Origin of the sequence: Mycolicibacterium novocastrense (genome assembly GCF_001499835.1) — a bacterium.
GTDB lineage: Bacteria > Actinomycetota > Actinomycetes > Mycobacteriales > Mycobacteriaceae > Mycobacterium > Mycobacterium novocastrense.
In genome coordinates this window covers 113,064-163,618 of record NZ_LQIH01000006.1, presented here as the reverse complement: position 1 = coordinate 163,618, position 50,555 = coordinate 113,064, and the positions used below count along the sequence as shown (strand labels likewise).

Genomic DNA, 50,555 nt, shown 5'->3' with positions numbered 1-50,555 from the left:
GCACTACGCCGCCACCGGTAGGGCCCCGCCCGGCCGCCGCCCGTGGACGGGCAGCACGCCCCCATCCGCCACCGCCGCCGCAAACCCCGACGAAGCCGAAACGCGCTCGCCGCAAACGGCATTGGGGCCGGGTGCTGCTGGTCGTGCTGTTGCTGGCCGGGACGGCACTCGTGGCCGGTGGCCTCTGGATGGACTCGTCGCTGCGGCGCATCCCCGCGCTGGTCGACTATCCGGACCGGCCCGCAGCGGGTGCGGGCACCACATGGCTGCTCGTGGGATCCGACAGCCGCCAGCACCTGACCCCCGAACAACAGGCGCAGCTGACCACCGGTGGGGACATGGGCGACGGGCGCACCGACACGATCCTGCTGGTGCATATCCCCGGAATCACCTCGAGCGCCCAGGCGACGATGGTCTCGATACCTCGGGACTCCTATGTGTCGATCCCGGGCTACGGCAGCGACAAGATCAACGCCGCGTACTCGGTGGGCGGTCCGCAGTTGCTCGCCCAGACGGTCGAGGAGGCGACGGGCCTCCGGATCGACCACTACGCCGAGATCGGCTTCGACGGGTTCGCCACCATGGTCGACGCGGTCGGCGGAGTGACGATGTGTCCGGCCGAGCCCATCAGCGACCCCCTCGCCGGTATCGACCTGCCTGCCGGGTGCCAGAAACTCGACGGCCGCAGCGCGCTGGGATTCGTCCGCACCCGGGCCACCCCGCGCGCAGATCTCGACCGCATGGTTCACCAGCAGGAGTTCATGTCCGCGCTGCTGCACCGCGCCACCAGCCCGTCGGTGTTGCTCAACCCGCTGCGCTGGTATCCGATGGCGCAGGCCGCCGGCCGGACGTTCACCGTCAACGAGAACGATCACGTGTGGCATCTGGCCCGGCTCGCGTGGGCCATGCACGGAGACGTCCTCACCACCACGGTCCCGATCGGTGAGTACTCCAGCGGTGACGTCGGCTCGGTCGTCGTCTGGGACGAGACCTTGGCCGGCCAACTGTTCGAGGCGCTACGCACCGACTCAACGGTGCCGCAAGACGTCATCGACGCTCAGCCCTAGCACGACTCCAGCAAACATCTACCCGCCGATGTTAGCGCCGTCACAAAGGGTGTGCTCATTAAGGTAAACCTCGCCTGCGTTAGGTCGTCCTTCGCTGACAATGCGCTCTGAGCTGGACTATCGTGGCGTTCATGACCACTGCTGAAGCTTCCGACACCAAATTCCACGCCCTTCTGCAAGAGCAGATCCGCAACGAGTTCGGCGCTGCGCAGCAATACCTCGCCATCGCCGTTTACTTCGACGGAGCCGACCTTCCGCAGCTGGCCAAGCTCTTCTACCGCCAGGCCGTCGAAGAGCGCAATCACGCCATGATGCTGGTCCAGTACCTGCTCGACCGCGACGTCGAATTCGAGATTCCCGGGATCGATGCGGTGCGCAACAGCTTCGACGCTCCGCGCGACGCGCTCGTCCTGGCGCTCGATCTGGAGCGCACCGTCACCGAGCAGATCGGCCGGTTGGCCGGCGTCGCCCGCGACGAGGGTGACTACCTCGGCGAACAGTTCATGCAGTGGTTCCTCAGTGAGCAGGTCGAGGAGGTCTCGCAGATGACGACGTTGGTGCGCATCGCCGACCGGGCCGGCGACGACCTCTTCCATCTGGAGGACTTCGTCGCGCGCGAGCTGGGCAAGGCGCCGAAGGACAACGGCGCACCGAAGGTCGCGGGCGGAAGCCTCTGATCGTCGCGCGGGGCTGACTCGGGGCTAATCGCGCCCGGCGCCGGCCAACCCGTTCTGCAGCCAATCCTTGGTGCGGCCGGGGTGGTTGGTCGCGACCCACGCCACGCCGAGGTCGCGACAGTACTGCACGTCCTCGAAATGGTCGACGGTCCAGCAGTACAGCGCGCGGCCTTGCGCGGCCGCCCGGTCCACCAACTCGGGGCGCTCGCGCAGTGTGGCGATCGACGGGCCGACCGCGGTGGCGCCCACCGTTGTGGCGGCGCTACCGCCGAGGTAGCGCGCCGTCTCGCCGAGCAACACCGTCGGCAGCATCGGCGCCGCACGGCGGATGCGCCACACCGCGGCCGCTGAGAACGACATCACCACGGCGCGCGACAGGTCCGCCGATGCGGGGGAGGCGATTGCGAACCGGTGCAGAAGGGCCAGTACCTTGCTCTCCACCAGCCCACCGAACCGGACGGGATGCTTGGTCTCGATGAACAGCTTGACCGGGCGGTTCCAATCGAGCACCAGCGAGATCAGGGCTTCGAGGGTGAGCAGACCCGTATCACCTTGCGGCTCAAGGGCGTTCCGGCTGGGATGCCACCCGCCGAAGTCGAGCTCCCGCAGTTGGGCGAGCGTCATGTCGCTGACGATCCCCGTTCCGTTCGATGTGCGGTCGACCCTGCGGTCGTGCACACACACCAGGTGACCGTCGCGGGTGAGCCGCACATCGCATTCGACGCCCTCGGCACCCTGCTGCAGCGCCAGCTCGTACGCCGCGAGCGTGTGCTCGGGACGGTCGGCCGACGCGCCTCGGTGGGCCACGACGAACGGATGGCCCCCGGGCGTCGGTCCGGACGTCGCGTTTTCGGCGGCTTCGGAGTCGCCTGTCATAAGGCCTATGCTGCCGGGTCCTGCCCGTGTGACTCAACCGGAGCCTTGGACTCGGCGCGATCCTGTGCCGGCGCGCCGTCGTCTGGGACGATCACCCAGCGCTTGCTGGGGCGCTCGACGGGCTGCCGTTCGAAGCCGGAAACGACCTTCATGGCGAGCAGCAGCGCGGCCAGTGCCAGCAGATAGGCGATCATCGTGGTCATCGTGTTGTCAGCGATTCCCTGCGCATCCCGGGTGAAGCTGGTCGCGATCGACCAGATCGACACGGCATAGCTGGCCACCCACGCGAGCCACCACACCGCGATCGGCCTGCGCAGATAGCTGAGCCGCTCCTCGACCCCCGCCAGTTCGAGAACGAACACCGGCGCCCAGAACAGGTTCACGAACGGAAGCAGGCAACCGGCCTGCAGAACCCAGGACGGTCGTGGGTCGGTCGTTCCCCGGTAGGCGTATGCGGCGGCCCGCCTGGCGATCAGCCAGTTGGTCAGCACGACCAGGCTGGCCACCACCATGAACGCGCCGACAACGCTGAGCACGACGCCAAACCAGGTCCCGATGGCGGCGATCCACGGGGGCAGCAACACCGAACGGTTGACGATCAGCAGCACATAGCGCGCAAGGTGAATCAGCGCCGCGGCACCCAGCACCGCCATCGTCAGCAGCAGGGTGCCCGTCACCATGCCCGGCGACGGCCCACGGCGCGGCGCCTCCTGCTGTTGGTCGACCGGCGCGATCTGATCGACGAGGCCCCATCGCGGGATGGTCGCGTAACGGGGCGTCGGCCCGAGGGCGCGCTTCGGGCGCCGCGGGTACGGCGGTGCGCCGGGCCGCACGGCGATCCAGCGGTAGCCCGGCGGCAGTTGCGGCCGCGCACCGGGCGCTGCGGCCGAGGACCGTGCGCTCCACTGGGAGTTCGCGGCGTCCGGCGCGGGAGCCGACGGCGGCAACAACGAACCGTTGCACCGCGGACACCACGTCCGGCGCCGGTCGCGCACGTTCCACCGGGTTCCGCACGCCGAACACACCTGAATCATTTCGCTCCTCGCGCGCGCGGAATCACTTCGCTCCTCGCCCGACCATTCGACCAGGGTAGCGACGATCCGTCAGACGACACCCGGCCCGCCGTCGTCGGTCACCACCGGCCGACCGGCGCCGGCCCAGGCGAACATGCCGCCGTTGACGTTGATCGGTGAATAGCCGTTTTCGGCCAGATACTGCGCCACCCGCTGCGACCGCCCACCGGCCGCGCAGATCACGAACACCTGGGCGTCAACCTCGATCTCCGCCAGACGCGCCGGGACCTGTCCCATCGGGATGTGTCGTGCCTCCGGGGCATGCCCGCGTGCCCACTCGTCGTCTTCCCGTACGTCCAGCAGGATCGCCCCGGGGCCGAAGGTGGTCGGCACGTCGGCGATGTCGACCTGCCCGAATTCAGCCTCGTTCATGCCTCAATGCTGACATGCCGCCGGCCGGCTTGCGGCGACAGCAATGCCCACCTATCCACAATTTCCACAGGTTCATCCACAAGCAACGACATCGGACAACCTGCCTTGAGCCGCTGAATCTGTGATTCTCCTGAGGACCGCTGTGGATAAGCGCCGAACTTTTCGGCGTTCCCATCAACAGGCCGGCGGATGGCGAGCGAAATCCCTAGTCCCGCTAACCGCCGACTGATCCGGCGGTGCCGGTATCCGGCGTGAACGCGAGCCGATTTTTGCCGCGCGACCGGAGGGGTTATGATCGGCGTCACATACAGCGGTTGTGATCGATCTCACCGGGGGGAGATTAGAACATGCAGGTCAGGAGGGGTTCATGACGTCTTCGATGGGGTCGGGTTCGGCTATGCCCCCCACGGAGTGGCAGTCCTCCACGCCCGCCGCCTACACCCGCAGCCAGTTGATGGCGTGCCTGCGCGCCGGCGTGATCGCCCTGGTGCTCCTGGTCGTGCTGGCCCTGATCGTCCTGTACTGACGACATGCCGCTCGCTTACTGCGAGCGCGGATACGAAAGAGCCGCCGGGTCGATGACGCGGCGGCTCTTCGATGTCGAGAAGGTTCTCAAGCGGGCGGATAGACGCCCATCTGCTTGCCCTTGTCGGTCTGCCAGAAGATGTCGGCGATCTCGTCGATCGTCTTGAGCAGCTTCTCGGCGACGGCGACATCGAGTGACTTCTTGACGTCACCGGCACCGTGCACGCCGTCCCAGAACAACTGGTGCAGGTTGGGGAACTGCTCGAAGTGATCCTTGGTGAAGAAGTCGGCCCACAGCACCATCAGGTGATGCTTGACCTCCTCGGCCTGCCGCTCCTTGATGATGATGGCGCGCGCGCGGAAGTGGTCATCGTCTGAGTCGTGATACTTCTGGATCGTCTTGAGGCACGAGAGCGCCTCGATTTTGGCCTGCGCGGGGTCGTAGACGCCGCAGTACAGATCGCAGTGGGCATGGGCAGGGGTCGCGTTGTTGAACAATCGATGCAGCATGGTCCTAACTTACCCTTTGGGGGTGCGCCGCAACCAGACACCGCGACGCTGGCCGCTGCGGCTGTTCCGCGTGGTCGACGACTCGATGCGCCCCACGGTCGGCCCCGGCGACGGCCTATTGGCCATGCGGGGCGGGAGCATTCGGCGTGGACAGCTTCGGGTGTTCCAGGATCCGCGGCGTTCGACGCGGTGGCTCGTCAAGCGGGTCGGCGACGTCTACACCGACGGTCGCGACGTGATCTTTGAAGCCCGCTCCGACAATCCGGGCGCGCCCGGTGCCGCGGACTCCCACGACTTCGGTTGGATTGCGGCGGCCGGGTCGTACCGCGTGCTGTGGACTGCCCGCGAAGATTCCGCCGATTAGCAGTCGTGTCCACTTGCGTGCCAGGCGAGTTCTGCCGCATGCTGGGAAAATCGACCCACTGGCGTGTCGGGCCATCAGTCGGCCAGCGGCCGGCGTCCGAACACCGATGGCGCGGAGGCGATATGGAGAGGGAGTCGGGCAAGGCGATCGAGATCGCCCCCTTTCATTCACGCGGTTCACTCAAGGGCTTCGTCATCTCGGGCCGCTGGCCGGACTCGACCAAGGAATGGGCACAGTTGCTGATGGTGGCCGTGCGCGTTGCATCACTTCCCGGATTGCTGTCCACGACAACCATTTTCGGGGCCCGCGAAGAACTGCCCGACGAACCCGAACCCAACACGGTCGGCCTGGTTGTCGCCGAGGGCACCGTGGTCGGTGAATCAGCGGTACCGCCAGGCTATTTCGCCGAGCACCAGCCACCCGCTCTGTTGATGCTGCATCCTCCGTCGGAAACCACACCCTCGCTGCCGGAGTGCAGCGGGGCGGCCTCCGGTTGCGTGTTACTGCCCGGCCTCCCCCACCTCGGCCTCGAGCACCGCGCGGCGTGGGTGGAAGCCGAATCCGACGGAACAGTGACCTCCATGGTGAGTCGCGTCGGCGTGGACCCCATCAGCCATCCCGACACCGCGATCCTCGCGATGCTGCTTGCGGCATAAGGGCTTTCGAAGCATTCGATTCGGGCGCCTGAATAGTGGTTTCGGGTCCCCGAAAACCTAGGTGGCAGTGGCGCATCCGCGATATCGGCGCTATGGTCGGGTCAGTAAGCGAAGGGGAGTAGCCCCCAATCGTCGTGTCGACACACTGGCGCAAGCCCGGCCGGCGAACCACACCCGACGTGTGGTGGGCGAGACCTTCGACCGAAGCCGGCGGACGTGAGCACCGCTTCGTCGGCGACGCGTCGAAAGGGTCGTCCGAATGCTCGCCGCCATCCTGGTCAGTCTGGCCGTGGTCTTCGTCGCCGAACTCGGCGACAAGTCGCAGCTGATCACCATGACCTACTCGCTGCGCCACCGGTGGTGGGTTGTGCTCTCCGGCGTTGGGATCGCCGCGATGCTGGTGCACGGCCTGTCCGTCGCGATCGGACACTTTCTCGGGATGACGCTGCCCGAACGCCCGATCGCGTTCGCCGCCGCCATCGCCTTCCTGTTGTTCGCCGTGTGGACGTGGCGCGAGAACGGCGGCGACGACGAGATCCGGATCGCCGAGCCGCGGTTCGTCGTGCCCGCGATCGTGTCGTCGTTCGTCCTGGCCGAACTCGGCGACAAGACGATGCTGGCCACCGTTGCCCTGGCCAGCGAACACAACTGGACAGGCGTGTGGATCGGCGCGACCGCGGGCATGATCCTGGCCGACGGCGCCGCGATCGCGGCGGGCAGGCTGATGCACCGCCGATTGCCTGAGCGGTTCCTGCACGGTCTGGCCAGCGTCTTGTTCCTGCTTTTCGGCCTGTGGCTGCTGTTCGACGGTGCGCTGGGGTTGCGGTGGGTTGCCGTGGCGGTCACGGCCTGCGTCACCGTCTCGGTGCTGGTGGTCTGGCTGATCCGCCGTCGCCGGGCCGCCGCGCCGGACGGCACAGATCAGCCGTCGACCCAGGTGTCCTGACCTCGACCTGCGTGTTCGGCGCCCGACTCGCAGCGGCTCCGCGACCATCCGTGCGGAATTTGGCAAACGCCACTTTGCGCCCGAATGCATGCAATCGATGTTGCCGGCGGCGGTCACGGGGAGTGCCGTGGGCGCACTGTCCGGTCTCCGAGCAAAACTAGCTCGACAAAGTCGCCTTTGTTTGCTTCGTCGCACCGTATGGTAGAGGCGTCGGCGCACGCGGAATGCGTCGCGGCCGGCACAGTAGCGGGCGTCGAGCGCGGGGGCGGATCAACTTTTCCCGGGTTTGCACTTGGTTGTTGCCACAACACTCGCTACGATGATCAGCAAATACGCCGCTTGTACACCGCTCGTCCAATGCATGTGGAGGTCATATCGATGAGCACGACGTTCGCCGCTCGCCTGAACCGGCTGTTTGACACGGTCTACCCGCCGGGACGCGGCCCGCACACCTCCGCTGAGGTGATCGCGGCACTGAAGGCCGAGGGCGTCACCATGTCCGCTCCGTACCTCTCGCAGCTGCGCTCGGGCAACCGCACAAACCCCTCTGCCACCACCATGGCCGCTCTTGCCAACTTCTTCCGGATCAAGCCGGCCTACTTCACCGATGACGAGTACTACGAGAAGCTCGACAAGGAACTGACCTGGCTCGCCAGCATGCGTGACGAGGGTGTCCGGCGTATTGCCGCACGCACCGTCGGCTTGTCGCCGGAGGCCCAGCAGGACATCGTCCAAAAGGTCGACGAGCTGCGTCGCCGCGAGCATCTCGACGATTAGCCCGGTACGGCCCACCACGCCACAGCTGGCGAAGCGGGGCCGCGCTACCAGCTACGCTGCTTGACCCGTCGCGCCGCCGCGACGGGTCAGCGCTCTGTACTGCTCCGCGATCTCCAAGATCCATTCGCGGTCGGAGTACTCGCTCGGCTGGTTCAACCATCCCAGTCCGGGAAAATCGACGCGCCTGTCCTCCGGAGCGCCCTCGGTCCCGGAATGGATCCACTGGGCGATCGCCCTGGCCTGTTCCCGCGGCGGAACGGGTGGGGATTCGAGGTCCGTCTCGTCGGCGTCGGCGTCATCGCCGGACACCGCACCGCGCGGGTCGACCCGGAGTCTGCGCCGGTGCTCGGCGGCCGTGGCTTCCAGGTAGAGCGCGTCGGAGATCAACGACATCCGTTCCGCGACCCGGAAGACGAGCGGCCCGCGCGGCCGGACGCCGATACCGATGTCAGGGTGCCTGCGGCCGAGCTCGGTGAGGATCGGCTGGATCGCCCGCAGTTCGCGTCTGGCGCCGAACCAGTCCTCGATGCTGGGCAGCAGCGAGCCCGCGGCCACGACCAGCATCGCGCACCCCAGCAGCGTCGCCGCGGCCCCGACGCCGACCGGTCCGTCGCGGTCGAGGGCGCGCAGGAAGAAGAAGGCCGACGCCACCACGATCAGCACGATGCCGATCGTGAACACGAACAGCGCGCGCCCGCGGCGGCTGCGGTTCGAATAGCGCAGCCCCGCCCACGAGACCAGCGACAACGCCAGCAGCACGTAGAGCAGCGGCAGTAACCACGGCAACGTGTTTCCACCGCCGCTGAGGTTGCGCTGCAGATACTCCTGGGGCGACATCTCGGGCTGACGACCGGCGGAGAAGAAGGCCACCCCGGTCACCACGGCGATCACGGCCGCGACGCTGTACTGCGCGAAGGCGATTTTGCGGATGGTCGCCGGTTTACGCACCGACGACACGGTCGTGATCATCACGCAACTGCCCGCAGCGCAGGCCACGAGCGCCACCTGCGACAGGCCCAGGGAGATGTTGGGCCAGCGCAGTAACCGATCGATCAGCAGCGTCAGGGGTTGCCAATTCAGCGCGGCGATCAACGCCAGGCTCGCCAGCGCGACGATCATCGCAGTGCTCACCAGGCTCTGCTTGTTGACCAGCGCCCATCCGATGCGTAGTCCGGTGGCCAGTCCGAGCAGACCGGCGATCACCCAGACGATCAACCAAACGCCTCTCCGAGCCGCACCTGCACGATCGACGACCGGTCCGACGGAAGCCGGCCCAGGCGGTACAGCAGCAGGGCCGCAAAGTCCTCGGCCTCCTGCTCGGCTTCCTCACCCGCGGGACCCATGCATCCGGTCCGCTGGTTGAGCATGTAGCTGATCAGATCGGAGCTGGCGAACTCCGTGCTCTGTTCGGCGGCCTGCGCGACAGGGATACCGTCGTGGCCCAACACCAGATGCCCCAGCTCGTGGGCCAGGGTCCGGTCCCAGGCGGGCAGCCCCTTCTGGATCAGGAACACGTCGTGGTCGTTGTACTGGCGCCATTGCCCGCAGACGCCGGGCGGCAGCTCGGCCATCTTGAGTTCGATGGGTCGCTTGCGGTCTTCGCTGACGGCCTCGACCAGTCGGGTCAGTGACACCTCCCCGTGCCGCGGAGCCAGTTCGAGCACGGCCCCGACCGCGCGGGTGACACGGCGGTTAGCTGGCATGGATCCCCCTTCCGACCAGTCCACTATGCGCTGTCCGCCGTCTTGACGGGCGGCTTCTTCAATCAGTTCGCGAACTTTGCGGTCCGTACAAGCATGCCCTCAATACGCCATGCAGCCAAGACGCATCCGGCACGGCTTCGCCGGCGCCGAGCCGCCCGCAGCCTCAACACCGTGAACGATAGGGTTGTGCTGCACCGACAACCTGCACAGCCATGACCTCAGCAACCGAAAAGACCTCCGGGAGGCAGCCGGGATGAGCCCGTTCAAGCGACGCAAAACCCGCGCCACCCGCAGGGCCGAGGCCCGTGCGATCAAGGCGAAGGCGAAACTGGAGGCCAAGTTGGCCGCCAAGAACGAAGCCCGTCGCATCAAGTCCGCCCATCGGGCCGAGGCCAGGGCGCTCAAGGCGCAGATCAAGGCTCAACGCGACAGCGACCGGGCCGCCCTCAAGGTCGCGGAGACGCAACTGAAGGCCGCCCGCGAGGGCAAGCTGTTCGCCCCGGGCCGAATTCGTCGTGTGCTGACCGTGACGCGACTGCTCGCGCCGATCGTGGTGCCCGTCGGCTACCGCGCGGCCATCGCCGCGCGCGGCTATGCCGACCAACGCCGGGCGGAGCGGCTCGGGGTTCCGCTCAGCCAGGTCGGCCAGTTCAACGGCCACGGCGCCCAGTTGTCGGCCCGCATAGCCGGCGCCGAGCAGTCGTTGCGGTTGGTCTCCGAGAAGAAGCCGAAGGACGCCGAGACCAAACAATTCGTCGGGGCGATCACCGAGCGTCTCGGGGACCTGTCCGCCGCGATCGCCGCCGCCGAGCACATGCCGCCGTCGAGGCGCCGTTCTGCGCATGCCGCCATCGAACGTCAACTCGACGGAATCGACGCCGACCTGATGGCTCGGCTCGGCGTGAGCTGAGCCGCAAGTGTCGCCGTCCGGCTTCGCGGCCCGCCTTCGTGGCGCGGCGTCGGGGCTGCTGACGGCGGCGCTCGCCCTGGCCGCGCACGGTTACGGCGGTGCCGAGCCGCCCACCGGTGCCGCGGTCGTGGCGCTGGGCATCGTCGCGGTGACCGTCGGCACGTTGACGGCGACCCTGTCGGGCGCTTCGAAAACCCTTGTGTTGCTTGTGGTTCTGGCATGCGGCCAGATCGTCGGCCACATCGTGCTGGGCGCTTCCGGGCATGATCACGCGCCGCGGACCGCGGCGATGGTGGCCGCGCACGTGGTGGCGGTCGGCGTCGGTGCGGTGCTGATCGCGGCGGGCGACCGGCTGTGCGGGGTGGTGTCGCGCGTGATGCGCGTGGCGGTACGCGTGGTGTGCCCGCCGCCCGCACCGCATGCTCGCCCCATCGCGCGGCGGCCCGACCAACCGCTGCGTTCTGCGCTGCTTCTGGCCGCTTCCATGTCTCATCGCGGGCCGCCGGTCAGCCCCGCGCGCTGATCGACATACCAACGGCAAGAGAAAGACTTGTTTCGATGAGAACCATCACCAGGGTGCCCCGTCGCGCCCTCACCACCGTGGCCCTGATCCTCTGGCTGACGGCCGCAGTGCTGGCCACCGCGGGCACCGCCTCCGCGCACGCAACCCGCATCGCGTCGGATCCGGCGGAGAACGCCCGGCTGACCGAGGCGCCCGAAACGGTGTCCGCGACGTTCAGCGAGGCGCTGCAGCCACAGTTCGCGGCGATGACCGTCGTCGGCCCCGACGGCAATTTGTGGTCGACCGGCGAACCGCAGGTCCAAGGCGCTGTCCTGAGCGTCGGCGTTCGCCCGCTCGGACCGTCGGGGCTCTACACCGTGAACTACCGGGCGACGTCGGCGGACGGGCACGTGGTCAACGGGTCCTGGACGTTCGAGCTGAGCGTGCCGGGAACCGGGACACCGGGGCCGTCGGCGGCCGCACCGGCCGAAACCCCCGCCGACGACGGAATCCCGGTGTGGCCGTTCTTCGTGGGAGCGGTCGTCATCGTCGGTGTCGGCGCGATATGGGCGGTGCGGCGGCGCGCGTGACCCGTCAGCGCACCGTGGTCGTCGGGGCGGTGCTCGCGGCCGCCGCGATCGCCCTGTCCTGGGCGCTGGCCTACCCGCACGGGTCGCTGAGTTCGACGGTGGTGCGGGTCCTGGCCGACTGCGCGGGTGTCGCCACGCTGGGCTTGGCCGTGGTGCCGATGCTCGACGGCGAACGGCACCGCGGCGAGTTGTTGGCCCGCTCGACGCGACCGTTGGCGGCCGCCTCGGTGCTGTGGCTGCTCGCGGAGCTGAGCCGGATGATCGTCGCGGCGGCACAGACCGCCTCGCTGCCGGTGTTCCGGCTCGGCGTGCAGACCACCCTCGACTTCGCGACGACGACCGCGGCGGGGCGGGCGGGCATGCTCGCGTTGGTCGCCGCGGCGGCCATCGCCGTGGCGGCGCTCGTCGCACCGCGGACGGCGTCGTGGAATGTCGCCGTGATCGGCGCGGCGGCGGTCGGAGTCGTCGCACGCCAACTGACGGGGCACTTCGCGGACAGCCCGCTGGGTGGTGTGGCGGTCACCGTGCACACCCTGGCCGCCGCGTTGTGGGTCGGTGCGCTGGCAGCGCTGGTGTTGACCGTCGACCACCGCGGTCAGTGGGCCAGGATGCTGCCGCGCTTCTCTGCGCTGTCGCTGGCCTGTGTGGTGGTGCTGCTGGTCGGCGGGGTGGTCGGCGCCGTGATCCGGTTGGGCGCACCGGCCGACCTGTACGCGACCGGTTACGGCCGGCTGGTGTCGGCCAAGATCGCGGTGACGGTCGCGCTCGTCGTCCTCGGCTGGCGAAATCGCACGATGTGGCTGCCCGCCGCACGGTCACATACCGCCTCGGCGGTGGTGTCCCGGACCCGGGCGCGGGTCGAAACCGCACTGATGCTCGTCGCGCTGGTCCTGGCGGCCGGTCTGGCCGTCACGGGTTAGTGCCATATCCGACCTGGCATGATGGACCGATCGACTTCCGGCCGCACGCTCGGCGGCCCCGGCGACGAGACACTGCAAAGGAGCAGCCCGATGGCAGACCAGCAGGGCCGACCCGACGAACAGCCGCACAGCTCACCACCGGCGGATCAGTCGACCCCGCAGCCCGCCGCCGCGGAGTCCGCGAGCGTCTCGCCAGACCCGCTGATCCCGCCCCCACCGGCGAAGAAGACGCCCGCCAAGAAGACTCCCGCCAAGAAGGCCGCCAAGAAGACCCCCGCGAAGAAAGCGGTGAAGAAGGCCGCACCGGCGAAGAAGACGCCCGCCAAGAAAGCCCCTGCCAAGGGCCCGGCGAAGCAGACGCCGGCCAAGAAGGCGCCCGCAGCCGAGCGGGCTGCTACCGGCAACGATGTTGAGTCTGCAGCGAAAGTGACTGCCGCACAGGCAAAGTCGACGGTTGCTGCCGCCAGCAATCCGGTGGCCGGCCCGCCGCCGACGCCTTTGATCGGGCACGAACCGTCACGGCTGCCGGTTGCGGCGGCCATCGCGGCGGGTGTGCTGGCGATCATCGTGGTGTTGCTGATCCGCCGGGGCAGCGACGAGGACTGACAAATCGCTTGACCCTCACGCCGCGTCAGGGTCGATAGTGGCGTCATGGACGCCATGACCGTTGGCGCGGTGGCCACCCTGACGGGTGTCTCGGTACGCACCTTGCACCATTACGACCACATCGGTCTGGTGGTGCCGAGCGTGCGTACCGAGGCGGGCTATCGCGGATACACCGACGCCGATATCGAACGGCTGCACCTGGTGCTGGTGTACCGGTCGGTCGACATGCCCCTCGAGGAGATCCGCGCACTGCTGGACGGGGACGGGCATGTGCTGGGCCACCTCGAGCGGCAGCACCGGCTGCTGCTGGACCGTGCGGACTACCTGCAGCACACGATCAAGGCAGTGGAGGAACTGATGAGCGCACACCGCAATGGCGTACAACTGACCGCCGACGAGCAGGTCGAGATCTTCGGTAGCGCGGTGTTCGACGAGTACGCCGCCGAATCCGAGCAGCGGTGGGGCGGTTCGGACGCGTGGACTCAGTCGCGGCAGCGGACGGCGCGGATGACCAAGCAGGACTGGATCGAGTTCAAGACCGACAACGATGCGCTGTTGGCGGCGCTGGCCGATGCTCACCGCGACGGTGTCGCTCCCGGCACACCGCGTGCGGACGAGTTGGCCGCCTGGCACCGCGCGAACATCGAGCGCTTCTACGACTGCGATCACGAGATGCACGTGCGCCTGGCCGAGATGTATCTGGCCGACGAGCGGTTCAAGCGCTACTACGACGACGCCGAACCGGGGCTGGCGCAATTTGTGCACGACGTCATCGTGGCTAACATCGACCGGTGAGCATCGAGCCCCGTCCCACCGCTGACCTGGTCGATGACATCGGCCCCGACGTGCGCAGCTGCGATCTGCAGCTCCGCCAATTCGGCGGGCGTGCGCAGTTCGCCGGGCCGATCGTCACGGTGAAGTGCTTCCAGGACAACGCGTTGCTGAAGTCGGTCTTGTCCGAGCCGGGTGACGGCGGCGTGCTCGTGATCGACGGCGACGGGTCCCTGCACTCGGCGTTGGTCGGCGACGTCATTGCGGGGCTCGGCGTCGAAAATGGTTGGGCCGGTTTGATCATCAACGGCGCGGTCCGCGACTCCGCGACGCTGCGCACCCTCGACATCGGCATCAAGGCGCTGGGCACCAATCCGCGCAAGAGCACGAAAACCGGTGAAGGCCATCGTGATATCGACGTCGAGTTCGGCGGCGTGGTCTTCACGCCCGGCCATATCGCCTACAGCGACGACGACGGCATCGTGGTGGTCGAACCGTAGTTCCCGCCCGACTGCGCATTCTCATACGCGACACGCCGCCGTGGCGTATGAGAATGCACAGTCGCGGACGCGAGACGCTGGTTAAGCCGAAGCTTTCACCGACGCACGGTGTTTGGTGAACTCCAGCGCCTCATCGTCGACCTTGCCGCGACGAATCAGCCGCAGGTCGAGCAGATAGTTCTGCTTGAGGCGCCACGGCGCGACATGTCCGGCCTTCGGCAGATAGTCCAGTGCGCGCAGGACGTATCCCGGGGTGAAGTCCATCAGCGGGCGTTCGTCGACACTGTTGCCGGGATGCATCGGTTCGACACGGTCGAATCCATTGGCGTCCATGTAGTTCAGCACCCGGCAGAAGAACTCCGAGACCAGGTCGGCCTTCAACGTCCATGACGCGTTCGTGTAGCCGATGGTGAACGCCATGTTCGGCATGTGGGTCAGCATCATGCCCTTGTAGGCCATGGTCTCGTTCAGCTCGATCGGCTCGCCGTTGCGCATGATCGCCGCACCGCCGAACAGCTGCAGGTTCAAACCCGTTGCGGTGATGATGATGTCGGCCTCAAGCTCCTCACCGGACGTGAGCTTGATGCCCGTCTTCGTGAACCGCTCGATCGTGTCGGTGACGACGTCGGCCTTGCCGTGGCGAATCGTCCTGAACAGATCGCCGTTGGGCGCCAGGCACAACCGCTCGTCCCACGGGTTGTAGCGCGGCCCGAAGTGCTTCTGTACGTCGTAGCCCTGGGGCAGCCGGCGCTGCGCCATGGTCATCAGCTGCTTGCGCATGAAGTTCGGGAAGCGCCGGCTGATCTGATACTGCGCGGACTGGAACAGGATGCTCTTCCAGCGGTTCAGTACATACGCCGGCTTCTCCGGCAGCGTCTTCTTCGTCCGAACCGCGAACGGATCCACGTCGGGCAGCGAACCGACATAGGTCGGTGAGCGCTGCAGCATCGTGACGTGGTCGGCTCCCGAGTTGGCCAGCGCCGGAATCAGGGTGACCGCGGTCGCGCCGCTGCCGATCACGACGATCTTCTTGCCCTGGTAATCGAGATCCTCGGGCCAGTGCTGCGGATGGATGATCGTGCCCTCGAAGTCGTCGCGGCCGACGAACTCCGGGGTGTAGCCCTGGTCGTAGTTGTAGTAACCGCTCGCGGCGAACAAGAACGACGCGGTGATTTCGGCTTCCTGTCCGTCGCGCTCGACGCGCACGGTCCAGCGGTTGTTCTCATCCGACCAGTCCGCCGACAGCACGCGATGGCGGTAGCGGATGTGCTTGTCGATGCCGTACTCGGCAACGGTTTCCTTGAGGTACGCCATGATCGACGGTCCGTCGGCGATCGCCTTCTCCGAGGTCCACGGCTTGAATCGGAAGCCCAGCGTGAACATGTCGGAGTCGGAGCGGATCCCGGGGTACTTGAACAGGTCCCAGGTACCGCCGAGGTTCACCCTGCGCTCCAGGATCGCGTAGCTCTTGTTCGGGCAGCGGTCCTGCAGATGCCAGGCCGCGCTGATGCCGGAGATACCGGCGCCCACGATGACGACGTCGAGGTGTTCGCTCATGGTACCGGAGCGTATCAACGGGGTGTCGAGTTAGTCAACACCGTGTCGATAATCTCGACAGCGTGTAAAGTCGTTGGATGTGACCGCCGTCAGCCAGTCCCGCGGACCGCGGGGACGCCGTTCCGGCCGCCCCTCCGGCGATGACCGTGAACAGGCGATTCTCTCGACACTCGAGGCGCTGCTCGAGGAACGATCACTGGCCGAGATCTCGGTGGACGACCTGGCCAAGGGCGCGGGAATCTCCCGTCCGACGTTCTACTTCTATTTCCCGTCGAAGGACGCGGTGCTTCGTGCGCTCGTCGAGCAGGTCATCGACGAGGCCGACCGCAATGCCGACGACGCGATGGGCGGCATGGATCCCGCGGTGGATCCCGCCGGAGTGTGGAAGGCCATCAACGCCCTGTTCGGGACCTTCGGTGCGCACCGCGCGGTCACGCTCGCCGGGGCCGACGCCCGGCCCACCAATCCCGACGTTCGCGCGCTGTGGTCACGCTTCATGCAGAAGTGGATCGACCACACCACCGCGTCGATCGAGAGTGAACGCGCTCGAGGCGAGGCGCCCGAGACGATTCCGGCGCAGGATCTCGCGACGTCGCTGAACCTGATGAACGAGCGCACGATGCTTGCAGCCTTCGCATCCGAGCAGCCTGCGGTCAGCCCTGACCAGCTCGTCGACACCCTCGCCCACATCTGGGTCACGAGCATCTACGGCACCACTCGCCACTAGTCGGTCCTCGGTGCGAACATACGTTCGTGTCCACTGGTTCGGCGGCGGTCGCGGCGAGCATTCTGCACGCCGATCTCGATTCGTTCTACGCCTCGGTCGAACAGCGTGACGAGCCGTCGCTGCGCGGCCGGCCTGTCATCGTCGGGGCAGGCGTGGTGCTGGCCGCCAGCTACGAGGCCAAGGCATACGGTGTGCGCACCGCGATGGGCGGACGAGAAGCACGCCGGCTGTGCCCGCACGCGATCGTCGTGCCTCCGCGCATGTCGGCGTACTCCCAAGCCAGCCACGCGGTCTTCGAGGTTTTTCACGACACAACTCCGGTGGTCGAACCGCTGTCGGTCGACGAGGCGTTTCTCGATGTGTCTGGGCTGCGGCGGGTCTCGGGCACCCCTGTCGAGATCGCGGCCCGGTTGCGGGCGCGGGTCCGTGAAGAGGTCGGCCTGCCCATCACCGTCGGCATCGCGCGCACCAAGTTCCTGGCCAAGGTCGCTAGCCAGGAAGCCAAACCCGACGGGTTGCTACTCGTCCCACCCGATCGCGAGCTGGCGTTTCTGCACCCGTTGCCGGTGCGCCGACTCTGGGGTGTCGGCGCCAAGACCGCCGAGAAGCTGCACACCTACGGCATCGAGACGGTGGCCGACATCGCCGAGCTGAGCGAGTCCACTCTCGGATCCCTCGTCGGCGCGGCGATGGGCAGCCGGTTGTTCGCGTTGTCGCGCAACATCGATCGGCGCCGGGTGGTCACCGGTGTGCGCCGGCGCTCGGTCGGTGCGCAGCGTGCGTTGGGCCGGCGCGGCAACACGATGTCGCCGGGCGAGATCGACGCCGTCGTCGTCAACCTGATCGACCGCATCACCCGGCGGATGCGCAAGGCCGGGCGGACCGGGCGCACCGTGGTTCTGCGGCTGCGCTTCGACGACTTCGGCCGCGCCACCCGGTCGCACACGATGCCACGCGCGACCGCGTCGACCGACGTGATCCTGCACACCGCCCGGGGCCTCGTGGCCGCGGCGGCGCCGTTGATCGCCGAACGCGGTCTCACCCTTGTCGGGTTCGCCGTGTCCAACATCGATCGCGACGGCGCGCAACAGCTCGAGCTGCCGTTCGAGGAGAGCCACGACACCACCGCGGTCGACGAAGCCGTTGATCAGGTGCGTCAGCGGTACGGCAATTCCGCGGTGACCCGCGGCGTGTTACTTGGCCGCGACCCCGGTCTCGAAATGCCCCAGCTACCCGACTGACCCGGGCTTGCCTTTGCGCGGCTGGGCCTTCGCCCGCTTGGCGGGTTGCGCCTTCTTGGCTGCCCGGACCGGCTTCGGCGGTGGGTTGGCGGCTTCCGTCTTCGCCGACTTCATCGGCGGCACAGCCTTTTTCGCGGGCGCCTTCTTGGTGGGCGCCTTCTTGGCGGGCGCCTTGGTGGCCGCCTTCTTGGCAGTCGTCTTCTTGGCCGGCGCCTTCTTCACCGGCGCCTGGGCCGCCGCCTTCTTGGCGGGCACCTTGGTCACCTTCTTGGCGGGTGCCTTTTTCGCCGGAGCCTTGGCCGCCTTCTTCGATGGCGCCGACGACGACGGTTCGCTGTGCTCGGCCTGGTCTTCGGGCTCGCCGCTGACGCGTCGTACGAGGCGACCGGCGGTCCCGCCCGCCGCGTTCGCGAGCTCTGCGGCACGCGCGCCCAGGGCCGCGGCCGTCTCACCGATAATTTTTCTCACAGTCACCCTGTACCCCGTTCGGGGGAGTTAACCGCGGACTGTTCTCAAGAACCGGCCCACACCAACAATTCCTCGGCGGGCCAGGTGTTGATGATGCGCTCGACCGGCACCTCGGCATCGAGCGCACGCTGCGCTCCGTAGCCGAGGAACTCCAACTGCCCGGGCGCGTGCGAATCGGTGTCAATCGAGAACAGGCAACCGATGTCGAGCGCGAGCTTGAGCAGCCGGGTCGGCGGATCGCGCCGCTCGGGTCGGGAGTTGATCTCGACGGCCGTTCCGTGGTCCCGACACGCCGTGAACACCTTCTCGGCGTCGAATTTCGATTCCGGCCGCATCCCACGACCCCCGGTGACCAGGCGGCCGGTGCAGTGGCCCAGCACATCGGTGTGCGGGTTGGCGACGGCCTTGAGCATGCGACGCGTCATCGAGGGGGCATCCATCGCCAGCTTCGAATGCACACTGGCCACCACGATGTCGAGCCGTTCGAGCAGTTCGTCCTCCTGGTCGAGGGAGCCGTCCTCGAGGATGTCGACCTCGATACCGGTGAGAATTCGCAGCGGGGCGACCTTCTCGCGCAACTCGTCGATGACGTCCAGTTGCCGGCGCAGCCGCTCGGACGACAGGCCGTTGGCGATGCGAAGCCGCGGTGAATGGTCGGTCAGCGCACAATACTCATGACCCAGATCCCTTGCCGCGGAAATCATTTCCTCGATGGGGGCCGAACCATCGGACCAATTCGAATGCACGTGCAGGTCTCCGCGTAGCGCCGCACGGATATCGCCGCCTCCGAGATCCTTTGCGTTGGAACGTAGCTCGGTCAGCACCTCGGGCTCACGACCGGCCCATGCCTGTGCGATGACCTTCGCGGTCTTGGGGCCGATGCCGGGCAGCGACTGCCAGCTGTTGGCGGCGCCGTGGCGGTCGCGTTCGGCGTCGGAGAGGGCCTCGACGATGTCGGCGGCGTTACGGTAGGCCATCACCCGACGCGGATCCTCGCGCGCACGGTCCTTGTAGTAAGCGATCTGCCGCAGGGCGTTGACGGGGTCCATCACTCCAGTGTGCCCGTTTTGCACGCTCAGACCTGGGGCGATATAGTGGATTGCGAATTTGTTCAATCCATCAAGTACTGGAATGTATGCCCCACCGCTTCCTCGGTAGCCCCGAGCTACCGCTCTACGAGATCAAGGCCAACCTGTTCAAGGCGCTGGCTCACCCGGCACGCATCCGTGTCCTGGAAATTCTGTCGGCCAACGGCGAGCCGACCTCGGTCAGCGAGATCCTCGCCGAAACCGACCTCGAACCCACGCTGCTGTCCCAGCACTTGGCGGTGCTCAAGCGTCATCACGTGGTCTCGGCACAACGAGTCGGCAACTCGGTTCTCTACGAACTCGCCCACCCGAAGATCTCCGAACTCCTGGTCATCGCCAGAACCTTCCTCGCCGACGTCCTCGGAACCAACCGGGACCGGTTGGAGGCGTTCAAGACGCTGCCTCCGCTGGCGCACGACAAGTGAACCTCGCCCGACTGCTCCCGAACCGCCGGGACTACAGCGAACTCCCCCGATCGTGGCGGCGTGACATCCTGGCCGGAATCACGGTCGGCGTCGTCGCCCTACCCCTGGCGCTGGCGTTCGGCATCAGTTCGGGTGTCGGTGCGGCTGCCGGACTTGCCACCGCCGTCGTCGCGGGTTTCGTGGCCGCCGTGTTCGGCGGGTCGCATGTGCAGGTGTCCGGGCCTACCGGTGCGATGGCCGTCGTGCTCGCACCGATCGTGGCTCACTACGGTCTCGGCAGCATCGCCCTCGTCACCGTGCTGGCCGGTCTGCTCGTGCTCGTCGCGGGCGTCACGGGCCTGGGCCGTGCGGTCACATTCATCCCCTGGCCCGTCATCGAGGGGTTCACCCTGGGCATCGCCGCAATCATCTTCCTTCAGCAGGTGCCCGCTGCATTCGGCCAAGACAGTCCGGCGGGCGGGCGCACCTTGTCGGTCGCGTGGAACGTTGTCAGACAAGCGGATTGGTCATCGGCCGCGAAAACGCTTGCGGTGGTGGCGGTTGTCGCGACGCTGATGGTGACCCTGCCGCGGCTGCACCGCGGTATCCCGGAATCGCTCGCTGCCGTGATAGTCGTGACGGTAGTCGTGGCGGCTCTTGATATTTCGATAGCGAGCATCGGTGAGCTACCGTCCCACCTCCCCGCGCCCGTCATTCCCGACGTGGACGTCGGCGCAATGCGAACCCTGGTCGGTGCCGCTTTGGCGATCGCGGCGCTGGCCGCCATCGAGTCCCTGCTGTCGGCGCGGGTCGCCGCCACCATGGCGCCGACGGGACCGTACGACCCCGACCGCGAACTGGTGGGCCAAGGACTCGCTTCGGTAGCATCGGGCGCCTTCGGCGGTATGCCCGCGACGGGGGCCATCGCCCGTACCGCCGTCAACGTTCGTTCCGGCGCGCGTACCCGGGTCGCGGCCATCGTGCATTCGCTGGTGCTGCTCGCAGTCGTCTACCTGGCGACCGGACCCGTTTCCGCAATACCGTTGTCGGCATTGGCGGGCGTTCTGATGGTGACCTCGTTTCGGATGATCTCGTTGTCCACCGTTCGCAAGATCTTGCGCTCCACCCGCTCGGATGCTGTGACGTTTGCGCTGACCGCCGCCATCACGGTGTGCTTCGACCTCATCGAAGCCGTGCAGATCGGGGTCGTCGTCGCGGCGTTCTTCGCGCTGCGCGGAGTGGCTCGTCGCAGCAGCGTGACCCGAGAAGATCTCCCCGCGCCGCGCCGGCCCGGTGACGAGCGGATCGCGCTACTGCGCCTGGACGGAGCGATGTTCTTCGGAGTGGCCGAGCGCATCTCGAGCGAGATCACCGATACCGACCACCCGCACACGTCGGTGGTGATCATCCGGCTCAGCCAACTGGGCATGCTCGACGCCACCGGCGCGAATTCGTTGGCGCAGATCGCCACCGAACTGGAGGCGCGCGGCATCACCGTGATCATCAAAGGGGTTCGCCCGGAACACATGAGCCTGCTTTCCAACGTCGGCGTATTCGACTCACTACGCCACGAGAACCACTTGATGGACTCACTCGACGAGGCGATCGACCATGCCCGAACCCACGTCACCCGCCTGACACCCGATCGCTCGTCGGGTTGATCGCGCCGTGCACGAGCGCGGCGACCTCGCCGTGGGTGGAGCCGCCGGCCAGAAACAGCATCTCGTCGCCGGCTTGCAGCACGTCGTCGGGCCGGGGCAGGACGATCCCGCTGTCGCGGATGATGATCGCCAGCGCCGTGTTCTCCAGCAGCGGCAGGTCTCCCATCCGTTGACCGACCAGCGGATCACCCTCGGGCAGCGTCAGTTTCGCCAAGCTCACCTGCCCGTGCCGCAACTGCATCAACCGCACCACGTGACCGATGTCGATGGCGCCCTCGATCGCCGCCACCAGCGCGCTCGGCGCGGAGACCGCCACGTCGACGCCCCACGCCTCGGTGAACAACCACTCGTTGCGCAGGTCGTTGACCCGAGCCACCACACGCGCGACACCGAACTCCGTCTTCGCCAACAACGCGGCCGCCAGGTTCACCTTGTCGTCGCCGGTCGCCGCGATCACCACGTCGCACATCTGCAGGCCGGATTCCTCGAGCGAGGACAGCTCGCACGCATCGGCGAGCAGCCACTCCGCATCGGGAACCGTCCGCGGTTCGTAGTGCCGCACGTCGTGTTCGATCAACAACACCTTGTGGCCATAGTCGATCAGTTCCTGCGCGACCGACCGCCCGACCGCCCCGGCACCGGCGATGCCGACCCGCATCATCGTCCGCTCCTCGACGGGATGCGATGCGTCGAAGTGGCGCCAGCGCAGCCGTATCACGCACTCATACTTACCCATCGCGGCGGCCTTGCGCGCAGCTTCGGGCCCGGAGCGCCCGGCCACCGCCCGTGGTAGGTGTTTTACTGCCTTTCACACCGCCCATACGGTCCCGAACGGGGATGCAATGACGCTCGAGCAGCTCTATCTCGTGCTGCTGATCGCTGGGGTGGTGCTGCTGGCGAGCATCGTCGCCACCAGGGCCGCCAGCCGGGTCGGGCTGCCGAGCCTGCTGCTGTTCCTCTTCGTCGGCGTCATCGTCGGCGAAGACGGGCTCGGCCTGAATTTCGACAACTATCTGCTCGCCGACCATCTGGGCACGGTGGCGCTGGCCGTGATCCTCGTCGAAGGCGGTCTGACGACCCGGTTCTCCGACATCCGCCGCGTGCTCGCGCCCGCGGGCGTTCTCGCGACTCTCGGTGTCGCGGTCAGCATGCTCATCACCGCCGCGGGGGCGCACCTGCTGCTGGGCATCAACTGGCAGTTGTCGCTGCTGCTCGGCGCGGTCGTCTCGGTCACCGACGCCGCGGCGGTGTTCTCGGTGCTGCGCGTGGTGCCCCTGCCCCGCCGGGTGGCGGGCCTGCTGGAGGCCGAGTCCGGTTTCAACGACGCCCCGGCCGTCATCCTCGTGCTGATGTTCAGCGTGGCCCCGCTCGAACTGTCGCCCGTGCACGCGCTCACCGAACTGGTCTACGAGCTGGTGGTCGGTGCGGTGATCGGCGTCGGCGTCGGCTACCTGGGCTCGATGGCGCTGCGCCGCATCGCACTTCCGGCGTCGGGCCTCTACCCGCTGGCCACCTTCGGGCTCGGCATGGTCGCGTTCGCGGCGGGCGGCACCGCACACGCCAGCGGGTTCCTCGCCGCCTACGTGGCCGCGGTCGTGCTCGCCAACACCGGCCTGCCGCACCGTTCGGCCACGCGTTCGTTCGCCGAGGGTCTCGGCTGGCTCGCTCAGATCGGCCTGTTTGTTCTGCTCGGCTTGCTCGTCGACCCCAGCGACCTGGCCGTGGAGGTGGTGCCCGGCATCGTGACGGGTCTGGTGTTGCTGCTCGTCGCCAGGCCGCTATCCGTGTTCCTGTCCTTGGTGTGGTTCCGAATCCCCTGGCGCGAACAGGTTTTCGTCTCCTGGGCGGGGTTACGCGGTGCCGTGCCGATCGTGCTGGCGACCTTCCCCATCGTGGGCGGTGTGCCCGACAGCGTCCGCCTTCTCAACATCGTGTTCATCCTCGTGGTGGTGTTCACCCTGGTGCAGGGTCCCAGCCTGCGCTTCGTCGCGCATCGGCTGGGACTGATCTCGAAGGAGGCGACGCGGGAGATCCAGGTGGAGTCGGCTCCGCTCGACGTGCTGGACGCAGAGCTTTTGACCATGACCGTGCAGGCGCCGTCGCGGTTGCACAACGTCACCGTGCTGGAACTGCGGCTACCCGATCCGTGCGTGATCACGTTGATCATCCGCGACGGGCGCACTTTCGTCCCGCAGCCCGACACCCGAATCGCGATCGGCGACGAGCTGCTGATCGTCACCACCACCAAGACACGCGCCCTGGCCGAACGCCGGCTGCGTGCGGTGAGCCGGCGCGGCAAGCTCGCGTACTGGTTCGACGAATTCGGTGAAACCGAATAGACGGCCGGAGCGGCGAAACCGACTGATCGCGCGGCGGACTCGGCTCACAGCTCGTTGTCAGCCCCTTGGAACTAAGCTCGGTTCGGTGAAGTTCGCCTTCAAAACATCGCCGCAAAACACCACGTGGGCCGACATGCTCGCGGTGTGGAAGGCGGCCGACCAGATCGACGTGTACGAGTCCGGCTGGACGTTCGATCACTTCTATCCGATCTTCTCCGACTCCACCGGCCCGTGCCTGGAGGGCTGGGTCACGCTCACCGCGCTCGCGCAGGCGACCGAGCGGTTGCGCGTCGGTGTGCTCGTCACCGGCATCCACTACCGCCACCCCGCGGTGCTGGCCAATATGGCCTCCGCGTTGGACATCGTGTCCGACGGCCGGCTCGAACTCGGCATCGGCGCGGGCTGGAACGAGGAGGAGTCCGAGGCGTACGGAATCGAGTTGGGTTCCATCCGTGAACGCTTCGATCGCTTCGAGGAGGCATGCGAGGTGCTCACCAACCTGCTCAGCCAAGAGACCACGTCGTTCGACGGCAAGTTCTACCAACTCAAGGACGCCCGCAACGAGCCGAAGGGCCCGCAGCGTCCGCACCCCCCGATCTGCATCGGCGGCAACGGCGAAAAGCGCACGCTGAGGATCACCGCCCGGTACGCCCAGCACTGGAACTTCGTCGGCGGAACCCCGCAGGAGTTCGCCCGCAAGCGCGACGTGCTGGCCCGCCACTGCGCCGGCATCGGGCGGGATCCATCGGAAATCATGCTCTCCGCCCACGTCCGACTGGACCCCGACCGCAAATACGAAAAGGCGCTGTCGGAAGCCGCGGCCCTGGAACAGGAGGGGCTGGATCTGGCGATCATCTATCTGCCGACGCCGCACGATCCCGCGGTGCTCGAACCGCTGGCCGACGCGATCGCCGCTTCGGGTCTACGGAATTAGCCGTCATTTCTGACGGTCACGAAAATATAACGATTTGGCAAACGGATAGCCGGAGGGGGCCTGCGCGAGGGTTTTCGCGCTTCCCAGTTCGCTAGACGCCGTACAAACGGAGCTCGTCGGCGGTGATGAGACGCTCGGCCTTGGCCGGGAACTCACGGCTCTTGAGCGGATGACGGAGGAGTGACCAGGCGATTCGGCTCACCCGAGACCGGGATAGCGGGTTGACATACACGGAACTGACTCCTGTGTCGAAACCGATAGCTGACCGGGGCCCAACCTTACCGCAGTGCCCCCATGAAGTCATTAGAACCCGTCCGTCGGCAAACTGCGGTAGGCGCGCCGGTAAATCGTCTGATGTTTTTAGAGTTGCTGGAGTGACAGATGTGACTCGAATTCTACGTTCCACTCCATCCGCGATTGTGTGGTTTCGTACGCAACACGCGGCCCTACCGTATGAGACCGCACGCTCGCCGCCGGTCACGGCCGCAAAAACACGTCGTCCAACGTCACGGTGCGCAGCCCCCGCGCCCGGACGATGTCGACCAACTGCCCGAAGACCTCGGTGACGGGCGGGTGATTGAGGTGGCCGATCACGATCTTCTGTGCGGTGAAGTGCCGCTCGGCCATCGCGACGACCTCGGCCGGGGGGATCCACACGTGGTCCTCCAGCGTGCCCGACCACAACGTGTCGACGGTGTAGCCGAGATCGGCCGACACCTTGTCGACGTGTGGGCTGGTCGCGCCGTAGGGCGGCCGGAAGTAGGGACGTGCGTCGACGCCGTACGTCTTCCACAGGAAATCGTGGTTGCGCCGGAACTGTTCGGCGACGTCGACCAGCGGAAGCTTCGTGAGGTCGGGGTGCGACCACGTGTGGTTGGCCAGTTGGATCTGACCGTCGTCGACCAGCGGCCGCAACAGGTCGGCGTGATCGGTCCACGACCGGTAGATCCCGTTGACGAAGTAGGTCAGCCGTAGCCCGGAGTCCTTGGCGAATTGGGTGTAGGCGCGCACGACGTCACTGCTCACCCCGTCGTCGACGGTCAGCGCCAACAGATCTCCCTCACCGGGCAGGCTGCTCAGCACGCCACCGCTGGGTAGAGCGATCCGCGCCGACGCCGGTGGCGGCGGCAACAGGCCGGCCGAGGGTGCGGTCGGGACTTGCGAGGCGGCTACCCCAGCGACTCGCGGTTGCTCTCCGGTCGCGCACCGGCTCAGCCCCACGGCGCCCACGGTGGCGACGGACAGCGCCGCGATGAAGTTGCGCCGGTTGAGTCTTCGCCCGGCGCCGACGGATTGGTAGCGGCCGATCACCGCCATTACTGTCGCGCGCTCAGGCGCAAAAGCCGTACATTGCGCCGCGTGTCGCGGCGGAACCTACCGCTGCGGAACGGCGGTCGGCTTGATCGGCGCGGGCAGCGCCGACTGGCCCATCAAGTAGCGGTCCACACCCGCCGCGGCCGCGCGGCCCTCCGCGATCGCCCACACGATCAACGACTGCCCGCGTCCCATGTCGCCTGCGACGAAGACACCGGGTACCGACGAGGCGAAGTCTGCGTCCCGGCTGACATTGCCGCGTTCGTTGATCTCGACGCCGAGGTCGGTCAGCAGGCCTTCGCGCTCAGGACCGGTGAAGCCCATCGCGAGCAGCACGAGATCGGCTTCCAGCTCGAATTCGGTGCCCTCGACCTTCTCGAACTTGCCCGCGTTCATCTTGACCTCGTGGCCACGTAGCCCGGTGACATGCCCGTCTTCACCGATGAACTCCTCGGTGTTGACCGAGTAGACCCGCTCGCCGCCTTCCTCGTGCGCCGAGGACACCCGGAACATCAACGGGTAGACCGGCCACGGCGTCGAGTCGGCGCGCGTGTCCGGCGGGCGCGGCATGATCTCGAACTGGTGCACGCTGGCGGCGCCCTGACGGTGCGCGGTGCCCAGACAGTCGGCGCCGGTGTCACCGCCGCCGATGATGATGACCTTCTTGTCCTTCGCGTGGATCGGCGGCAGACCGTTTTCGTCGGTGACGGGGTCGCCGAGCTGTACGCGGTTCGCCCACGGCAGGTACTCCATCGCCTGGTGGATACCGTCGAGCTCGCGACCCGGGATCGGCAGGTCGCGCCGTTCGGTCGCACCGCCGGCGAGCACCACCGCGTCGAACTCCTTGCGCAGCTGCTGCGCGGTGATGTCGACGCCGACGTTGACCCCGGTGCGAAACTCGGTGCCCTCGGCCGCCATCTGTTCCAGACGACGGTCGATGTGGCGCTTTTCCATCTTGAACTCGGGGATGCCGTAGCGCAGCAGCCCGCCGATGCGATCGTCGCGCTCGAACAAGGTGACGCTGTGCCCGGCGCGGGTCAGCTGCTGGGCGGCGGCCAGCCCGGCGGGGCCGGAGCCGACGACGGCGACCTTCTTGCCGGTCTTGACCGTCGGCGGCAGCGGCGTCACCCAGCCCTCGTCGAACGCCTTGTCGATGATTTCGACCTCGACCTGTTTGATCGTGACCGGGTCCTGGTTGATGCCCAGAACGCACGAGCCCTCGCACGGCGCAGGGCACAGCCGGCCGGTGAACTCGGGGAAGTTGTTCGTCGCATGCAGCCGTTCGATGGCGTCACGCCAGCGGTCGTTGCGCACCAAATCGTTCCACTCGGGGATCAGGTTCCCGAGAGGACACCCGTTGTGGCAGAACGGAATCCCGCAATCCATACAACGGGTCGCCTGCTCGCGCAGGGTGTCATGGGAGAAGTCCTCGTAGACCTCTTTCCAGTCGCGCAGACGAATCGGCACGGGCCGACGTTGCGGGGTCTCGCGCTGGGTGTACCTGAGGAAACCGCGGGGATCAGCCACTGGCGGCCGCCATGATCGCCTCGTCGACGTTGGCACCGGTCCGTTCGGCCTCCGCGATCGCCTCGAGCACCCGCTTGAAATCGCGGGGCATCACCTTGGTGAAGTGCTTCACGTTGTTGTCCCAGTCGTTGAGGATGCGCGCTCCGACAGCGGAATCGGTGGCGTCGACGTGGGCCTGGATCATGCCCGCCAGCCACTCGAGGTCCTCCTCGTCGAGGTCCTCCAGTTCCACCATCTCGGCGTTGAGGTTGTCCGGCAGTGCGCCGTCGGGGTCGTAGACGTAGGCGATCCCTCCGGACATGCCCGCGGCGAAGTTGCGCCCCGTCGGACCGAGGATCGCGATCTTGCCGCCGGTCATGTACTCACAACCGTGGTCGCCCACGCCCTCGACCACCGCGTGCGCACCGGAGTTGCGCACCGCGAACCGCTCGCCGACCTGGCCGCGGAGGAACGCCTGGCCGCTGGTCGCGCCGAACAGGATCACGTTGCCCGCGATGATGTTGTCCTCGGCGACGTAGTCCTCGGGCGCGCTGTCGGACGGGCGCACCACGATCCGTCCGCCCGAGAGGCCCTTGCCGACATAGTCGTTGGCGTCGCCGTAGACCCGCAGCGTGATGCCCTTCGGCACGAAGGCACCGAAGCTGTTGCCCGCCGATCCGTCGAAGGTGATGTCGATGGTGCCGTCCGGAAGGCCCTGCCCGCCATAAGCTTTGGTCACCTCATGGCCGAGCATCGTGCCGACGGTGCGGTTGACGTTGGCGATCGTCGTCGAGAAGCGCACCGGCGTCGCAGAATCCAGCGCTTCGCGGCACATCACGATCAACTGCTGGTCGAGCGCTTTGTCCAGGCCGTGGTCCTGACGCGAACTGCAGTACAGGTCCTGGTTCATGAAGGCCGACTCGGGCTCGTGCAGCACGGGCGCCAGATCCAGCTTGTAGGCCTTCCAGTGCTCGGCGGCCTTGGTGGTGTCCAGCGCGCCGACCTGTCCGACCATCTCGTTGACCGTGCGGAAGCCCAACTGGGCCATCGTCTCCCGCACTTCTTCGGCAATGAACATGAAGAAGTTCTCGACGAACTCCGGTTTGCCGGTGAACCGCTCGCGCAGCACCGGGTTCTGGGTGGCGACGCCCACCGGGCAGGTGTCGAGATGGCAGACGCGCATCATGATGCAGCCCGAGACGACCAGCGGCGCGGTGGCGAAACCGAACTCCTCGGCACCCAGCAGCGCGGCGATCACCACGTCGCGGCCGGTTTTGAGCTGACCGTCGACCTGAACGACGATCCGGTCGCGAAGGCCGTTGAGCAGCAATGTCTGCTGGGTCTCGGCCAGGCCGAGCTCCCACGGCGCGCCCGCGTGCTTCATCGACGTCAGCGGCGTTGCACCGGTGCCACCGTCGTGGCCGGAGATGAGCACGACGTCGGCATGTGCCTTGGACACGCCTGCCGCAACCGTTCCCACGCCGTTCTCGGAGACCAGCTTGACGTGCACCCGGGCCTGCGGGTTGGCGTTCTTCAGATCGTGGATCAGCTGCGCCAGATCCTCGATCGAGTAGATGTCGTGGTGCGGCGGCGGTGAGATCAGACCCACGCCGGGTGTCGAGTGCCGCACCTCGGCGACCCACGGGTACACCTTGCCGCCCGGAAGCTGGCCGCCCTCACCGGGTTTCGCACCCTGGGCCATCTTGATCTGGATGTCGGTGCAGTTGCTCAGGTAATGGCTGGTCACACCGAACCGGCCCGACGCCACCTGCTTGATCGCGCTGCGCCGCCAGTCGCCGTTCTCGTCGCGGTCGAAGCGTTTGACGTCCTCGCCGCCCTCACCGGAATTCGACCGTCCGCCAAGGCGATTCATCGCGATGGCCAACGTCTCGTGTGCCTCGGCGGAGATCGAGCCGTAGCTCATGGCGCCGGTCGAGAACCTCTTGACGATCTCGCTGGCCGGCTCCACCTCCTCGAGCGGCACCGGCGGCCGCACTCCGTCGCGGAACTTGAGCAGCCCGCGCAGCGAGGCCATCCGCTCGCTCTGATCGTCGACGAGTTTGGTGTATTCCTTGAAGACCTCGTACTGCCCGGTGCGGGTGGAGTGCTGGAGTTTGAACACCGTGTCCGGGTTGAACAGGTGGTACTCACCCTCGCGGCGCCACTGGTATTCGCCGCCGACCTCGAGTTCGCGGTGCGCCCACTCGTCGGGCCGGTCGAGATAGGCCAACGAGTGCCGCGCCGCGACGTCGTCGGCGATGTCGTTGAGGTCGATCCCGCCGACCGGGCAGGTCAACCCGGTGAAGTACTCGTCGAGCACCTGCTGATTGATGCCGATGGCCTGGAACAGCTGGGCGCCGGTGTAGGACGCCAGCGTGGAGATGCCCATCTTCGACATCACCTTCAGCACGCCCTTGCCGGCGGCCTTGACGTAGTTGGCCTTGGCCTGGTCGCTGGAGATTCCGGTGATCACACCGCGGTCGACCATGTCCTCGATCGACTCGAACGCCATGTACGGGTTGATCGCCGCCGCGCCGAACCCGCACAGCGTGGCCATGTGGTGCACCTCGCGGGCGTCGCCGGCCTCGACTACCAGGCCCACCTTGGTGCGCGTCCGCTCGCGAACCAGGTGGTGGTGCACGGCCGACACCGACAGCAGCGACGGGATCGGGGCCATCTGCTCGTTGGACTCGCGGTCGGAGAGCACGATGATGCGGGCGCCCTCGCGGATGGCCGCCGACGCCTTGGCCCGCACGTTGTCCAGGGCTTCCTTGAGGCCCTGCCCGCCCCGGTTCACCGGATAGAGGCAGCGGATCGCCGCGGCGCGCATGCCGTGCTTGTGACCGCGGATCTCGTGGTCGGGGTCGACGCAGATCAGCTTGGACAGCTCCGCGTTGCGCAGGATGGGCTGCGGCAGCACGATCTGCCGACACGAATCGGGACCTGGATTGAGCAGGTCGCCCTCGGGCCCGACGGCCCCCTGCAGGCTGGTCACCACCTCTTCGCGGATGGCGTCCAACGGCGGGTTGGTGACCTGTGCGAACAGCTGCTGGAAGTAGTCGTAGAGCATCCGCGGACGGGTCGACAGCACGGCGATCGGGGTGTCGGTGCCCATCGAGCCGAGCGCCTCGGCGCCGGTCCGGGCCATCGGCGCGACCAGCAGGTTGAGTTCCTCGTAGGTGAACCCGAAGATCTGCTGGCGCAACACCACCCGGTGATGCGGCATCCGGACGTAGTCGCCGGGCGGAAGCTCGTCGAGGTCGAACAACCCGGCGTCGAGCCATTCCTGGTACGGGTGCTCGGCGGCCAGTTCTGCCTTGATCTCCTCGTCGTCGACGATGCGCCCCTGTGCGGTGTCGACCAGGAACATCCGGCCGGGTTGCAGGCGCATCTTCCGGACCACCGTCGAGGGGTCGAGGTCGAGCACGCCGGCCTCCGAGGCCATCACGACCAGGCCGTCCTTGGTGACCCAGATGCGCGACGGGCGCAGACCGTTGCGGTCGAGCACCGCGCCGACGATCGTGCCGTCGGTGAAGCACACCGACGCCGGACCGTCCCACGGCTCCATGAGCGAGTCGTGGAACTCATAGAACGCCCGGCGGGCCGGGTCCATACTCTCGTGCCGCTCCCAGGCCTCCGGGATCATCATCAGCACCGCGTGCGGCAGGCTTCGCCCCCCGAGGTGCAGGAGTTCGAGCACCTCGTCGAACCGGGCGGTATCCGACGCGCCCGGCGTGCAGACCGGGGTGATCTTGTCGAGGTCCTGATTCGGGCCGAACACGTCGGTCTTGATGAGCGCCTCTCGCGCGCGCATCCAGTTCTCGTTGCCGGTGACGGTGTTGATCTCGCCGTTGTGGGCGATGCGCCGGAACGGGTGGGCCAGCGGCCAGGACGGGAACGTGTTGGTCGAGAAGCGCGAGTGAACGATGCCCAGCGCACTGGTGAGCCGGTCGTCCTGCAGATCGAGGTAGAACGCCTTGAGCTGCGGGGTGGTCAGCATGCCCTTGTAGACGAACGTCTGCCCGGAAAGACTTGGGAAGTAGACGGTTTCGCGCCCCGGACCGTCCTGGCCCGGCCCCTTGGTGCCCAGCTCGTGTTCGGCGCGCTTGCGCACCACGTACGCGCGACGCTCCAACTCCATGCCCGAAGCACCGCCGATGAACACCTGCCGGAATGTCGGCATCGCGTCGCGGGCCAGGGCGCCCAGCGCCGAATCGTCGATCGGCACCTCGCGCCAGCCCAGGACCTCGAGCCCTTCGGCCTCGGCGATCTTCTCGACGGCCTCGCACGCGGTCGCCGCATCCTTCGAGGACTGCGGCAGGAACGCGATTCCGGTGGCGTAGCTACCTGGCTCCGGCAGGTCGAAGTCGACCACCTCGCGCAGGAAAGCGTCGGGAACCTGCAACATGATGCCCGCACCATCGCCGGTGTTCGGCTCGGCGCCCTGCGCACCGCGGTGCTCCAGGTTCACCAGAGCGGTGATCGCCTTGTCAACGATGTCGCGACTGCGGCGACCGTGCATATCGGCCACCATGGCGACGCCGCACGCGTCGTGCTCGAACGCGGGGTTGTACAGCCCTTGCATCCTGGGCGCCATTCCCACCTACCCTTTTCCTGCACGTCTTACGAAGCTTCTGCATGACAGCCGTAGACAGCGGCGGTTAGCCGGTCCGGCTATGGAGTGCCTTCGTGCAGCATCGAACGCCGGCCTGTTTCCACTTGCCCCGAGTGGAGAAAACGATATGACAAACACCGGGTGACATGCCAACTTAGTAGAACCTAACTAGATCGGCGGGACAGGCGGCCGAGCCGCTCGCCGCCAGCGGTGTTTGGTGCTCAATTCCGTTGTTGCCCTGGGATTTTCAAGGCATTCAGCGATCCCCCAGCGGAGTGCGGTACACATCACACTTCCCTCCCGACGCCGCCTGGCGTTTGCTGAAACGCGCCGTTTCGGCGCTTTTACCAGCTTAGACCGCGTTATAGAAGTTTGCGAAAAGCCTAGCCAGATTCTTAGGAAACCGCCTTCAGGCTGGCTTCGGGGGTGAGGTCCAGCCGCCGCAGCAGCTGGGCATTGAGCGCCACCACGACCGTCGACGCCGACATCAAGATCGCGCCGACGGACATCGGCAGGATGAAGCCGATCGGCGCCAGCACCCCCGCGGCCAATGGCACCGACACCAAGTTGTATCCCGCTGCCCACCAAAGGTTTTGCTTCATCTTGCGGTACGCGGCCCGCGACAGCAGCAGCACCGACAACACCGAGCGCGGATCCGACCCGGCCAGGATCACCCCGGCCGAGGCGATCGCCACGTCGGTTCCGGCGCCGATCGCGATGCCGACGTCGGCCGCAGCGAGTGCGGGCGCGTCGTTGACCCCGTCCCCGACCATCGCCACCTTGCGGCCCTCGCGCTGCAACTCGGCCACCTTCGCCGCCTTGTCCTCCGGCCGTACGCCGGCGAAGACGCGCCCGATCCCCAGGTCGGCGGCCACGGATCGCGCAACGGCCTCCGCGTCGCCGGTGATCATCACCACCTCGATGCCCAGCTTCGTCAGCGCCCCGACCACCTGCGCGGACTCGGGTCGCACCTCGTCGGCCAGCTTGATCGCACCCACGGCGTCTCCGTCGACGACGACGTGCAGGATGATCGCCCCTTCGTCTCGCCACTGTCCGGTTTCGGGGAGGTCGGTCAGCCCCGCTTCGGACAGCATCCGCGGCCCACCGACCTGAACGCTGCGGCCCCCGACCGTGGCCTTGACGCCGACCGCCGGAGACGAGCTGAAGTCGCTGGTCGGCGGCAGCGTCAGCGACCGGTCGCGCGCGGCCGCGACGATCGCCCTGGCCAGCGGATGCTCGGAGTACGCCTCGGCCGCCGCCGCCCACGTCAGCACATCCTCGGCGGACTGTCCGGGTGCGGTCGCGACCGCGGTGACCGTCGGCTCCCCCTTGGTCAGCGTGCCGGTCTTGTCGAAGAGCACGGCGTCGACGGTCCGCATGCTCTCCAGCGCCAAGCGGTCCTTGACCAGAACGCCCCCGCGCGCGGCACGTTCGGTGGCGATCGAGACGACCAGCGGTATCGCCAGCCCGAGCGCGTGCGGGCAGGCGATCACCAGCACCGTGATGGTCCTGACGACGGCCGCGGCGGGCATCCCCGCGAACGACCACACCACCGCGGTGATGACGGCCGCCGACAACGCGAACCAGAACAGCCAGCCCGCCGCCTTGTCGGCCAGGCGCTGGGCCCGCGACGACGAGTTCTGCGCCTCGGTCACCAACCGCTGGATACCGGCGAGCGTCGTGTCGTCGCCGACCGCGCTGACCCGCACCCGCAATCCCGAGTCGGTGGCCACGGTGCCGGCCACGACGTGGTCGCCGGCCTCGCGGCGGACCGGACGCGATTCGCCCGTGACCATCGACTCGTCGACGTCTGCGGCGCCGGCGACGATCTCGCCGTCAGCGGGGATGTTGCCTCCCGGGCGCACCAGCACGACGTCGCCGACGCGCAATTCGGCCGGTGCGACGGTCTCCGTGCCGCCGTCGACGACCCGCTCGGCCTCGTCGGGCAGCAGCGCAGCCAGCGAATCGAGCGCGGACGTGGTCTGCGCGAGCGAGCGCATCTCGATCCAGTGGCCGAGCAGCATGATCACGATCAGCAGCGCCAGTTCCCACCAGAAGTCCAGCTCGTGGTGCAGCACGCCGAGGCTGGCGCCCCAGGACGACATGAACGCCACCGTGATCGCAAGACCGATCAGCAGCATCATTCCCGGTGCCCGGGAACGGATTTCACTGACCGCCCCGGTCAGGAAGGGCCGCCCGCCCCAGACGTACATCACGGTGCCGAGCACCGGCGGAACCCATCGGATCCCGGGGATGTCGGGCAGCGAGTAGCCGAGGATCATCGCGAACATCCCGGACAGCGCGACCGTCGGGACGGCGAGCACGAGCATGGTCCAGAACAGGCGCCGGAACTCGGCCACATGGCCGGAGTGGTCATGACCGCCCGAGTGGCCGTTCGAGTGGTCATGGCCGCCCGGATGGTCGTGGCCCGAATGACCCTCCGCGGCCGTGTCCGGGTGTTGTGCACCATGGCCGGTATGCGTCATGGCGGCCATGGTATACCCCCTAGGGGTATATAGCCAGGTCTTGTTCGGTCACGCTGTATCCCGATGTCACATCCACTGAACACTCCGTTGGGCCGGTTCGGCATCGCGACGTCCGTGGACGCGCCCGGTGAGTGTGTGGCGTCGATTCCGGTGGGTGGAATGGTGAACCCGCTGACCGGCGCCCCGACCATCGCGCCCATGGCGATGCTGGTCGATCACGCGTGCGGCCTCGTCAACCACCGGCGCCGCGCCGATGACGAGTGGACGGTGTCCAGCGAGCTGTCCCTGGAAGCCGATCCGGACGCCGCCGAGATCATCGCCGGCGCACCCGATGTACCTGTGGTCGCGACCGCCCGGCCGTTCGGCGCCAAGAGCGACGTGGCGTTGGCGCTGTGCGAACTCACCCACCGCGGCACCGTGCTCGCCACCGCCACCGTGCGCTCGTTCTACATCCAGTCGCCCGCCGACATCGCACCGTTCCCCGACGGCCCATCCGGCGCGCTGCCGCCCGGGACGCTCGCCGACCGGATGGCGGTTTGCGTCGCCGAGAGCGGCGGAGCTAGGCGGGTTCTGCTGCAGGACGAGGACCCCGTGCTGAACAACGCGATCGGCATCGTGCACGGCGGGGTGACGGCGATGGCGCTGGAACTGGTCGCGGCCGCCGCACTCGACACCGACGGCCTCGACCGGCCGTTGCGGACCGCGTCACTCAGGGTCAACTTCATGCGGCCCTTCCACAGCGGACCCGAATCCCGTTATGTGGGAACCGCTTTGCGTGTCGGGCGCAGGACGGGTGTTGCCGAAGGGCAAGCCGTCGGGCCCAGGGGCGGCGTGGCGATCATCGCCAGACTGACCGCGTACCGCTGACAGTCGCGCTAGCATCTGGAGACCATGGCCGAGACCCGTGAAACCGGCGGCGGCCTCGGCGGATTCATTCGGCGCTCCGGTTACATCCGTAAGTGGCTGATCCTCGGGATCGCGATCGGCGTCATCGCCGGCCTCGGCGCGGTGGTGTTCTATCTGGCGCTCGACTATGCGGGCGACTTCCTGCTCGGCGACCTGGCCGGCTACCGGATCCCCAAACCGGTCGGCGACGGCGGCGACCCCGGTTCGGCCGGCTTCGACCGGCCGTGGGCCATCCCGCTGGTGGTCTGTGGCGGCGCACTCGTATCGGCATGGCTGGTCGCGAAGTTCGCTCCCGAGGCCGAAGGGCACGGCACCGACAGCGCGATCGAGGCCGTGCACACCGATCCCCGCGCCATCCGGGGACGAGCCATCGTGATCAAGACCATCGCCAGCGCGTTGACCATCGGGTCGGGCGGCTCGGGCGGGCGCGAGGGCCCCGCGGCGCAGATCTCCGCGGGCTTCGGATCCCTGTTGACGAAGTGGCTGAACCTGTCCGACGAGGACGGACGGATCGCGGTGTCGCTGGGCATCGGATCGGGCATCGGGGCGATCTTCGGCGCCCCGCTGGGCGGCGCGGTGCTGGCGGCATCGATCGTGTACCGCCGGGACTTCGACTATCAGGCGCTGATACCGGGATTCATCACCTCGGCGACCGCCTACTCGGTGCTCGGTTCGATCCTCGGCTTCGACCCGCTGTTCGGGTTCGTCGCCGCCGACTACCGGTTCGAGAGCCCGCTGGATCTGAGTTGGTTCGTCGTGCTCGGTGTCGTCGCGGCCGGCGTCGGATACCTCTACGCGCGCATCTTCTACGGCACCGTCGCGCTGACCGCGCGACTGCCGGGTCACAAGGTGCTCAAACCCGCGGTGGGCGGGCTGGCGGTGGGATTGCTGGCGCTCGCGATCCCGCAGGTGTTGGCCAGCGGGTACGGATGGGCGCAGAAGGCCACCGCCACCGACACTTTGATGGCGATACCGCTGTGGATCGTATTGATCCTGCCGCTGGCCAAGATCGTGGCGACGTCGCTGTCGATCGGCACCGGCGGATCCGGCGGTATCTTCGGACCCGGTGTCGTGGTGGGCGCGTTCGTCGGCGCCGCTCTGTGGCGACTCGGCGATCTGGTCGACGCTCCCGGAATCCCCGACAGCCCAGCCACGTTCGTCGTCGTCGGCATGATGGCGTGTTTCGGCAGCGTCGCGCACGCCCCGTTGGCCGTGATGATCATGGTGGCGGAGATGACCGGCTCGTTCTCGGTGATCCCGTGCGCGATGGTGGCGGTCGGAATCGCCTACATGCTGGTGTCGCGCACCGACGTGTCGATCTACCAGGCTCAGCGTCTCGACCGCGAAACCGCGCGGGCGCAACGCGGTGCCGGCTGACGCCGGTCACCTCCGCCGGAGGCCTTACTTACCCGAGGACTTCTTCTTCGCCTGGCTGGCGGCCGACTTCTCCGTCCTCGCACCCTCGTTGGCCAGCTGGCCACCGGCGTTCTCCAGGTGTGCGCGGACGAACCACTGGAACTTCTCGAGCTCGGCGGCGTGTCCGATCAGAATGTCCTCGGTCACCGGGTCGGCGTCCTCGGCCTCTTCGATGTTCTGACGGGTGTCCTCGATGATCCCGTCGTAGACGAGGTCGAGGGCAGCGAGGTGCGCCTGCACGGTGTCGCGATCGAGCGAGTAGTCATCCCAGCTGCGGTCCTCGATGATCGCGCCGGGCGTGCCCTTCGGTGAGAAGCCGAGGGTGGCGATCCGTTCGGCGACCTCGTCGGCATAGCCGCGCACCAACTCGACCTGCGGATCGATCATCTCGTGCACGCCGATGAAGTTCGGGCCCACCACATTCCAGTGGATGTGCTTGAGGGTCAGGTGAAGATCGTTGTACCGGCTCAACTGCTTCTGCAGAAGTTCGGCGACCTTCGCGGCGTCCTTGTCAGTCATACCGGGCACTGTGTAATTGGATCTAGGCATGGAAGCTCCTTTGCACGCATAGGGTGTCGTCGCTTCGACTACCCGCTGCATTGGTGCGGTAATCCACCACGTCTCAGGCGTCACATCTCGATCAGATTCGGGATCGCCATGCGCGGCCCGAATCGCGGCAGCACCGCAAGCCCGCTGACCTCCAACAGGCGCACCGCGCGGTGACGGTGAGGTCGAAGCGGTTCGAGCAACTCGACCATCGTGGGATCGTCGATCGGATGCCCCAGGAGGCTCCAACCGACCATCTTCGCCAGGTGGTAGTCGCCGACCGAGAGAGCGTCCGCGTCACCGAATGCGCGCTGACTCGTCTCCGCGGCGGTCCACTCACCGACTCCCGGAAGCGACGCCATCGCGACGCGTGCGTCGGCCGGTGACCGGGCGCCGAGTCGTTCCAGGGAGTCGGCGCGTTGCGCGCACACGACGACGGTCCGTGCCCGCCGGGGGTCGACGTTGGCGCGGTGGAACTCCCACGACGGAATGCGGCACCAGACCTCACCGGGAGGCGGGACCCGCATGTGCGCGGGCGCCGGTCCGGGCGCGGGCGCCCCGTACTTGGTGACGAGCAGCCGCCACGCGCGGCGAGCATCCTTGCCGTAGACCCGCTGTTCGAGCACCGCGGGAATCAGCGCTTCGAGCACGCGATCGGTGCGGCCCAGCCGCAGATGCCGCACGCGTCGATGCGCGGCGGCGATGGTCGGTTCGGTGGGCGCGAAACCGACGCTGTCGTCGTACGCGCCGAGCAGGGCGGGCAGGGTCTCGGCGAATTCTGTCGCGCCGTCACCCCATGCTTCACAGTCGACGGTGTCGGGTGCCGATTTGGTGAGACGCGCGGCGACCGGCCCGCTGCGCATCAGGCTGGTGCGCCAGATGGCGCCATCGGGAGCGTCGTAATAGCAGGGGTCCGTTCGGCCACGCCGCAGCGGCGCCAGAGTCAACGCAGGGCTGACCGGGCCGTCGAAGGCGACGCTGACCGAGGTGTGCACCGGCCAAGGTTATGCCTGGGCGACGACGATCTCGGCTTTGTCCGGGTAGAACGCGACATGCCCGGCGATGGGGGCGACTGCCGGGTATGGCGTCTCATAGGTCCAGATGGCGTCCTCGACGACGGCGCCGGCCTCGGTCACCACGTGGAAGTAGGCTGCGTCGCCCTTGAACGGGCAGTACGTCTGGGTGTCGCTGGGCCTGAGTTTGTCTTGGACGACGTCGGCGAACGGGATGTACTGCACGGCCGGGTACGTCGACTCCTGCAGCGTCAACGCTCGGTCGGTGTCGGCGACGACCTCGCCGTTCACCCGGGCGGTGACGTGTCTGCCGGTCGGCGCGACGGTGATCGGGTGTTCCGCGGTGGGCTCGAGTACGGGGCGATCGCTCATATCAACGCCAACGTACGAGGTGACGGCTGGATTCCGGACGTGTCATACCCCGATGGCATACTCGAACACATGTTCGGAGGACAGTTCGCGGAGGTGGACGACGCCGCTCTCGTCGCCGCCATCGCCGACGGTGCGCGTGCGGAGGCCGAGGCCGCGGCGCGCCGGTTCGCGGCCATCGCGGAGCTGATCCGGCGCAAGGTCAGCGAGGATGACGAACGCAATCTGTGTGCGTTCGACCCGTGGGACAGCGTCGCCGCCGAGGTGGCCGCGGCGATGACGATCGGGCATCGACGCGCGTCCGGGCAGATGCGGATCGCGCAGGCGTTGCGCGAGCGGCTGCCCCAGGTGGCCGCGTTGTTCGAACGGGGCGGAATCGGTGCGCGGATCGTCTCGGCGATCACCTGGCGCACCCAACTTGTCGAGGACCCTGAGGCGTTGGCGCTCATCGACACGGCGCTTGCGAAACGGGCGTCTCGGTTGGGTCCTTTGTCCGAGCAGCGGTTGGACGAGGCCATCGACGCGCTCGTCGACAAGTTCGACCCAGAAGCGGTGCGGAGAAGTCGGTCGACGGCGCGCACCCGGGATTTCCACATCGGTGATCTCGATGACCCGGTCGGCACCACTTCGGTGTGGGGCAGGCTGTTGGTCACCGACGCCGCTGTCCTCAAAAGCCGCCTCGCCGAGATGATGCAGGGGCTGTGCGACAACGATCCGCGCAGCATGGGCGAGCGGCGAGCCGACGCTATCGGCGCGTTGGCCGCCAACCAAGACCGGTTGGGTTGCGCATGCGGATCGCCGACGTGCGCCGCGGCCGCTCCGCAAACGTCGAACGTCGTCCTCCACGTGATCGCCGACCAAGACGCTTTCGAAAATGCCGCTGCTACAGCAGGTAACGACGCGACTCCTGCAACCGATGGCGACACTCACGGCGCTACCCCACCCCAGGCCGACGCAGAACGCGCCGCCCCGCCGCAGCCCGACTCACCGGGCGCCGGGAAGCGGGGCACCGCGGTACTACTGGGCCATGGTGCACTGCCCACCTCACTGCTGCCCTGGCTGATCAGCCGCGGCGCGAAGGTGCGTCCGATCAAAATGCCCGGGCCCGACGCCGAGGCGCGATACCAGCCATCGACGGCGCTGGCCGAGTTCGTGCGCATGCGTGATATGTACTGTCGCGCACCGGGATGCGATGTGCGCGCCGACCTTTGCGACATCGACCACACGACCCCGTGGCCGCTCGGGCCCACGCATCCGTCGAACCTCAAGTGCCTGTGCCGCAAGCACCACATGATGAAGACGTTCGATGGGTGGCTCGATGTTCAGCTGCCCGACGGCACGGTGATCTGGAAATCACCGAGCGGCAGGACCTATACCACGACACCCGGCAGCAAGTTGTTCTTCGATTGGGACACCACCACCGCCAACCTTCCGCCACCACCGCTCGTTTCACCGTCGCAGGCTGACCGCACGGCGAAGATACCGAAGCGAAAACGAACGCGGGCCGCCGACTTCGCCGCACGGATCAAGGCCGAGCGGGCACGCAACGTGGACCCCGCACCGTTCTGAGCGAGATACGCACGAGCCATCGCGGGCGTCTGCTCGATGAGCCGCGATCCGATTCTTGAGTAGGTGGTGTAATCGGTTGATGGGCGATCTGGACAAGCGCGGCGCGGTGTACGTGTTGACCCTCGGCGAGGACGAGAACCGCTTCCACCCCGACCGGCTGGCAGCGATCAACTCCGCACTCGACGAGGTGGAGGCCGCCGATGGGCCGAGGGCCGTCGTCACCACGGGCAGCGGCAAGTTCTACTCCAACGGTCTCGACCTGGACTTCATGGCGGCCAATCCCGATGCGGCCGAGGCCAACCTCGCCGACGTGCACGCGCTGTTGGCGCGCGTGTTGGCGTTCCCGGCGCCGATCATCGCCGCGGTGCAGGGACACGCGTTCGCCGCGGGCGCGATGCTGGCGCTCTCCCACGACCAGATCGTCATGCGCGCCGATCGCGGCTTCTTCTGTCTGCCGGAGGTCGACCTCGGTATCCCGTTCACGGCAGGCATGAACGCGCTCATCCGGTCTCGGCTGCCGATCGCGACCGCGCACGAGGCCATGACCACCGCGCGACGGTACGGCGGTGAAGAAGCCCGCGTGGCGGGAATCGTCACGGCCACCGCCGGGGAGGGTGAAGTCCTGGACGCCGCGGTCGCCCGCGCCGAGGCATTGGCCGCCAAAGCTGGGACGGTGTTCGGCACGATCAAGGCGCGCTTGTACGCCGAGGTGATCGCCGAGCTCAACGTCCGCTAGGCACAACGCTCAGAAGGCCCAGCGGTGATACTGCGCCATATACCGCAGCGACGGCAGCACCGACATCGCCTTACCCAGCGCCCGGTAGTACCACGCGACATCGCGAAACGTCGGGGAGTCGAACGGTGACACCCACGCCAGCAACCGCACACCGGGCACCGCCGCACCGATGTCGTCCGGGTCGTCGATCCCCCAGTGCAGCGTCGCTCCGGCGCGCCGCACCACCGCGTTCAGGAACTGCGACCGGATGCCGAGCCGGCTGAACGCATCGAATTGCAGTTCCCCGCGGGGGAACCCGTCGACAACTCGTCGCAGCAGTGCCACACCGTCGGATTCGGTCAGATACATGGTCAGACCCTCGGCGATCATCAAAACAGGTCGATCCGAGGGAATCTCAGACAGCCACGACGCATCTGTGACGGAGGCGCCGATCACCCGATAGTGGTCGCGGCGCGGATAGAGCTGTGTGCGCAGGTCGACCACCTCCGGGTAGTCGATGTCGAACCAGTCGACCCCCGGCCCGGGATCGATCCGAAATGCCCGCGCGTCCAGCCCGCACCCGAGGTGCAGTACGACCGCCCGCGAATGCACCGCTAAGAACTGGCGCGTCCACCTGTCGAAGTGCGCGCTACGGGTGGTCACCGACGCCGAATTCGCCGGTGTGATCGACGTTTTCGACCAGTCGTAGTCGATGCGCCCGACGATGTCCTTGGCGAACCGATCCCCCAGAATCGGTTTCGGCAGATCGGCGTCCAGCGCCTTGGCGTAGAACGTCGCGAGCATGGTCTGCGGCGCACCGGACAGATCGACGTGCAGCTTGTCGGACATCTCCTGCGAGCTAACCGGCCCTGCTCGTGCGCCGCGCGTCCCGCAGCCCCGCCCAAAACCTCGCCGCCTCACGGATCGACTCCTCGACCGGCCTTGGCCGCCAACCCAATTCGCGGCGAGCCTTACTGCAATCCACCGGCGCTTCCGCGCGCATCAGTCGCAGCGAGCCGAGCGAGAACTTCTCGTCCTTGCCCGTCAGCCGCGCCTTGGCGGTACCCAGGGCGGCCATCGCATATGAGACCGGCAGCGGGATCGACTTCGTCGGCGCCGGCATCCCGGCGGCTTCGGCCGCGATGCGCACCACCTCCGCGTTGCTGATCATCTTCTCCGAGATCAGGTACCGCTCGCCGACACGGCCGCGTTCGGCGGCGAGCAACATCGCGCGAGCGGCGTCGTCGACACCGACCGCCTCGAGCTCGATTCCGCGCATCACGAAGGGCAGCTTGCCGAACGCAGCCCCCGCGATGATCGCGCCGTGCGGGGTGCGGCCCCAGTCGCCGCCGCCGTACGTCGTCGACACGCACATCGCCACCGCGGGCAGGCCGTGCTCGCGCGCATACCGCAGCACCAGCGTCTCGGCCTGCACCCGTGAGCGCACATACGGCGTCAGACCCTTGTCGACGATCACGTCGTCCTCGGTCGCGACGTGCCCGCGCCTGCGACCGACCGTCACATAGCTGCTGGTGTAGACGAACCGCCGCAGGCGCATGTCCTTGGCGACCTCGAGCACGTTCCGGGTGCCCTCGACATTCGTATAGAACAGCGGCGTCGGGTCTTTCAGCCAGCCGCGCGTGTCGACGACGCAGTAGTACACGTCGTCGACTCCGGTCATCGCCGCACGCAGCGTGTCGTTGTACCAGATGTCGCCCAGGAAACGCTCGACCGGAAGATTGTCGATGCCCTTGGTGTTCGCGTTGGGGCGCACCATGACTCGGACGTCGTGGCCGTCAGCCACCAGCTGCCGGGTGACGTGGGAACCGAGGAAACCGTTGGCTCCGATGACCAGCTTGCTCACTTGCCTCCTCCGTACTGCTTCATCCACTCCTCGGCCTCGGGCGGCAGCGTGCCGAGTTCGGCTGCCTTGCGGCACCATTTCACCGCCGCCTTGACGAACCGCAGCGGGTTGTAGATGTCCTCCTGCCGCCGCCACAGCCCGTCGCCGGCGTAGGTGACGATCGAGATGTTGGTGGCGCTGATGACGGTGCCGTCGCCGGGATCGCGCATCGGGTTGTCCAGCTCGCAGATGACGCGGGCCGTCGCCTCGTCGATCACCGTCCACAGCGACGGAAACGACGTCATGTAGCTACCGGGGAACGACTCCATCGTCTTCCAGATCCAGGGGCGCACCTGCTCGCGGCCGCGCATGGTGCCTGCCGCGTGTTCGACGTAGACGACGTCGTCGGTGTACTGGTCGACCCAGGGGTCCCAGTCGCGGGTCTGCGCGGCGCGGTCGACCGTGGCCTCGAACTGCTGGAACGCCGCGGCGAGTTCGTCGCGGCTGAAGGTGCTGCCCGTCACACCAGAACTAGAACACGTTCTACCGAGCTTGTCGAGGGAGCGCGGTGAGCACCTGGCGGCTGCCCAGCGGATTCTGCAGCGGGACGTCGAGGATCCCCGCCACCGCGATCAGGATGCAGGGCCGGTCCACGGCTTCGGGGAGTGTGCCGCCGAGGAGTTCGACGGTGACGGTCTCGGGCGTCTCCTGCACCGTCGCGTGCACGCCGTAGCACTGCGGGGTGCCGGTGGTGAAGTGCACCCCGACGGCGCGGTCCCCGACCACGCGGTTGAACGATTCGGCGCGCATCGGATGCGGGTCGACGATCGCGGGATTGTCGATGAACAGCAGGCCCGGATACCCCGGCCGCTCGGGCAGCACCGCCGTCTGCGCCGACACCGCCGGGGCCGCCCACACGGCCAGAACAGCGGCCATCACGGCGGGCAGTGTGCGCATCACACAACCGTAATCGGCGGCCGGAACACGGCGGTCGGTTCGGCGGTTATACAGGCACTATGGCAAAGCAATACCACAAGAATCCGGCCGCGGTGAACGCCTTGTCGCCAGAGCAGTACCAGGTCACGCAGCGCAACGGCACCGAGCGGCCGTTCACCGGCGAGTACTGGGACAACCACGAGCCGGGCATCTACGTCGACGTGGTCTCCGGCGAGCCGCTGTTCGCCTCGGTGGACAAGTTCGACAGCGGAACGGGGTGGCCCAGCTTCACCCGGCCGATCGAAACGACCAACGTCGTCGAGAAGCGCGACTTCTCGCACCTGATGATCCGCACCGAGGTGCGCTCGGCGCACGGCGACAGCCACCTCGGCCACGTCTTCACCGACGGGCCCCGCTCAGCGGGTGGGTTGCGCTACTGCATCAACTCCGCTTCGCTGAGGTTCATCCACCTCGACGACCTCGAGGCCGAGGGGTACGGCGATTACAAGAAGCTGTTCGTGAATGAGGAGGCGCAGGCATGAGTGAAGTGAAGAGGGCGATCCTGGCGGGCGGTTGCTTCTGGGGCATGCAGGATCTGATCCGTAAGCAACCGGGCGTGGTGTCGACGCGGGTCGGCTACACCGGCGGCGAGAACGCCAACCCCACCTACCGCAATCACCCCGGCCACGCCGAGGCGATCGAGATCGTCTACGACCCGGCGCAGACCGACTACCGCGCGTTGTTGGAGTTCTTCTTCCAGATCCACGATCCGACCACGAAGAACCGCCAGGGCAACGACATCGGCACCAGCTACCGGTCGGCGATCTTCTACCTCGACGACGAACAGAAGCGGGTCGCACTGGACACCATCGCCGACGTCGACGCCTCGGGGCTGTGGCCGGGCAAGGTCGTCACCGAGGTGACCCCGGCATCCGAATTCTGGGAGGCCGAACCCGAACACCAGGATTACCTGGAGCGCTACCCGAGCGGGTACACCTGTCATTTCCCGCGCCCGGGCTGGAAACTGCCCAAACGCGAAACGGCCAACCAGTAGTGCGCTAGGTGCGGTGGCGCACCACGACGCGCCCGCCGTCCTTCGGGGTGAACGCGATGCCGCGGAAGTGCACCTTCTCGTCGGGTGCGTCATCGGTTTCGATCACGAAGTGGCGCAAAACTGTTCGCAGGACGACGTCCATCTCGACGTTGGCGAACGCGGCGCCGATGCAGCGGCGGGTGCCGCCGCCGAACGGCACCCATGCCGTCGGCGGCCGCTTTCCCAGGAACCGGTCCGGGTCGAAACGTTCGGGGTCGGGGAACACGTCCGGATTGGCGTGCATGTTCGCCAGCGCGACCATCACGGTGTAACCGTGCGGGATGCGCCATTGCCCGGCGTCGAAATGCGGTGCCAGGACGTGGCGTCCGGAGAAGTCGATCACGGTCCGGTTGCGCTGCAACTCGTTGATGAAGGCCTGGCGGTACTCGTTGCCGCCGGCGTCGTTCTCCTCGACCAGCTTGGCGAGCACCGCGGGATGGCGGCGCAAGCGCTCGAACGCCCAACCGAGCGTCGACGCCGTTGTCTCGTGGCCGGCGCCGAGGAGGGTGAGCAGCTCGTCGGAGATGTCCTGGTGCGACATCGGGGTGCCGTCCTCGTAGGTGCTGCCCAGTAGCAGCGCCAGGATGTCGGTACGCTCCTCGCGGGCGGGATCCTTTTCGGCCTTCTCGATCAGCGCGAAGACGGTGCGGTCGAAGTTGCGCCGGAACGTCTCCAGACGGCCCCATGGGCTGAACGGGCCCGTCTTGAACGGCGGCTCGGGCAACGTCGCCATGCGCGAACCGAGCTTGGCCCACGGCGGGATGATCTCGCGCAGATAGTCCAGCTCGGCCCCGTCGGCGCCGAACACGGTGCGCAGGATGACATTCAGCGTGATCCGGTTCATCGGTTCGAGCGTCGCGAACTCGACGCCCTCGGGCCAGGTCGCGGTCTCGCGAAGCGTCTCCTCTTCGATGATCTTCTCGTAGTTCTTGATGCTCTGGCCGTGGAACGGCGGTGCGAGCAGCTTGCGACGCTTACGGTGCTCGGCACCGTCGAGCGCGAACACCGAACCGGGGCCGAAGATCCGGGACAGGTTCGGCTGCACGTTGATCAGGTCGTCGGTGCTCGCCAGATACACCGTCCGGATCAGGGCGGGATCGGCGATCACCACGCTGCGGCCGAAGAACGGCACGTTGATCGCGAACACCGGACCGTATCGCTTGAGCGCCTTCCCGAGGAACCAGCGGCGGAATCCCGCCATCAGCACCATCTGAACGGGTTTGGGCAGCGGTACCGTCGGCGGCAACTTGCCGGGCGTGACCGGGGCGTGCTGATCGGTGGCGGTGGCGTTCGTCATCGGTTCCTCGGCTCCTCCTGCGCGAGCGGTGTCTTGCGGCGGTGCACCACGATGCGGCCACCGTCCTTCGGGGTGTAGGCCACGCCGCGCGAATGCGTCTTCTCCGCGGGCGCTGCGGTGGTGTCGAGCACGAAGTGGCGCAATATCGTTCGCAACACCACATCCATCTCGACGTTGGCGAACACGGCGCCGACACACCTGCGGGTGCCGCCGCCGAACGGGATGAAGGCGAAGGTGGGCGGCCGCTCGTCGAGGAAGCGCTGCGGGTCGAAGCGCTCGGGCTCGGGAAACTCGGCCGCCCTGTCGTGCATCAGCGAGATGCTGGCCAACATCGTATGACCCTGCGGCACAACCCAATCGCCCAGCTCGAAGGTCGGTGAGTAGACGTGCCTGCCCGCGAAGTCGATCACGGTGCGCGACCGCTGCACCTCGGCGAGGACGGCCTGGCGGTACTCGTTGTCGTCGGTCTGCGCCTCGGACACCAGCCTGTCCAGGACGTCGGGGTGGCGGGTGATCCGCTCGAACGCCCATGCCAGGGTCGAGGCGGTGGTCTCGTGTCCGGCGGCCAGGAGGGTCAGCAGTTCGTCGCCGATGTCCTTGCGCGACATCGCGGTACCGTCCTCGTAGGTGCTGCCGAGCAGCAGCGCGAGAACGTCTGTCCGCTCGTCGAAGCCGGGGTCGGCCGTCACCCGGTCGATCAGCTTGTCGATGGCCCGGTCGTACTGTCTGCGGTACTCAGCCAGCCGCCCCCACGGGCTGAACCGGCCGTACGTGCGCGACGGCGCGGGTAACGACGCCAGCCGCGATCCGAGCGTCACCCAGGGCGGGATGATGCGCCGCAGATCGTCCAGTTGCTCTCCATCGGCGCCGAACACCGCCCGCAGGATCGCGTTGAGGGTGATCCGCATCATCGGTTCGAGAACCGGAAACGCCTGGCCCTCAGGCCAGTTCGCCGATTCGCGCAGCGTCTCCTCTTCGAAGATCGCCTCGTAGTTCTTGACGCTCCTGCCGTGGAAGGGCGGGGTCAGCAATCGGCGTCGGCGCCGGTGTTCGGACCCGTCGAGCGCGAACACCGAACCCGGGCCGAGCACCCGCGACAGGTTGGGCTGAATGTTGCCGACGTCGTCGGTGTTGGCCATGAACATCTGCTTGGCCAGCTGCGGGTCGCCGACGACGACCGTGCGCCCGAAGACCGGAACGTTCATCGTGAAGACCGGGCCGTAGAGGCGGGCGAACTGGGCGACGGTCCAGCGTCGGGACACCGCGAAGGCCAGGCCCAGCAGCGGCTTGGGAATCGGCGCCTTCGGCGGCAGGTTGACTGAACCAGGCGGCACCGCGGCGCGGACGGGCTTGTCGACCACCAAAGCTTCGCTCATGACGCTCCCAGCCGGTTCCCCGGTACTACGATGTACCGCAGGTTCGTGTAGTACGGTACCGCTTGGTACCAGCAGACGCAAGCCTGTCGAGGAGGGCGGTATGACCACTGCGCTGGACAACGGCGCGCATACCGCGACCGACGGCGCGTTCCGCGACCGCCTGCTCGACGGCATGGCCGCCTCGATCACGCAGCGCGGCTATCGCGACACCACTGTCGCCGATATCGTGCGGCAGGCGAAAACCTCGAAGCGCACCTTCTACGAACAGTTCGCGAGCAAAGAGGAATGCCTCATCGAACTGCTGCGGCGCAACAACGAGACGATGATCGCCGGCGTCCGCGCAGCGGCGGAACCCGATGCCGACTGGCGTGACCAGATCCGCTCGGCGGTGACCGCTTACGTCGACCACATCGCGGCGCGGCCGGCCATCACGTTGGCGTGGATCCGCGAGGCGCCCGCACTCGGCGCCGTCGCACATCCGCTGCATCGGGAGGCCATGGAGCATTTCACCGACATGCTGGTCGACATCAGCAGCACCCCCGGCTTCCAACGCGCCCAGCTGACCCCGATTTCGCGTCCCCTGGCGCTCATCATCCTGGGCGGCCTGCGGGAGCTGACCGCGCTCTTCGTCGAGGACGGCCACGATCTGCGCGGCATCATCGAGCCGGCCATCACCGCGGCGGTCGCGATCCTGGGTTCGCGCTGAGCGCACCGCCCGTTCCCCGAAACCGACGAACTGGTTGCCGTCGGCGACCGAAAGCAGCCATTTCGTGGGTCTCGGCGCTCGAGCGGCTTCAGCGGCTCAGCGGCTTCAGCGGCTTCAGTTCAGGATCAGCCGCGCCGATTTCTCCAGTCGCTCCGCGATTTCGAGGTAGGACGCGTATCCCATACCCGCGCGCACCAGCGCGCCGGAGTACAGCATCTCCAACGTGTCGATGATGTCGGGCTCGGTGTCGGCGCCCAACGCCGCTGCCAGCCGGTCGCGGATCTCTCGGCCGATGCGGCCCCGCAGCACCTCGACGTCGGGGTCGCGACCCAGCAGCGCCGTCGTCACCGCACCGGCGAAGGCGGGCTCGTCGGCGACCAGCAAGGCGATGTGGCGCAGCACCTCGATGACCCGGGCGGCGGGGTCGTCCGACTCGTGCGCCGCCGGCGGAGACGCCGCGAGCCTGCGCCAGAAGACCTCGGCGACAAGGTGTTCCTTGGAGGAGAAGTAGGTGTAGGCGGTGGCCGCCCCGACGCCGGCATCGGCGGCCACGCGGCGCACCGTGAGCCCGGCGAAGCCCTCGCGGTGCAGGAGTGCGACCGCGGCGCGGCCGAGGCGGTCGACGGTGTCGGCCTGCTTGGCGGTCAGGCGGCGCCGAGTCGACTCCATGGCCGTGTCGGACACATGTCCGGACGCTACTACAACACCCCTGCACCAGCAACGATTCACGCCGAGTAGGTTCGTTACCGATGCGCACCACAGACGAACTCTTCGCCCTGGCCGAACAGGTCATCGGATTCATGCCCGCCGACGAGGGCCGGGCCCTGTTCGACGCGGCCGTGAAGTATCTCGGCGACGGTATCGGCGTCGAGATCGGCACGTACTGCGGCAAGTCCACCGTGCTGCTCGGCGCCGCCGCACAGCAGACCGGAGGCGTGCTCTACACCGTCGACCACCACCACGGTTCCGAAGAACACCAGCCCGGCTGGGAGTACCACGACGAGTCGATGGTCGATCCGGTCACCGGCCTGTTCGACACCCTGCCGACGGCGCGGCACACGCTCGACTCCGCCGGCCTCGACGACCACGTCGTCGCGATCGTCGGCCGGTCGCCGGTGGTGGCGCGGGGGTGGCGAACTCCGTTGCGCCTGTTGTTCATCGACGGCGGTCACACCGAGGAAGCCGCACAACGTGATTTCGACGGCTGGGCCAGGTGGGTGGAGGTGGGCGGAGCGCTCGTCATCCACGACGTGTTCCCCAACCCCGACGAGGGCGGGCAGGCGCCGTTCCACATCTACCAGCGGGCGTTGAACACCAACCACTTTCGCGAGGTTTCGGCAACCGGATCCATGCGGGTGCTCGAACGCACGGACGGCGCCGTCGGCCAGCCGCTGTGATTAGCGGTCGCTGGTCGCGCACTCGCAGTCGTACTCGCCTTCGAGACCGCGCGGAAGGTCCGTCCCGCGGAAGATCCCGCTAGCGGCCGACGTCGACGACAGCGCGTCGGCGGCCAGAATCATCGCCGCGCCGGTCCACGTCGTGCGTTCCTCCGGCCAGCGCTTGCCGTCAGCGAACACCAGACCCGTCCAGTAGGACCCGTCGTCCTCGCGCAGATGGTGCATCGCGGCGAACTGCTCTCTGGCGCGCACCGGATCGCCCATCGCATCCAAAGCCAGTACCAGCTCACAGGTTTCGGCGCCGGTCACCCACGGCCGGTCGTCGACGCACCGGATACCCAGTCCGGGAACGACGAAGTCGTGCCACCGCTCGTCGATCCGCTCTCTGGCCGCGCCACCGCGCACCGCACCGGTGAGCACCGGGTAGTACCACTCCATCGACCAGCGGTCCTTGACCGTGAACGCCTCGGGATGATGGGCGATCGCGTGGCCCAGCCGGCCGACCGCGACCTCCCATTCCGGCTGCGGGTCGTCGAAGTAGTCAGCGAGTGCGAGCGCACATCGGATGCTGTGATAGATGCTGGCGCACCCCGTCAGCAGGGCTTCGGATTCGATGGTCGAAGGGCTTCTCGCCCAGGCGATCTCACCGCCACTGAGCTGCATGCCGAGTACGAAGTCGATCGCCTTG

General features: G+C 67.4%; 53 protein-coding genes (1 of these 53 only partly in view). 28 read left to right on the top strand and 25 right to left on the bottom strand.

What is annotated here, in order from left to right; all coding sequences use genetic code 11:
• Window positions 1–1,067 (top strand): LCP family protein (locus AU072_RS07095; protein ID WP_456237905.1); only part of this gene is annotated, 1,067 nt, incomplete at its 5' end.
• A gap of 131 nt (window positions 1,068–1,198) precedes the next feature.
• Complete coding sequence (locus tag AU072_RS07090) at window positions 1,199–1,744, top strand: ferritin (RefSeq protein ID WP_064413129.1); 546 nt, start codon at window positions 1,199–1,201, stop codon at window positions 1,742–1,744.
• 24 nt (window positions 1,745–1,768) lie between these two features.
• Here the strand turns inward: AU072_RS07090 and AU072_RS07085 are convergent, their stop codons facing one another.
• The 3 genes from AU072_RS07085 to AU072_RS07075 all read right to left on the bottom strand — a co-directional run bounded on the left by AU072_RS07085 (window position 1,769) and on the right by AU072_RS07075 (window position 4,065).
• On the bottom strand, window positions 1,769–2,620 hold the full coding sequence (locus AU072_RS07085) for a glycerophosphodiester phosphodiesterase (RefSeq protein ID WP_064413113.1): 852 nt from the start codon (window positions 2,618–2,620) through the stop codon (window positions 1,769–1,771).
• Between the two features lie 5 nt (window positions 2,621–2,625).
• Entirely contained in the window at window positions 2,626–3,654 is a 1,029-nt protein-coding gene (locus AU072_RS07080; protein WP_064413112.1) for a DUF4328 domain-containing protein, read from the bottom strand.
• Between the two features lie 69 nt (window positions 3,655–3,723).
• Window positions 3,724–4,065 (bottom strand): rhodanese-like domain-containing protein, encoded by a 342-nt coding sequence (locus AU072_RS07075; protein WP_064413111.1) that lies wholly within the window; start codon window positions 4,063–4,065, stop codon window positions 3,724–3,726.
• 367 nt (window positions 4,066–4,432) lie between these two features.
• Here AU072_RS07075 and AU072_RS28255 point away from each other — a divergent pair, with 367 nt between their 5' ends.
• Window positions 4,433–4,591 (top strand): hypothetical protein, encoded by a 159-nt coding sequence (locus tag AU072_RS28255; RefSeq protein WP_165595589.1) that lies wholly within the window; start codon window positions 4,433–4,435, stop codon window positions 4,589–4,591.
• A gap of 86 nt (window positions 4,592–4,677) precedes the next feature.
• On the opposite strand, the gene sodN is transcribed toward AU072_RS28255, so the two are convergent.
• Window positions 4,678–5,100 carry a superoxide dismutase, Ni gene (sodN, locus tag AU072_RS07065; protein WP_064413109.1) on the bottom strand — a complete coding sequence of 141 codons (423 nt, stop codon included), beginning with the start codon at window positions 5,098–5,100 and terminating at the stop codon, window positions 4,678–4,680.
• An 85-nt stretch (window positions 5,101–5,185) separates the two neighbouring features.
• Here sodN and AU072_RS07060 point away from each other — a divergent pair, with 85 nt between their 5' ends.
• The 4 genes from AU072_RS07060 (at window position 5,186) to AU072_RS07045 (ending at window position 7,843) form a co-directional block, all read left to right on the top strand.
• Window positions 5,186–5,464, top strand: coding sequence for a S26 family signal peptidase (locus AU072_RS07060; protein ID WP_235629966.1), 279 nt, complete (start codon window positions 5,186–5,188; stop codon window positions 5,462–5,464).
• 122 nt (window positions 5,465–5,586) lie between these two features.
• A complete protein-coding gene (locus AU072_RS07055; RefSeq protein ID WP_064348444.1) occupies window positions 5,587–6,120 on the top strand; it encodes a hypothetical protein in 534 nt (177 codons plus the stop codon).
• Window positions 6,121–6,379: 259 nt separating this feature from the next.
• Window positions 6,380–7,066: a TMEM165/GDT1 family protein gene (locus tag AU072_RS07050; RefSeq protein ID WP_064413108.1), complete on the top strand. Its 687-nt coding sequence runs from the start codon at window positions 6,380–6,382 to the stop codon at window positions 7,064–7,066.
• A 378-nt stretch (window positions 7,067–7,444) separates the two neighbouring features.
• On the top strand, window positions 7,445–7,843 hold the full coding sequence (locus tag AU072_RS07045) for a helix-turn-helix domain-containing protein (RefSeq protein WP_064348517.1): 399 nt from the start codon (window positions 7,445–7,447) through the stop codon (window positions 7,841–7,843).
• Window positions 7,844–7,894: 51 nt separating this feature from the next.
• Here AU072_RS07045 and AU072_RS07040 read toward each other — a convergent pair whose 3' ends face one another.
• Both AU072_RS07040 and AU072_RS07035 read right to left on the bottom strand, forming a co-directional pair.
• The gene (locus AU072_RS07040; protein WP_064413107.1) at window positions 7,895–9,058 is read right to left on the bottom strand and encodes a hypothetical protein; all 1,164 of its coding nucleotides are present in this window, start codon (window positions 9,056–9,058) and stop codon (window positions 7,895–7,897) included.
• Window positions 9,055–9,546, bottom strand: a complete 492-nt coding sequence (locus AU072_RS07035; RefSeq protein ID WP_064395089.1) for an ImmA/IrrE family metallo-endopeptidase — start codon at window positions 9,544–9,546, stop codon at window positions 9,055–9,057. The genes AU072_RS07040 and AU072_RS07035 overlap by 4 nt, the downstream gene beginning before the upstream one ends.
• Before the next feature lie 253 nt (window positions 9,547–9,799).
• On the opposite strand from AU072_RS07035, the gene AU072_RS07030 reads away from it, so the two are divergent.
• The 7 genes from AU072_RS07030 (at window position 9,800) to rraA (ending at window position 14,345) form a co-directional block, all read left to right on the top strand.
• Window positions 9,800–10,456 carry a DUF6474 family protein gene (locus AU072_RS07030; protein WP_064401167.1) on the top strand — a complete coding sequence of 219 codons (657 nt, stop codon included), beginning with the start codon at window positions 9,800–9,802 and terminating at the stop codon, window positions 10,454–10,456.
• Window positions 10,457–10,463: 7 nt separating this feature from the next.
• Window positions 10,464–10,979 carry a hypothetical protein gene (locus tag AU072_RS07025; RefSeq protein WP_064413106.1) on the top strand — a complete coding sequence of 172 codons (516 nt, stop codon included), beginning with the start codon at window positions 10,464–10,466 and terminating at the stop codon, window positions 10,977–10,979.
• A gap of 35 nt (window positions 10,980–11,014) precedes the next feature.
• Complete coding sequence (locus tag AU072_RS07020) at window positions 11,015–11,548, top strand: copper resistance CopC family protein (RefSeq protein ID WP_064413105.1); 534 nt, start codon at window positions 11,015–11,017, stop codon at window positions 11,546–11,548.
• Entirely contained in the window at window positions 11,524–12,468 is a 945-nt protein-coding gene (locus AU072_RS07015; RefSeq protein WP_120270966.1) for a CopD family protein, read from the top strand. The genes AU072_RS07020 and AU072_RS07015 overlap by 25 nt, the downstream gene beginning before the upstream one ends.
• Window positions 12,469–12,558: 90 nt before the next feature.
• Window positions 12,559–13,074 carry a hypothetical protein gene (locus AU072_RS07010; RefSeq protein ID WP_064413126.1) on the top strand — a complete coding sequence of 172 codons (516 nt, stop codon included), beginning with the start codon at window positions 12,559–12,561 and terminating at the stop codon, window positions 13,072–13,074.
• 45 nt (window positions 13,075–13,119) lie between these two features.
• Complete coding sequence (locus tag AU072_RS07005; protein WP_064413104.1) at window positions 13,120–13,869, top strand: MerR family transcriptional regulator; 750 nt, start codon at window positions 13,120–13,122, stop codon at window positions 13,867–13,869.
• The gene (gene rraA / locus AU072_RS07000) at window positions 13,866–14,345 is read left to right on the top strand and encodes a ribonuclease E activity regulator RraA (protein WP_064413103.1); all 480 of its coding nucleotides are present in this window, start codon (window positions 13,866–13,868) and stop codon (window positions 14,343–14,345) included. The genes AU072_RS07005 and rraA overlap by 4 nt, the downstream gene beginning before the upstream one ends.
• An 81-nt stretch (window positions 14,346–14,426) precedes the next feature.
• Here rraA and AU072_RS06995 read toward each other — a convergent pair whose 3' ends face one another.
• Window positions 14,427–15,902, bottom strand: a complete 1,476-nt coding sequence (locus AU072_RS06995) for a flavin-containing monooxygenase (RefSeq protein ID WP_064413102.1) — start codon at window positions 15,900–15,902, stop codon at window positions 14,427–14,429.
• 79 nt (window positions 15,903–15,981) lie between these two features.
• Here AU072_RS06995 and AU072_RS06990 point away from each other — a divergent pair, with 79 nt between their 5' ends.
• Entirely contained in the window at window positions 15,982–16,629 is a 648-nt protein-coding gene (locus AU072_RS06990; protein ID WP_064413101.1) for a TetR/AcrR family transcriptional regulator, read from the top strand.
• A gap of 26 nt (window positions 16,630–16,655) precedes the next feature.
• Window positions 16,656–17,870, top strand: a complete 1,215-nt coding sequence (gene dinB, locus AU072_RS06985) for a DNA polymerase IV (protein WP_064413100.1) — start codon at window positions 16,656–16,658, stop codon at window positions 17,868–17,870.
• On the opposite strand, the gene AU072_RS28445 is transcribed toward dinB, so the two are convergent.
• Both AU072_RS28445 and AU072_RS06975 read right to left on the bottom strand, forming a co-directional pair.
• Window positions 17,859–18,338, bottom strand: a complete 480-nt coding sequence (locus AU072_RS28445; RefSeq protein ID WP_064413099.1) for a hypothetical protein — start codon at window positions 18,336–18,338, stop codon at window positions 17,859–17,861. The two genes, dinB and AU072_RS28445, sit on opposite strands and share 12 nt — an antisense overlap.
• A gap of 44 nt (window positions 18,339–18,382) precedes the next feature.
• Window positions 18,383–19,387 carry a PHP domain-containing protein gene (locus AU072_RS06975; protein WP_064413125.1) on the bottom strand — a complete coding sequence of 335 codons (1,005 nt, stop codon included), beginning with the start codon at window positions 19,385–19,387 and terminating at the stop codon, window positions 18,383–18,385.
• 86 nt (window positions 19,388–19,473) lie between these two features.
• On the opposite strand from AU072_RS06975, the gene AU072_RS06970 reads away from it, so the two are divergent.
• Together AU072_RS06970 and AU072_RS06965 are read left to right on the top strand one after the other, a co-directional pair.
• Window positions 19,474–19,851 carry an ArsR/SmtB family transcription factor gene (locus tag AU072_RS06970; RefSeq protein ID WP_064413098.1) on the top strand — a complete coding sequence of 126 codons (378 nt, stop codon included), beginning with the start codon at window positions 19,474–19,476 and terminating at the stop codon, window positions 19,849–19,851.
• Entirely contained in the window at window positions 19,848–21,491 is a 1,644-nt protein-coding gene (locus AU072_RS06965; protein WP_064413097.1) for a SulP family inorganic anion transporter, read from the top strand. The genes AU072_RS06970 and AU072_RS06965 overlap by 4 nt, the downstream gene beginning before the upstream one ends.
• On the opposite strand, the gene AU072_RS06960 is transcribed toward AU072_RS06965, so the two are convergent.
• On the bottom strand, window positions 21,457–22,149 hold the full coding sequence (locus AU072_RS06960; RefSeq protein WP_064413124.1) for a potassium channel family protein: 693 nt from the start codon (window positions 22,147–22,149) through the stop codon (window positions 21,457–21,459). The two genes, AU072_RS06965 and AU072_RS06960, sit on opposite strands and share 35 nt — an antisense overlap.
• Window positions 22,150–22,333: 184 nt before the next feature.
• Here AU072_RS06960 and AU072_RS06955 point away from each other — a divergent pair, with 184 nt between their 5' ends.
• Window positions 22,334–23,830: a potassium/proton antiporter gene (locus AU072_RS06955; protein ID WP_064413096.1), complete on the top strand. Its 1,497-nt coding sequence runs from the start codon at window positions 22,334–22,336 to the stop codon at window positions 23,828–23,830.
• Window positions 23,831–23,915: 85 nt separating this feature from the next.
• The gene (locus tag AU072_RS06950) at window positions 23,916–24,764 is read left to right on the top strand and encodes an LLM class F420-dependent oxidoreductase (RefSeq protein WP_064413095.1); all 849 of its coding nucleotides are present in this window, start codon (window positions 23,916–23,918) and stop codon (window positions 24,762–24,764) included.
• 477 nt (window positions 24,765–25,241) lie between these two features.
• Here the strand turns inward: AU072_RS06950 and AU072_RS06945 are convergent, their stop codons facing one another.
• The 4 genes from AU072_RS06945 to AU072_RS06930 form a co-directional block, all read right to left on the bottom strand.
• Window positions 25,242–26,075 carry a polysaccharide deacetylase family protein gene (locus AU072_RS06945; RefSeq protein ID WP_234787623.1) on the bottom strand — a complete coding sequence of 278 codons (834 nt, stop codon included), beginning with the start codon at window positions 26,073–26,075 and terminating at the stop codon, window positions 25,242–25,244.
• A gap of 63 nt (window positions 26,076–26,138) precedes the next feature.
• On the bottom strand, window positions 26,139–27,605 hold the full coding sequence (locus AU072_RS06940; RefSeq protein WP_064413093.1) for a glutamate synthase subunit beta: 1,467 nt from the start codon (window positions 27,603–27,605) through the stop codon (window positions 26,139–26,141).
• On the bottom strand, window positions 27,598–32,181 hold the full coding sequence (gene gltB / locus AU072_RS06935) for a glutamate synthase large subunit (RefSeq protein WP_064413092.1): 4,584 nt from the start codon (window positions 32,179–32,181) through the stop codon (window positions 27,598–27,600). Before gltB ends, AU072_RS06940 begins: the two co-directional genes overlap by 8 nt.
• Window positions 32,182–32,594: 413 nt before the next feature.
• Complete coding sequence (locus AU072_RS06930) at window positions 32,595–34,694, bottom strand: heavy metal translocating P-type ATPase (protein WP_082681029.1); 2,100 nt, start codon at window positions 34,692–34,694, stop codon at window positions 32,595–32,597.
• 54 nt (window positions 34,695–34,748) lie between these two features.
• Here AU072_RS06930 and AU072_RS06925 point away from each other — a divergent pair, with 54 nt between their 5' ends.
• Both AU072_RS06925 and AU072_RS06920 read left to right on the top strand, forming a co-directional pair.
• Window positions 34,749–35,552: a PaaI family thioesterase gene (locus tag AU072_RS06925; RefSeq protein WP_064413091.1), complete on the top strand. Its 804-nt coding sequence runs from the start codon at window positions 34,749–34,751 to the stop codon at window positions 35,550–35,552.
• A gap of 24 nt (window positions 35,553–35,576) precedes the next feature.
• On the top strand, window positions 35,577–36,968 hold the full coding sequence (locus AU072_RS06920) for a chloride channel protein (protein ID WP_064413090.1): 1,392 nt from the start codon (window positions 35,577–35,579) through the stop codon (window positions 36,966–36,968).
• 24 nt (window positions 36,969–36,992) lie between these two features.
• Here AU072_RS06920 and AU072_RS06915 read toward each other — a convergent pair whose 3' ends face one another.
• The 3 genes from AU072_RS06915 to AU072_RS06905 form a co-directional block, all read right to left on the bottom strand.
• Window positions 36,993–37,556: a Dps family protein gene (locus tag AU072_RS06915; protein WP_064413089.1), complete on the bottom strand. Its 564-nt coding sequence runs from the start codon at window positions 37,554–37,556 to the stop codon at window positions 36,993–36,995.
• Between the two features lie 80 nt (window positions 37,557–37,636).
• Complete coding sequence (locus tag AU072_RS06910; RefSeq protein ID WP_064413088.1) at window positions 37,637–38,548, bottom strand: DNA-3-methyladenine glycosylase family protein; 912 nt, start codon at window positions 38,546–38,548, stop codon at window positions 37,637–37,639.
• A gap of 9 nt (window positions 38,549–38,557) precedes the next feature.
• Entirely contained in the window at window positions 38,558–38,938 is a 381-nt protein-coding gene (locus AU072_RS06905) for a DUF427 domain-containing protein (RefSeq protein ID WP_064413087.1), read from the bottom strand.
• 39 nt (window positions 38,939–38,977) lie between these two features.
• Between AU072_RS06905 and AU072_RS06900 the strand changes: the two genes are divergently transcribed.
• Window positions 38,978–40,504: an HNH endonuclease signature motif containing protein gene (locus AU072_RS06900; protein ID WP_235629963.1), complete on the top strand. Its 1,527-nt coding sequence runs from the start codon at window positions 38,978–38,980 to the stop codon at window positions 40,502–40,504.
• A gap of 79 nt (window positions 40,505–40,583) precedes the next feature.
• Window positions 40,584–41,240: an enoyl-CoA hydratase-related protein gene (locus AU072_RS06895; RefSeq protein WP_064413085.1), complete on the top strand. Its 657-nt coding sequence runs from the start codon at window positions 40,584–40,586 to the stop codon at window positions 41,238–41,240.
• A gap of 9 nt (window positions 41,241–41,249) precedes the next feature.
• On the opposite strand, the gene AU072_RS06890 is transcribed toward AU072_RS06895, so the two are convergent.
• The 4 genes from AU072_RS06890 to AU072_RS06875 are packed head-to-tail and all read right to left on the bottom strand — an operon-like array spanning window position 41,250 to window position 44,019.
• Entirely contained in the window at window positions 41,250–42,068 is an 819-nt protein-coding gene (locus AU072_RS06890) for a class I SAM-dependent methyltransferase (RefSeq protein WP_064413084.1), read from the bottom strand.
• A 10-nt stretch (window positions 42,069–42,078) separates the two neighbouring features.
• On the bottom strand, window positions 42,079–43,083 hold the full coding sequence (locus AU072_RS06885; RefSeq protein ID WP_064413083.1) for an NAD-dependent epimerase/dehydratase family protein: 1,005 nt from the start codon (window positions 43,081–43,083) through the stop codon (window positions 42,079–42,081).
• Window positions 43,080–43,586, bottom strand: a complete 507-nt coding sequence (locus AU072_RS06880) for a nuclear transport factor 2 family protein (protein ID WP_064413082.1) — start codon at window positions 43,584–43,586, stop codon at window positions 43,080–43,082. Before AU072_RS06880 ends, AU072_RS06885 begins: the two co-directional genes overlap by 4 nt.
• A gap of 19 nt (window positions 43,587–43,605) precedes the next feature.
• The gene (locus AU072_RS06875; protein WP_064413081.1) at window positions 43,606–44,019 is read right to left on the bottom strand and encodes a hypothetical protein; all 414 of its coding nucleotides are present in this window, start codon (window positions 44,017–44,019) and stop codon (window positions 43,606–43,608) included.
• Between the two features lie 59 nt (window positions 44,020–44,078).
• On the opposite strand from AU072_RS06875, the gene msrB reads away from it, so the two are divergent.
• Both msrB and msrA read left to right on the top strand, forming a co-directional pair.
• The gene (gene msrB, locus AU072_RS06870; RefSeq protein WP_064413080.1) at window positions 44,079–44,540 is read left to right on the top strand and encodes a peptide-methionine (R)-S-oxide reductase MsrB; all 462 of its coding nucleotides are present in this window, start codon (window positions 44,079–44,081) and stop codon (window positions 44,538–44,540) included.
• Window positions 44,537–45,052: a peptide-methionine (S)-S-oxide reductase MsrA gene (msrA, locus tag AU072_RS06865; protein ID WP_064413079.1), complete on the top strand. Its 516-nt coding sequence runs from the start codon at window positions 44,537–44,539 to the stop codon at window positions 45,050–45,052. Before msrB ends, msrA begins: the two co-directional genes overlap by 4 nt.
• Before the next feature lie 4 nt (window positions 45,053–45,056).
• Here the strand turns inward: msrA and AU072_RS06860 are convergent, their stop codons facing one another.
• Complete coding sequence (locus AU072_RS06860; RefSeq protein ID WP_064413078.1) at window positions 45,057–46,388, bottom strand: cytochrome P450; 1,332 nt, start codon at window positions 46,386–46,388, stop codon at window positions 45,057–45,059.
• Complete coding sequence (locus AU072_RS06855) at window positions 46,385–47,764, bottom strand: cytochrome P450 (protein WP_064413077.1); 1,380 nt, start codon at window positions 47,762–47,764, stop codon at window positions 46,385–46,387. The genes AU072_RS06860 and AU072_RS06855 overlap by 4 nt, the downstream gene beginning before the upstream one ends.
• Before the next feature lie 100 nt (window positions 47,765–47,864).
• Here AU072_RS06855 and AU072_RS06850 point away from each other — a divergent pair, with 100 nt between their 5' ends.
• The gene (locus AU072_RS06850; RefSeq protein WP_064413076.1) at window positions 47,865–48,470 is read left to right on the top strand and encodes a TetR/AcrR family transcriptional regulator; all 606 of its coding nucleotides are present in this window, start codon (window positions 47,865–47,867) and stop codon (window positions 48,468–48,470) included.
• Window positions 48,471–48,584: 114 nt separating this feature from the next.
• On the opposite strand, the gene AU072_RS06845 is transcribed toward AU072_RS06850, so the two are convergent.
• Window positions 48,585–49,154 carry a TetR/AcrR family transcriptional regulator gene (locus AU072_RS06845; protein ID WP_064413075.1) on the bottom strand — a complete coding sequence of 190 codons (570 nt, stop codon included), beginning with the start codon at window positions 49,152–49,154 and terminating at the stop codon, window positions 48,585–48,587.
• Between the two features lie 65 nt (window positions 49,155–49,219).
• Between AU072_RS06845 and AU072_RS06840 the strand changes: the two genes are divergently transcribed.
• Window positions 49,220–49,867, top strand: a complete 648-nt coding sequence (locus tag AU072_RS06840; RefSeq protein ID WP_064413074.1) for a class I SAM-dependent methyltransferase — start codon at window positions 49,220–49,222, stop codon at window positions 49,865–49,867.
• Here the strand turns inward: AU072_RS06840 and AU072_RS06835 are convergent, their stop codons facing one another.
• Window positions 49,868–50,555 carry the 3' portion of an MMP endo-(1,4)-3-O-methyl-alpha-D-mannosidase gene (locus AU072_RS06835; RefSeq protein WP_064413122.1) on the bottom strand. 359 nt of this gene lie beyond the right edge of the window, so the window shows 688 of its 1,047 coding nt (coding positions 360–1,047); its start codon lies beyond the right edge, outside the window; it ends in the stop codon at window positions 49,868–49,870. It lies immediately after the preceding gene.

Excerpts from the sequence above, each read along its gene's own strand:
- AU072_RS07060 (WP_235629966.1), top strand. The coding sequence starts at position 5,186 with ATGCGCCCCACGGTCGGCCCCGGCGACGGCCTATTGGCCATGCGGGGC.
- AU072_RS07015 (WP_120270966.1), top strand. The coding sequence starts at position 11,524 with ATGGGCGGTGCGGCGGCGCGCGTGACCCGTCAGCGCACCGTGGTCGTC.
- AU072_RS06905 (WP_064413087.1), bottom strand. The coding sequence starts at position 38,938 with ATGAGCGATCGCCCCGTACTCGAGCCCACCGCGGAACACCCGATCACC.
- AU072_RS06975 (WP_064413125.1), bottom strand. The coding sequence starts at position 19,387 with ATGGACCCCGTCAACGCCCTGCGGCAGATCGCTTACTACAAGGACCGT.
- AU072_RS28255 (WP_165595589.1), top strand. The coding sequence starts at position 4,433 with ATGACGTCTTCGATGGGGTCGGGTTCGGCTATGCCCCCCACGGAGTGG.
- AU072_RS07055 (WP_064348444.1), top strand. The coding sequence starts at position 5,587 with ATGGAGAGGGAGTCGGGCAAGGCGATCGAGATCGCCCCCTTTCATTCA.
- AU072_RS07075 (WP_064413111.1), bottom strand. The coding sequence starts at position 4,065 with ATGAACGAGGCTGAATTCGGGCAGGTCGACATCGCCGACGTGCCGACC.
- AU072_RS07050 (WP_064413108.1), top strand. The coding sequence starts at position 6,380 with ATGCTCGCCGCCATCCTGGTCAGTCTGGCCGTGGTCTTCGTCGCCGAA.
- AU072_RS06995 (WP_064413102.1), bottom strand. The coding sequence starts at position 15,902 with ATGAGCGAACACCTCGACGTCGTCATCGTGGGCGCCGGTATCTCCGGC.
- AU072_RS06875 (WP_064413081.1), bottom strand. The coding sequence starts at position 44,019 with ATGCGCACACTGCCCGCCGTGATGGCCGCTGTTCTGGCCGTGTGGGCG.
- sodN (WP_064413109.1), bottom strand. The coding sequence starts at position 5,100 with ATGCTGCATCGATTGTTCAACAACGCGACCCCTGCCCATGCCCACTGC.
- AU072_RS06960 (WP_064413124.1), bottom strand. The coding sequence starts at position 22,149 with ATGCGGGTCGGCATCGCCGGTGCCGGGGCGGTCGGGCGGTCGGTCGCG.
- msrB (WP_064413080.1), top strand. The coding sequence starts at position 44,079 with ATGGCAAAGCAATACCACAAGAATCCGGCCGCGGTGAACGCCTTGTCG.
- AU072_RS07085 (WP_064413113.1), bottom strand. The coding sequence starts at position 2,620 with ATGACAGGCGACTCCGAAGCCGCCGAAAACGCGACGTCCGGACCGACG.
- AU072_RS06930 (WP_082681029.1), bottom strand. The coding sequence starts at position 34,694 with ATGGCCGCCATGACGCATACCGGCCATGGTGCACAACACCCGGACACG.
- AU072_RS07090 (WP_064413129.1), top strand. The coding sequence starts at position 1,199 with ATGACCACTGCTGAAGCTTCCGACACCAAATTCCACGCCCTTCTGCAA.
- AU072_RS07020 (WP_064413105.1), top strand. The coding sequence starts at position 11,015 with ATGAGAACCATCACCAGGGTGCCCCGTCGCGCCCTCACCACCGTGGCC.
- AU072_RS06915 (WP_064413089.1), bottom strand. The coding sequence starts at position 37,556 with ATGCCTAGATCCAATTACACAGTGCCCGGTATGACTGACAAGGACGCC.
- AU072_RS07030 (WP_064401167.1), top strand. The coding sequence starts at position 9,800 with ATGAGCCCGTTCAAGCGACGCAAAACCCGCGCCACCCGCAGGGCCGAG.
- AU072_RS06855 (WP_064413077.1), bottom strand. The coding sequence starts at position 47,764 with ATGAGCGAAGCTTTGGTGGTCGACAAGCCCGTCCGCGCCGCGGTGCCG.
- AU072_RS07010 (WP_064413126.1), top strand. The coding sequence starts at position 12,559 with ATGGCAGACCAGCAGGGCCGACCCGACGAACAGCCGCACAGCTCACCA.
- AU072_RS06955 (WP_064413096.1), top strand. The coding sequence starts at position 22,334 with ATGACGCTCGAGCAGCTCTATCTCGTGCTGCTGATCGCTGGGGTGGTG.
- AU072_RS07035 (WP_064395089.1), bottom strand. The coding sequence starts at position 9,546 with ATGCCAGCTAACCGCCGTGTCACCCGCGCGGTCGGGGCCGTGCTCGAA.
- AU072_RS07080 (WP_064413112.1), bottom strand. The coding sequence starts at position 3,654 with ATGATTCAGGTGTGTTCGGCGTGCGGAACCCGGTGGAACGTGCGCGAC.
- AU072_RS06840 (WP_064413074.1), top strand. The coding sequence starts at position 49,220 with ATGCGCACCACAGACGAACTCTTCGCCCTGGCCGAACAGGTCATCGGA.
- gltB (WP_064413092.1), bottom strand. The coding sequence starts at position 32,181 with ATGGCGCCCAGGATGCAAGGGCTGTACAACCCCGCGTTCGAGCACGAC.
- AU072_RS06925 (WP_064413091.1), top strand. The coding sequence starts at position 34,749 with ATGTCACATCCACTGAACACTCCGTTGGGCCGGTTCGGCATCGCGACG.
- AU072_RS06895 (WP_064413085.1), top strand. The coding sequence starts at position 40,584 with ATGGGCGATCTGGACAAGCGCGGCGCGGTGTACGTGTTGACCCTCGGC.
- AU072_RS06970 (WP_064413098.1), top strand. The coding sequence starts at position 19,474 with ATGCCCCACCGCTTCCTCGGTAGCCCCGAGCTACCGCTCTACGAGATC.
- AU072_RS06920 (WP_064413090.1), top strand. The coding sequence starts at position 35,577 with ATGGCCGAGACCCGTGAAACCGGCGGCGGCCTCGGCGGATTCATTCGG.
- AU072_RS06850 (WP_064413076.1), top strand. The coding sequence starts at position 47,865 with ATGACCACTGCGCTGGACAACGGCGCGCATACCGCGACCGACGGCGCG.
- AU072_RS06860 (WP_064413078.1), bottom strand. The coding sequence starts at position 46,388 with ATGACGAACGCCACCGCCACCGATCAGCACGCCCCGGTCACGCCCGGC.
- msrA (WP_064413079.1), top strand. The coding sequence starts at position 44,537 with ATGAGTGAAGTGAAGAGGGCGATCCTGGCGGGCGGTTGCTTCTGGGGC.
- AU072_RS07005 (WP_064413104.1), top strand. The coding sequence starts at position 13,120 with ATGGACGCCATGACCGTTGGCGCGGTGGCCACCCTGACGGGTGTCTCG.
- AU072_RS06890 (WP_064413084.1), bottom strand. The coding sequence starts at position 42,068 with ATGTCCGACAAGCTGCACGTCGATCTGTCCGGTGCGCCGCAGACCATG.
- AU072_RS07045 (WP_064348517.1), top strand. The coding sequence starts at position 7,445 with ATGAGCACGACGTTCGCCGCTCGCCTGAACCGGCTGTTTGACACGGTC.